The sequence below is a fragment of the Rahnella sp. CG8 genome (assembly GCF_023701875.1).
Lineage (GTDB): Bacteria > Pseudomonadota > Gammaproteobacteria > Enterobacterales > Enterobacteriaceae > Rahnella > Rahnella aceris.
Map to the genome: position 1 here is coordinate 57672 of NZ_JABAED010000009.1, position 57671 is coordinate 115342.

Annotated in this window: 50 protein-coding genes and 1 pseudogene (2 of these 51 cut by a window edge); 18 read left to right on the plus strand and 33 right to left on the minus strand. The window is 52.3% G+C overall.

The window, feature by feature from the left end; all coding sequences use genetic code 11:
• From fhuA to hrpB, 3 genes are all read right to left on the minus strand, one after another.
• Positions 1-1159: the 5' portion of a ferrichrome porin FhuA gene (fhuA, locus tag HGO41_RS10675; protein ID WP_126125134.1), read on the minus strand. 1064 nt of this gene lie to the left of the window's left edge; 1159 of the gene's 2223 nt are visible here — the first part of the coding sequence; the start codon lies at positions 1157-1159; the stop codon falls past the left edge of the window.
• A gap of 296 nt (positions 1160-1455) precedes the next feature.
• Positions 1456-4089, minus strand: a complete 2634-nt coding sequence (gene mrcB, locus HGO41_RS10680; protein WP_112197469.1) for a bifunctional glycosyl transferase/transpeptidase — start codon at positions 4087-4089, stop codon at positions 1456-1458.
• Positions 4090-4279: 190 nt separating this feature from the next.
• The gene (hrpB, locus tag HGO41_RS10685; RefSeq protein ID WP_250981032.1) at positions 4280-6724 is read right to left on the minus strand and encodes an ATP-dependent helicase HrpB; all 2445 of its coding nucleotides are present in this window, start codon (positions 6722-6724) and stop codon (positions 4280-4282) included.
• Between the two features lie 96 nt (positions 6725-6820).
• On the opposite strand from hrpB, the gene thpR reads away from it, so the two are divergent.
• From thpR to folK, 6 genes are all read left to right on the plus strand, one after another.
• Entirely contained in the window at positions 6821-7363 is a 543-nt protein-coding gene (gene thpR, locus HGO41_RS10690; protein WP_112150941.1) for an RNA 2',3'-cyclic phosphodiesterase, read from the plus strand.
• 48 nt (positions 7364-7411) lie between these two features.
• Complete coding sequence (sfsA, locus tag HGO41_RS10695) at positions 7412-8146, plus strand: DNA/RNA nuclease SfsA (protein ID WP_013576942.1); 735 nt, start codon at positions 7412-7414, stop codon at positions 8144-8146.
• A gap of 230 nt (positions 8147-8376) precedes the next feature.
• A complete protein-coding gene (gene dksA / locus HGO41_RS10700) occupies positions 8377-8832 on the plus strand; it encodes an RNA polymerase-binding protein DksA (RefSeq protein WP_013576943.1) in 456 nt (151 codons plus the stop codon).
• 62 nt (positions 8833-8894) lie between these two features.
• Complete coding sequence (gluQRS, locus tag HGO41_RS10705) at positions 8895-9770, plus strand: tRNA glutamyl-Q(34) synthetase GluQRS (protein ID WP_013576944.1); 876 nt, start codon at positions 8895-8897, stop codon at positions 9768-9770.
• A gap of 513 nt (positions 9771-10283) precedes the next feature.
• Positions 10284-11609, plus strand: coding sequence for a polynucleotide adenylyltransferase PcnB (pcnB, locus tag HGO41_RS10710; protein ID WP_037033568.1), 1326 nt, complete (start codon positions 10284-10286; stop codon positions 11607-11609).
• Positions 11606-12085, plus strand: coding sequence for a 2-amino-4-hydroxy-6-hydroxymethyldihydropteridine diphosphokinase (gene folK / locus HGO41_RS10715; RefSeq protein WP_037033383.1), 480 nt, complete (start codon positions 11606-11608; stop codon positions 12083-12085). Before pcnB ends, folK begins: the two co-directional genes overlap by 4 nt.
• A gap of 5 nt (positions 12086-12090) precedes the next feature.
• Here the strand turns inward: folK and qseC are convergent, their stop codons facing one another.
• On the minus strand, positions 12091-13449 hold the full coding sequence (gene qseC, locus HGO41_RS10720) for a quorum sensing histidine kinase QseC (RefSeq protein WP_250981033.1): 1359 nt from the start codon (positions 13447-13449) through the stop codon (positions 12091-12093).
• 23 nt (positions 13450-13472) lie between these two features.
• Complete coding sequence (gene qseB, locus HGO41_RS10725) at positions 13473-14159, minus strand: quorum sensing response regulator transcription factor QseB (RefSeq protein ID WP_013576948.1); 687 nt, start codon at positions 14157-14159, stop codon at positions 13473-13475.
• 158 nt (positions 14160-14317) lie between these two features.
• Between qseB and panB the strand changes: the two genes are divergently transcribed.
• The 3 genes from panB (at position 14318) to panD (ending at position 16470) form a co-directional block, all read left to right on the plus strand.
• A complete protein-coding gene (gene panB / locus HGO41_RS10730; RefSeq protein WP_013576949.1) occupies positions 14318-15112 on the plus strand; it encodes a 3-methyl-2-oxobutanoate hydroxymethyltransferase in 795 nt (264 codons plus the stop codon).
• Between the two features lie 14 nt (positions 15113-15126).
• Positions 15127-15981 carry a pantoate--beta-alanine ligase gene (gene panC / locus HGO41_RS10735; protein ID WP_112150944.1) on the plus strand — a complete coding sequence of 285 codons (855 nt, stop codon included), beginning with the start codon at positions 15127-15129 and terminating at the stop codon, positions 15979-15981.
• A gap of 108 nt (positions 15982-16089) precedes the next feature.
• Entirely contained in the window at positions 16090-16470 is a 381-nt protein-coding gene (gene panD / locus HGO41_RS10740; protein ID WP_013576951.1) for an aspartate 1-decarboxylase, read from the plus strand.
• Between the two features lie 143 nt (positions 16471-16613).
• Here panD and HGO41_RS10745 read toward each other — a convergent pair whose 3' ends face one another.
• Positions 16614-17384 carry an ABC transporter permease gene (locus tag HGO41_RS10745; RefSeq protein ID WP_013576952.1) on the minus strand — a complete coding sequence of 257 codons (771 nt, stop codon included), beginning with the start codon at positions 17382-17384 and terminating at the stop codon, positions 16614-16616.
• Positions 17384-18307, minus strand: coding sequence for an ABC transporter ATP-binding protein (locus tag HGO41_RS10750; protein ID WP_013576953.1), 924 nt, complete (start codon positions 18305-18307; stop codon positions 17384-17386). The genes HGO41_RS10745 and HGO41_RS10750 overlap by 1 nt, the downstream gene beginning before the upstream one ends.
• 135 nt (positions 18308-18442) lie before the next feature.
• Between HGO41_RS10750 and can the strand changes: the two genes are divergently transcribed.
• Positions 18443-19099 (plus strand): carbonate dehydratase, encoded by a 657-nt coding sequence (gene can, locus HGO41_RS10755; protein WP_013576954.1) that lies wholly within the window; start codon positions 18443-18445, stop codon positions 19097-19099.
• Between the two features lie 1451 nt (positions 19100-20550).
• Here can and HGO41_RS25835 read toward each other — a convergent pair.
• The 11 genes and pseudogenes from HGO41_RS25835 to cueO form a co-directional block, all read right to left on the minus strand.
• Positions 20551-20667 (minus strand): annotated as a pseudogene (locus tag HGO41_RS25835) (STM2901 family protein); the annotation flags it as partial.
• Between the two features lie 258 nt (positions 20668-20925).
• Positions 20926-21462, minus strand: coding sequence for a hypoxanthine phosphoribosyltransferase (hpt, locus tag HGO41_RS10760; protein ID WP_013576959.1), 537 nt, complete (start codon positions 21460-21462; stop codon positions 20926-20928).
• Positions 21463-21604: 142 nt separating this feature from the next.
• Positions 21605-22204, minus strand: coding sequence for a hypothetical protein (locus HGO41_RS10765; protein WP_112197887.1), 600 nt, complete (start codon positions 22202-22204; stop codon positions 21605-21607).
• 4 nt (positions 22205-22208) lie between these two features.
• On the minus strand, positions 22209-22361 hold the full coding sequence (locus HGO41_RS10770; protein ID WP_250981022.1) for a hypothetical protein: 153 nt from the start codon (positions 22359-22361) through the stop codon (positions 22209-22211).
• Entirely contained in the window at positions 22354-23127 is a 774-nt protein-coding gene (gene srlR / locus HGO41_RS10775; protein ID WP_013576960.1) for a glucitol operon DNA-binding transcriptional repressor SrlR, read from the minus strand. The genes HGO41_RS10770 and srlR overlap by 8 nt, the downstream gene beginning before the upstream one ends.
• 79 nt (positions 23128-23206) lie before the next feature.
• On the minus strand, positions 23207-23569 hold the full coding sequence (gene gutM / locus HGO41_RS10780) for a transcriptional regulator GutM (RefSeq protein ID WP_013576961.1): 363 nt from the start codon (positions 23567-23569) through the stop codon (positions 23207-23209).
• 86 nt (positions 23570-23655) lie between these two features.
• A complete protein-coding gene (srlD, locus tag HGO41_RS10785) occupies positions 23656-24435 on the minus strand; it encodes a sorbitol-6-phosphate dehydrogenase (protein ID WP_013576962.1) in 780 nt (259 codons plus the stop codon).
• A gap of 22 nt (positions 24436-24457) precedes the next feature.
• Complete coding sequence (gene srlB, locus HGO41_RS10790) at positions 24458-24820, minus strand: PTS glucitol/sorbitol transporter subunit IIA (RefSeq protein ID WP_013576963.1); 363 nt, start codon at positions 24818-24820, stop codon at positions 24458-24460.
• A gap of 9 nt (positions 24821-24829) precedes the next feature.
• On the minus strand, positions 24830-25819 hold the full coding sequence (gene srlE, locus HGO41_RS10795; RefSeq protein ID WP_013576964.1) for a PTS glucitol/sorbitol transporter subunit IIB: 990 nt from the start codon (positions 25817-25819) through the stop codon (positions 24830-24832).
• 47 nt (positions 25820-25866) lie between these two features.
• Positions 25867-26415, minus strand: a complete 549-nt coding sequence (gene srlA / locus HGO41_RS10800) for a PTS glucitol/sorbitol transporter subunit IIC (protein WP_013576965.1) — start codon at positions 26413-26415, stop codon at positions 25867-25869.
• 258 nt (positions 26416-26673) lie between these two features.
• A complete protein-coding gene (gene cueO / locus HGO41_RS10805) occupies positions 26674-28278 on the minus strand; it encodes a multicopper oxidase CueO (protein WP_217244618.1) in 1605 nt (534 codons plus the stop codon).
• 210 nt (positions 28279-28488) lie between these two features.
• On the opposite strand from cueO, the gene HGO41_RS10810 reads away from it, so the two are divergent.
• The 5 genes from HGO41_RS10810 to yddG all read left to right on the plus strand — a co-directional run bounded on the left by HGO41_RS10810 (position 28489) and on the right by yddG (position 33048).
• Positions 28489-28836 (plus strand): YacC family pilotin-like protein, encoded by a 348-nt coding sequence (locus tag HGO41_RS10810; protein ID WP_013576967.1) that lies wholly within the window; start codon positions 28489-28491, stop codon positions 28834-28836.
• A 213-nt stretch (positions 28837-29049) separates the two neighbouring features.
• Positions 29050-29925: a polyamine aminopropyltransferase gene (gene speE / locus HGO41_RS10815; protein ID WP_013576968.1), complete on the plus strand. Its 876-nt coding sequence runs from the start codon at positions 29050-29052 to the stop codon at positions 29923-29925.
• A gap of 28 nt (positions 29926-29953) precedes the next feature.
• Positions 29954-30748, plus strand: coding sequence for an adenosylmethionine decarboxylase (gene speD / locus HGO41_RS10820; RefSeq protein ID WP_250981023.1), 795 nt, complete (start codon positions 29954-29956; stop codon positions 30746-30748).
• Between the two features lie 430 nt (positions 30749-31178).
• On the plus strand, positions 31179-32054 hold the full coding sequence (locus HGO41_RS10825; RefSeq protein WP_015690452.1) for a hypothetical protein: 876 nt from the start codon (positions 31179-31181) through the stop codon (positions 32052-32054).
• Positions 32055-32157: 103 nt separating this feature from the next.
• Positions 32158-33048 (plus strand): aromatic amino acid DMT transporter YddG, encoded by an 891-nt coding sequence (yddG, locus tag HGO41_RS10830; protein WP_013576971.1) that lies wholly within the window; start codon positions 32158-32160, stop codon positions 33046-33048.
• Here yddG and yacL read toward each other — a convergent pair.
• Entirely contained in the window at positions 33038-33403 is a 366-nt protein-coding gene (yacL, locus tag HGO41_RS10835) for a protein YacL (protein WP_013576972.1), read from the minus strand. The genes yddG and yacL overlap by 11 nt on opposite strands.
• Before the next feature lie 76 nt (positions 33404-33479).
• The gene (gene acnB, locus HGO41_RS10840; RefSeq protein WP_013576973.1) at positions 33480-36077 is read right to left on the minus strand and encodes a bifunctional aconitate hydratase 2/2-methylisocitrate dehydratase; all 2598 of its coding nucleotides are present in this window, start codon (positions 36075-36077) and stop codon (positions 33480-33482) included.
• Between the two features lie 621 nt (positions 36078-36698).
• On the opposite strand from acnB, the gene HGO41_RS10845 reads away from it, so the two are divergent.
• Positions 36699-37214 carry a hypothetical protein gene (locus HGO41_RS10845; protein ID WP_013576974.1) on the plus strand — a complete coding sequence of 172 codons (516 nt, stop codon included), beginning with the start codon at positions 36699-36701 and terminating at the stop codon, positions 37212-37214.
• 105 nt (positions 37215-37319) lie between these two features.
• On the opposite strand, the gene HGO41_RS10850 is transcribed toward HGO41_RS10845, so the two are convergent.
• From HGO41_RS10850 to HGO41_RS10885, 8 genes are all read right to left on the minus strand, one after another.
• A complete protein-coding gene (locus tag HGO41_RS10850) occupies positions 37320-38303 on the minus strand; it encodes a fimbrial protein (RefSeq protein WP_232829687.1) in 984 nt (327 codons plus the stop codon).
• 7 nt (positions 38304-38310) lie between these two features.
• A complete protein-coding gene (locus tag HGO41_RS10855) occupies positions 38311-40752 on the minus strand; it encodes a fimbria/pilus outer membrane usher protein (RefSeq protein ID WP_250981024.1) in 2442 nt (813 codons plus the stop codon).
• 80 nt (positions 40753-40832) lie between these two features.
• On the minus strand, positions 40833-41546 hold the full coding sequence (locus HGO41_RS10860; protein ID WP_112150981.1) for a fimbrial biogenesis chaperone: 714 nt from the start codon (positions 41544-41546) through the stop codon (positions 40833-40835).
• 95 nt (positions 41547-41641) lie between these two features.
• Complete coding sequence (locus tag HGO41_RS10865) at positions 41642-42166, minus strand: fimbrial protein (protein WP_112197882.1); 525 nt, start codon at positions 42164-42166, stop codon at positions 41642-41644.
• Positions 42167-42428: 262 nt separating this feature from the next.
• Positions 42429-43484 carry an extracellular solute-binding protein gene (locus HGO41_RS10870; protein ID WP_369794759.1) on the minus strand — a complete coding sequence of 352 codons (1056 nt, stop codon included), beginning with the start codon at positions 43482-43484 and terminating at the stop codon, positions 42429-42431.
• Between the two features lie 57 nt (positions 43485-43541).
• Complete coding sequence (locus HGO41_RS10875; RefSeq protein ID WP_013576978.1) at positions 43542-44378, minus strand: ABC transporter permease; 837 nt, start codon at positions 44376-44378, stop codon at positions 43542-43544.
• Positions 44375-45238 (minus strand): ABC transporter permease, encoded by an 864-nt coding sequence (locus tag HGO41_RS10880; RefSeq protein WP_013576979.1) that lies wholly within the window; start codon positions 45236-45238, stop codon positions 44375-44377. Before HGO41_RS10880 ends, HGO41_RS10875 begins: the two co-directional genes overlap by 4 nt.
• Positions 45225-46316, minus strand: a complete 1092-nt coding sequence (locus tag HGO41_RS10885) for an ABC transporter ATP-binding protein (RefSeq protein ID WP_013576980.1) — start codon at positions 46314-46316, stop codon at positions 45225-45227. The genes HGO41_RS10880 and HGO41_RS10885 overlap by 14 nt, the downstream gene beginning before the upstream one ends.
• A 228-nt stretch (positions 46317-46544) precedes the next feature.
• Here HGO41_RS10885 and HGO41_RS10890 point away from each other — a divergent pair, with 228 nt between their 5' ends.
• Both HGO41_RS10890 and HGO41_RS10895 read left to right on the plus strand, forming a co-directional pair.
• Positions 46545-47375 (plus strand): glycerophosphodiester phosphodiesterase, encoded by an 831-nt coding sequence (locus HGO41_RS10890; RefSeq protein WP_013576981.1) that lies wholly within the window; start codon positions 46545-46547, stop codon positions 47373-47375.
• 22 nt (positions 47376-47397) lie between these two features.
• On the plus strand, positions 47398-48510 hold the full coding sequence (locus tag HGO41_RS10895) for an ROK family transcriptional regulator (protein ID WP_013576982.1): 1113 nt from the start codon (positions 47398-47400) through the stop codon (positions 48508-48510).
• A 24-nt stretch (positions 48511-48534) separates the two neighbouring features.
• Here the strand turns inward: HGO41_RS10895 and HGO41_RS10900 are convergent, their stop codons facing one another.
• The 5 genes from HGO41_RS10900 to pdhR form a co-directional block, all read right to left on the minus strand.
• On the minus strand, positions 48535-50865 hold the full coding sequence (locus tag HGO41_RS10900; RefSeq protein WP_217244659.1) for a glycerophosphodiester phosphodiesterase family protein: 2331 nt from the start codon (positions 50863-50865) through the stop codon (positions 48535-48537).
• 330 nt (positions 50866-51195) lie between these two features.
• Positions 51196-52620, minus strand: coding sequence for a dihydrolipoyl dehydrogenase (lpdA, locus tag HGO41_RS10905; RefSeq protein ID WP_013576983.1), 1425 nt, complete (start codon positions 52618-52620; stop codon positions 51196-51198).
• A 211-nt stretch (positions 52621-52831) separates the two neighbouring features.
• Positions 52832-54727: a pyruvate dehydrogenase complex dihydrolipoyllysine-residue acetyltransferase gene (aceF, locus tag HGO41_RS10910; protein ID WP_013576984.1), complete on the minus strand. Its 1896-nt coding sequence runs from the start codon at positions 54725-54727 to the stop codon at positions 52832-52834.
• Between the two features lie 13 nt (positions 54728-54740).
• The gene (gene aceE / locus HGO41_RS10915; RefSeq protein WP_013576985.1) at positions 54741-57404 is read right to left on the minus strand and encodes a pyruvate dehydrogenase (acetyl-transferring), homodimeric type; all 2664 of its coding nucleotides are present in this window, start codon (positions 57402-57404) and stop codon (positions 54741-54743) included.
• A 163-nt stretch (positions 57405-57567) separates the two neighbouring features.
• Positions 57568-57671, minus strand: the 3' portion of a protein-coding gene (gene pdhR, locus HGO41_RS10920) for a pyruvate dehydrogenase complex transcriptional repressor PdhR (RefSeq protein ID WP_013576986.1). The gene runs 667 nt beyond the window's last position; 104 of the gene's 771 nt are visible here — the last part of the coding sequence; the start codon falls outside the window, past its right edge; its stop codon occupies positions 57568-57570.

Here is a 57671-nt window from a genome sequence, read left to right on the forward strand (position 1 = left end):
CCTGGGTATCCACATCGAAGTTAGCCAGTTTCTCTTTTGACTGAACGTACGCGCGGCTCATCACGCCATTCCCGACATAACCGGTGCCGTAAACGCCTTTGTATTGGGTATCGAGTTTGGTGTAACGCAGGTTCTGACGCACGGTCCAGGTGTCGTTAAAGCCGTGTTCGAAGCTGTAACCGACCATTTTCTGGTTGCGGGACATCTTGTTGCTTTCTTCGCCTTCGTTGAAGTCGGTCGGCAACTTGTGTGCTTTTCCGTTGGCGTCGTAATACGGCACCACGGTGCCCTGACGCGGTAACCAGCCGTAGAAACCGGCATCCGGATCGTTCTGGAAGTTGCTCAGGAAAGTGAAGCTGGTTTTATCATCAGGACGCCAGGTGAAAGACGGCGCAATACCGTAGCGTTTCTCTTTCGCCATCTCCTGCTGAGTATCCTGGCTGTGCGCCACGCCGGTCAGACGGTAGGAATACACGCCCGCGTCGTCGATGGCGTCGCTGAAATCAAAGCCGGTCTGGTACAGGTTGTCTGTACCCATTTTGAACTGCACTTCTTTCAGCGGTTCAGTGGTCGGGCGTTTACTGACCATGCTGACTACACCGCCCGGATTACTCTTACCGTACAGAACGGAAGACGGCCCGCGCAGCACTTCAACACGCTCGAGCATGTACGGATCCATCGACACTTCAGAATAGTTGTCACCCTGAAGTTTGATGCCATCGAGATACTGGTTGGTGTTCACCGATGTGAAACCGCGGATAGCGATCGCATCATAGGTGGAGGAACTGCCACGGCTGGCGAAAACGCCCGGCGTGTAGCCTAAGGCTTCTTTTACTGAAGCAGGCTGTTTCATGTCCATTTCTTCACGGGTCACCACGGAAATAGATTGTGGCGTTTTCACCAGTGGCGTGTCGGTTTTTGTGCCGGTCGCGCTGTGTTTTGCCGCGATAGTGGCCGCCGGCCCCCACGCAGATTCGGGCGCCGCTTCGGCCATTGCCGAGCTGGTCACGTTTATAGTGTCTTCTTTTGCCGGGGCGGTGGTGGCTGCACTCGCATAAAACGCGGCAGAGCCGAGCGCAGCGGCGAGGGTTAAAGCTAACGTCCGGCGCTTAAATGCACCTTTTTGGACTGAAGTTGAAAGCGAGCATTGAGAAGCCATTGCATAATCTCTGGAAGAGTAATGGGAATGTAAACGATAATTATTATTATGAACGTTGCATATTATGCTCAATGCTTACGCGGCTGCAAGCCTATTTAATGCATGGTTTTTCCGAATGAATAAAAAGTATCCTCATGTTAAACGTGGGTAAAAACGCTTATAAATTAAACGGGAATGAATGTGACTTGCTTGCTGGAAATGTGAAATGGGGTGGGTAAATTTGGATTAAGAATGACAAATAAAAAAGGGCGCAATTTTCATTGCGCCCTTTTTAGGTTTACGGAATCAATTAATTATCAGTTGCCTGAACCAAACATATCCTTGATCCAGCCCGCCACGCCGTTGCTGTCTTTCTTCTCATCCTGAGATTGTGGCTGTTGCTGCTGTCCGGATTGCTGCTGCTGTTGTTGCTGTTGCTGTTGCTGCTGGATCTGTTGTTGCTGTTGCTGAACAGCGCTCACAGAAGCCTGACACATGGCGTCCGGCGAATCAGTCCAGACCGGGATTGAACGCACCGCGCCACTGCCGCCCAGCAAGCCACCGCTGTTGCCACAGACAAAGTTACCGCTGCCATCAATATTCATCGTACTGATGCCTTCCGGCATTTGCAGATCCAGGGGCTGAGGTGTGCCGTTTTCCAGATACCGTCCGTAAAGCACCAGCGCACCGGTAGAACCCCACAGTTTGGACGGGCCGTTGTTGTCGCGGCCTACCCAGGTGATCGCTACCTGATTGCCATCGATACCGGCAAACCAGCTGTCACGCAGTTCGTTCGACGTACCGGTTTTCGCCGCCAGATGCAGTTTCGGGAACTTGTTCGCCAGTGCGCGCGAGGTCCCTTCCTGCACTACCTGCTGCATGGCATACAACGTCAGATACGCTGCCTGAGAAGGGATCACGCGCACAGCCTGCGGGAAGCTCTGATAGAGCACGGTGCCGTCTTCCGCAATCACTGAGCGTACCGCTGACAGTGGCGCTTTGTTGCCGCCACTGGCAATGGTCTGGTATTCCTGCGCAACTTCCATTGGCGTTAACGCAATCGCACCCAGCAACATTGATGGCGTCTGGTTCAGCGACTCTTTAGGGATCCCCAGATCAATCAGCGTTTTGGTGATGTTGTCGAGACCAACGGCCATCCCCAGATTGACTGTCGGGACGTTCATCGAGCGCGCCAGGGCATCCACCAACAGAACCTGACCGCGGAACTGATGGTCATCGTTTTTCGGCGACCATGTCTGACCATTTGCCAGTTTCAACGTCAGCGGCTGATCGGCAAGGATGGTATTGAGCCGGTATTTATCCGGCTGAGACAACGCGGTCAGATAGGTCGCCGGTTTCGCCAGCGAGCCGACCTGACGTCGCGCCTGCATCGCACGGTTGAAGCCCGCGAACTGCGTTTCCGCGCCGCCGACCATCGCCCGCACTTCACCGGTATAACGGTCAACCACCACCATCGCCGTCTCGATATCATTCAAACCGCTTTTCTTACGCAGTAACGGAATGCCTTCCTCGACCGCTTTTTCCGCCGCATCCTGAGAAATCGGATCCAGCGTGGTGAAGATTTTCACCCCGGACATATCCTGAACTTTATCGCCCAGTTTAGCCTGCAGTTCCTGACGCACCATCTGCATAAACGCAGGCTGCGGCGAAATCACCCCGCCTTTCGGCTGCACGCCCAGCGGACGCGCGCTGAGCATGTCATACAGTTCCTGATCGATAACTTTCTGATCAACCAGCAAACGCAGCACCAGATTACGACGCTGCAAGGCCATTTGCGGATTACGCCACGGGTTATACAGCGAGGCACCTTTCACCATACCCACCAGCAATGCCTGCTGATCCAGACTCAGTTCGTTCACCGGACGGCCAAAGTAATACAGGCTTGCCAGCGGGAAACCGCGGATTTGATCAGAACCGCTCTGGCCGAGATACACTTCGTTCAGATACAGCTCAAGAATGCGGTCTTTGCTGTAATCTGCATCCAGCAGGATCGCCATCACCGCTTCACGCGCTTTACGGCTCAGCGAACGTTCGTTGGTCAGGAACAGGTTTTTCACCAACTGTTGCGTCAGCGTTGACCCCCCCTGCACCGCATGACCGGCGGTGAGGTTAGCCACCACGGCACGACCGATGGAATAGAAGTTGATACCGTCATGCTCATAGAAATGACGGTCTTCCGTGGCCAGCAGCGTATCGACCAGCAAATCAGGGAAGCCGGAACGTGGCACGAACAGACGCTGTTCACCGTTGGCGTTGGACGCCTGCAACATAGTGATCAGACGCGGATCGAGGCGGAACAGACCGAAATCACGCTGGTTATCCAGGTTTTTAATCTCGGAAAGGCTGTTGCCGTCAAACATCAGGCGGGCGTTGACCTGCCCTTCTTTTCCTTCCGGAAAATCAAACGGACGGCGCAGCAAATCAATGTAATTCGCGTGAACCGTAAACTCGCCCGGACGGGTTATGCGCGTCACTTCGCGATACTGCGTGCCTTCCAGCAATCCGACCATTTCAGCTTTGCTGATTTGCATGTCCGGCTCAAGATTGACCTGACGACCATACACTGCCGCAGGTAACTGCCAGACTTTGCCGCCATCGATGCGGTCATGAATTTGCTTGTTGAGATAAACCGCGTAAATCCCCAGCAAAATCAGGAAGACGACAAACAGTTTGACTAATAACCAGAACAGACGGCGCCTGGCGCTTTTCTTCCCGCCTTTGTTCGCTTTACGCGGCGGGGCTTTACGGCTCATGCGTGACTCCCGTTCTTCTTCGTAGTCATCATCATCCTCATACTCGTCATCGATTTCCTCTTCGTATTCTTCGTAGTCGTCATCCCGGCGGCTACGGCGAACGGGACGAGCCCGCGCGGGCTTGCGCCCGGCAGGTTTACCTTTACGGCCAATCGGCTCGCGATCATCGCCAGACATCAGTCAATCTCCCAACGTGCTGCTGTGTTCGTCATAATGATTCTGCTTAGCTGAGTCATTTTCATTTTTGATTTCAAATGGATAGTCTATCTGGCCTGAAGTTCAGGCCGCAAGGCGCTTACTCTGTGCCCCGCTTTATGTTTCGCCCAGAAGAAATGTCTGAAAAATTGTTCTTTCCATGCACATTTCATCATGGCGCTGAAGACTTCTTGGTACGGCGCGTCGGCAATGCCTGCGCCGGATTGTCCGGCCACGGATGTTTCGGATAGCGCCCTTTCATTTCTTTCTGCACTTCGCGATAAGAACCCTGCCAGAATGCCGCCAGATCGGCGGTGATCTGCAACGGCCTCTGTGCCGGTGACAGCAGTTCCAGCACCACAGCAACACGCCCTTCCGCCAGTTGCGGGCTACGCTGCTCGCCGAACATCTCCTGCATTCTCACCGAGAGCGCCGGTGGCTGGTCTGCATGATAACGGATTGGCAGACGACTGCCAGTCGGCACGGTGTAATGAGTCGGCAACGCGCTGTCCAGACGCTGACGCTGTTGCCAGTCAAGCAGCCTTAGCAAGGCATCATGTAAATCAACCTGCTGCAACGATTTCAGCGAACGTACACCCTGTAAAGAAGGCTGTAACCAGCGTTCCAGACCGTCGAGCAAAGCCTGATCGTCAACCGAAGGCCAGTCGGCTTCCGGCAACCATTTTGCGGCGCAAAGAAGCCGCACGCGCAATTGCTCCGCGGCGACCGGCCAGTTCAGCGCCTGCAAACCCTGCGTGCGGATCCAGTCGATCAGCGCCTGTTGCAGCTCTCCGTCGTCCGGCTTTGCCAGCGGATTGGCTTTCAGCACCAGACGCCCGATCTGCCAGCGGCGCCAGGCGCGCAGCGTGCCTTTTTCTTCATCCCATTCTACCGCCGTCTGTTCTTTGACGACATCCGGCAGGCGCGACGGAAGTTGCGAAATATCCAGCGTGATCGCCAGCAAAATACGGGCATCCGGGCTGTTGTTGCCCTGTAATAACTGCGGCGCGACCAGCCACGGTGCGCGGGTTAATCCGTCATCCTGCGGCAAGGACGCCCCCAGTCCGTTCGCCAGCAGATAACGGCCATCTTCGCCGCGACGCTGGGCAATACGATCGCTGAACGCCCGCGCCAGTAACCACGGCGCGAGCGAAGCATCAGGCTCACCGCTTTTCGCGCCGGTACGCTGCGCCAGTTGTTTTGCCCGCCGCTGCCAGTTTCCCTGCGGACGGCTGAACCAGTAATCCATATCCGGTAATCCGCCGCGTGGCGGTTCTTCAAGCATTGCCGCCAGCAGCGCCGACGTTGCCAGCGCATCGGGACTTTGTGCTGTGGCAGAAATCAGCATCGCCGCCAGCCGCGGCTCACAGCCAAGCCGGGCCATGCGTTGTCCGGCAGTGGTGAGTTTGCCCTGCGCATCGGTTGCGCCAAGCTGCTGTAAAAGATTTTTTGCGGCAGACAGCGAAGCGGGGGGCGGCATATCCAGCCACTGAAGTTGCGCCGGATCCTGACAGCCCCACTGCAACAACTCGAGCCAGAAACTGCTCAGGTCACTTTGCAGAATTTCGGCTTCCGCCTGAGCACTGGCGCGTTCCGCCTGCTCTTTGCTGAAAAGATGCCAGCACAAGCCCGGCTCCAGACGACCTGCACGGCCCGCACGTTGGGTCATCGACGCCTGGCTGATACGTTGTGTTACCAGCCGCGTCAGGCCGCTGCGCGGGTCAAACTGCGCGCTGCGCTCCAGACCACTGTCGACCACCAGACGGATACCTTCGATGGTCAGACTGGTTTCAGCAATATTCGTCGCCAGCACCACTTTGCGGCGTCCGGCCGGTGAGGGCTGAATGGCTTTTTGCTGTTGTTCCAGCGACAGCGCACCGTACAACGGGCAGAGATCGACGTCGTCCGTCAGTCTGCCGGTCAGCAAATTCTGTACACGGGTGATTTCCGCCACACCGGGTAAAAACAGCAGCATCGAGCCGTGATTTTCACTCATCAGACGGCTGACTACCCGCGCCACGCCTTCATCCAGCCGTTCGTGTGTCGCGAGAGAAAGATACTGCCTGTCGACCGGAAAACTGCGGCCTGCGGATTCAATCACTGGCGCATCCGGCAGTAAAGAAGACAGGCGCAGGTTGTCGAGCGTGGCCGACATAATCAGAATTTTTAAATCATCGCGCAGCGCATTCTGCACATCGAGCAACAATGCCAGCGCCAGATCGGCCTGCAAACTGCGCTCATGGAATTCATCGAGGATCACCATCGACACGCCGGTCAGTTCGGGATCAGCCTGTACCATGCGGGTCAGAATGCCTTCGGTCACCACTTCAAGACGGGTCGCCGCGCTGGTTTTGCTTTCTGCACGCATGCGATACCCCACTGTCTGCCCCGGCGTTTCATTCAGTTGCTGCGCCAGACGGAAAGCGACATTTTTCGCCGCCAGACGGCGCGGCTCAAGCAGCAGGATCTTACCCGACAGGTTGGCCTGTTTCAGCAACTGCAACGGCAGCCAGGTGGATTTACCGGCACCGGTTGGCGCAAGCAACAGCACCTGCTGAGCCTGTTGCAGTGCAGCTAAAAGCGGTTCGAGTACGGCGCTGACCGGCAAAGAAGACAATGAATGCTCCATGAGAGTTAACTTTAAACGGCGGGCATTGTAGCATTTAGCCCCACATCCGGCATGTTGCCGTGATTTGTCTTCACAGGAATCTCTATGTCTGCCGAACGCCGCCTGTTTTTCGCCTTATCGCTGCCCGCAAAAATGCAAAAGCAGGTGATTAAGTGGCGCGCGGACCACTTCCCGGCGGACACTGGCCGCCCCGTCACAGCCGCTAATCTGCATATTACGCTGGCGTTTCTCGGTGAAGTCAGCGCCCTCAAAGAGGCCGCGCTGACCCGCGTCGCCGGGCGCATTCAGGGACAGAAATTCAGCGTAGTACTGGATGATATTGGCCACTGGCCGGGCTCCGGCGTGGTATGGATTGGCACAAAACGCGCGCCCAATGCCTTGTTGCAACTGGCGTCCGTATTGCGATCTCACGCTGCGCGCAACGGTTGTCATCAGAGTACACTGCCGTTTCATCCGCATGTGTCGCTGTACCGCAATGCGACCCGTCCGGTCGCGGTTCCTCCGGCCACACCTGGCTGGCAACTGGACGCCACAGAATTCAGTTTGTACGAATCCCTGTTTGAGCGGGGGCGCACCCGTTATCACTGCCTGCAAACCTGGCCGCTGGGCGATACGCAGGCAACCTGATCTCTTTTAGCCCTCTTTTTAACAAGAACATTTCACACGGAAACTTTCATGCACTTCGAGCCTGCGCTTCAATCGGCTACGCTGATCAAACGTTACAAACGGTTTCTCGCTGACGTGATTACGCCGGACGGCACGGAACTGACCTTGCACTGCGCCAACACCGGCGCGATGACCGGTTGCGCGACTCCCGGCGACACCGTCTGGTATTCCACCTCGGACAATCTCAAACGTAAATATCCACACAGCTGGGAACTGACCGAAACCCAACAAAAACACTGGATTTGCGTCAATACGCTGCGGGCCAATCAACTGGTCCGTGAGGCAATCAATGAACAGCAAATACCGGAATTATCCGGTTACAGTAAATTAACAACAGAAGTAAAATACGGCGCCGAAAACAGCCGTATAGACTTGATGTTACAGGCAGAAAATCAACCGGACTGCTATATTGAAGTGAAATCTGTCACGTTGCTGCAGGAGGGGTTGGGATTCTTCCCCGACGCAGTCACACTGCGCGGTCAGAAGCATTTACGCGAGTTACAGTCGATGGCAGAGCAGGGGCAGCGGGCGGTACTTTTCTTCGCTGTTTTACATTCAGGTATTGAAAGCGTATCCGCTGCACACCATATTGATCCGCGTTATACCGATTTACTGAAGTATGTCCAAAACAAGGGTGTCGAAGTGATGTGCTACAGTGCTGAACTTTCTGCTGAGGGTATGCGCCTCACAAAAAGGTTACCGCTGCTGGCAATATCAGCCAGTGAACATAAAGAGTTCGGATAACCCTGTAATAACCTGTCGGCGGCATAAAAAACAGGTCGCGAATACGCTTTTCCTCACAGGCTTGTCAAGCACCTGCGATGAATAATTGCCAACCTCGTTGCCTTCTGTTATTTATAGCGGCCTGATTTTTTCCCCCGTTGGGGATCGAAATGTTCGAAGCCTGTACGTTGCGGCTATGCCGGAACGGGAAAAGTGGATGAACATAGTGCGTGTTATGTAGGAGAAGCATCATGCAAGAAGGCCAAACCCGTAAGACGTCGTCCTTGAGCATTCTCGCTATCGCTGGGGTGCAGCCGTATCAAGAGAAGCCGGGCGAAGAGTATATGAACGACGCTCAGCTGGCTCACTTCAAAAAGATTCTTGAAGCATGGCGCAATCAGCTCAGGGATGAAGTCGATCGTACCGTTTCACACATGCAGGATGAAGCCGCAAACTTCCCTGATCCGGTAGACCGTGCCGCTCAGGAAGAAGAATTCAGCCTCGAACTGCGTAACCGTGACCGTGAACGTAAGCTGATCAAAAAGATTGAAAAAACACTGAAAAAAGTGGAAGACGAGGATTTCGGCTATTGCGATTCCTGTGGTGTTGAGATTGGCATCCGCCGTCTTGAAGCCCGTCCTACCGCTGATTTGTGTATCGACTGTAAGACTCTGGCAGAAATCCGCGAAAAGCAGATGGCTGGCTAAGTCCCCGGGTTCCACGCGGTGCGTCATGCACCGCGTTCCCTTTTAACGCTGTCCCCATTCGTATGCCGCAAGAACAACACTACACAGGCCGTTTCGCCCCCTCACCTTCCGGTGACCTTCATTTTGGTTCCCTGATCGCCGCTCTCGGCAGTTATCTGCACGCCCGCTCACAAAATGGCATCTGGTTAGTGCGCATTGACGATATCGATCCGCCGCGTGAAATCCCCGGTTCTGCTGACCGTATCCTGAGAACGCTGGAGCGTTACGGGCTGGAATGGGATGGCGATGTACTCTGGCAGTCAAAACGTCACGGCGCTTACCGCGACGTGCTGGACTGGCTGTATCAGCAGCAAAAAAGTTATTACTGCACCTGTACCCGCCAGCGTATTGCGCAAATCGGTGGCACCTATGACGGCCACTGCCGCAGCCTGCAACTCAGCCCGGAAAATGCGGCCATACGTCTGCATCAGACGTTGCCGGTGTACGGTTTTGACGATGATTTTCAGGGGCATTTACAGGCCAGTCCTAAACTGGCCGAAGAAGATTTTATTATCCGTCGCCGCGACGGGCTGTTTGCCTATAATCTGGCAGTAGTGATCGATGACCATTTTCAGGGCGTGAATCACATTGTGCGCGGCGCGGATCTGATTGAACCGACCGTGCGCCAGATTTCGCTGTACCGGCATCTGGGTTATCCGCAGCCGGGATATCTGCATTTGCCACTGGCGGTGAATGAAGAAGGCAACAAGCTTTCCAAGCAGAATCACGCGCCGGCACTGCCCGCAGGCGATCCGCGACCGGTTATCATTAAGGCGCTGAAATTTTTAGGGCAAACGTTGCCGGAAAACTGGCAGGATTACACTTTGCCTTTATTATTACGCTGGGCGACAACGCACTGGACACCATCAGCGATACCGCGTCAGAGCGCTAATGCATAGCAGATGTGACTTCGGCATTCTCAAAGCGCCTGTCGTGAGCTATGATTAGCCGCTGTTTTTGCGTCACGTCAATTTTTTCAGTCACTATCGAGGTGTACCATTTTTACCCGAGTAGCCAATTTTTGCCGTAAGGTGCTAGTTCGTGAAGATAAAGTCGTTCGTGAAGAAAAGGCTGTTCATGACGAAGCCGCGCTTCATGGAGAACCTAATCGCGAGGAGAATTCCCGTCGTGATCCGTCTCCTGTGGCCGAAGGCAATGTGAAGGCAAACAATCCTGAACGTCGTGAAAATCGCGGCCGTCGGGAAGACAACGCGAACAGAGGCGAACGCCGCAATAACAACAGCCGCCGCTCTTCTTCATCTTATCCGCCGCGTGGTGAACGCAGCGATAACCGTGGTGATCGTAATAACGAGCCGCGCGCCGACCGCAACATACAGCGCGCTCCGCGCCCTTCTGTCGAACATGTACAGAAACCGCGCCCCTCATTCGATTACGCCGGTGAAACCCGTGCGATGACCATTATTCCCCGCGATGAGCACAATATTTCTCGTCGTGATATCAGCGAAAACGCCCTGAAAGTCTTGTACCGCCTGAACAAGTCTGGCTTTGAAGCCTTCCTGGTCGGCGGCGGTGTGCGTGATTTGCTGCTGGATAAAAAACCCAAAGATTTCGACATCACCACCAACGCAACGCCGGATCAGGTACGCAAACTGTTCCGTAACTGCCGCCTGGTTGGTCGTCGTTTTCGTCTGGCTCACGTGATGTTTGGGCCGGAAATCATCGAAGTGGCGACGTTCCGCGGTCACCATGAACAGCACGAAGAAACCGAAGATAAAAACGTATCCCAGCAGGCTGTGAACGGCATGCTGCTGCGCGACAACATTTTCGGCACCATTGAAGACGACGCCCAGCGCCGTGACTTCACCATTAACAGCCTGTATTACGGCGTCGCGGACTTCACCGTACGTGATTACACCGGTGGTCTGCGCGACCTGGAAAACGGCATCATCCGTCTGATCGGTGATCCTGAAACCCGTTATCGTGAAGATCCGGTGCGTATGCTGCGCGCAGTTCGTTTCGCAGCCAAACTGGACATGAAAATCAGCCCGGAAACGGCCGAACCGATCCCACGTCTGGCAACGCTGTTACAGGAAATCCCGCCAGCGCGTCTGTTCGAAGAATCCCTGAAGCTGTTGCAGGCCGGTTACGGTTACGAGACGTATAAAAAGCTTTGTGAATACCAGCTGTTCCAGCCGTTGTTCCCGCTGATTGCCCGCCAGTTTACTGAGCAAGGCGACAGCCCGATGGAACACATTCTGATTCAGGTGCTGAAAAATACCGACCACCGTCTGCATAACGATCAGCGCGTCAATCCGGCGTTCCTGTTCGCCGCTATGCTGTGGTATCCGGTGATCGAGCATGCACAGAAGCTGGCGCAGGAAGGCGGTCTGACCTATTACGACGCCTTCGCGCTGGCAATGAACGATGTGCTCGACGAGCAATGCCGTACGCTGGCCATTCCAAAACGTATTACCACGCTGGTACGTGATATCTGGGCGCTGCAACTGCGCCTGTCACGTCGTCAGGGCAAACGTGCGCACAAGCTGATGGAGCATCCTAAGTTCCGCGCGGCGTATGATTTACTGGTACTGCGCGCTGAAGTCGAACAGCACCGCGAATTGCAGAGTCTGGCGCAGTGGTGGGGCGAGTTCCAGGAAGCGACACCGGCATCGCAGAAAAGCATGCTCGGTACGTTGGGTGACGACGCTGTACCTGCACGCCGTGCACGTACCCGCCGTCCGCGTAAACGGGCGCCGCGCAAGGATGGCGGTCAATGATCCGCGTTTACCTGGCTCTGGGCAGTAATCTTGCCCGTCCGCTTGACCAGGTAAACTGTGCGCTGGAGGCGCTGGCACATTTGCCGCGCACCCGCTTTGTGGCCGCATCCCCGTTTTACCGCAGTAAACCGCTGGGGCCACAGGATCAACCTGATTATCTGAATGCTGTGGTGGCGCTCGATACGCTGCTGCCGCCGGAAGAGTTGCTCGATTGCACACAAGGGATCGAGCAAAATCAGGGACGCGTTCGCAAAGCCGAACGCTGGGGGCCGCGGACGTTAGATCTTGATATGCTGATTTATGGCGATCAGGTGATCAACACCGAGCGTTTAACGGTGCCGCATTACGACATGAAAAACCGCGAATTCATGCTGTATCCGCTGGCCGATCTGGCACCAGAACTGGTGTTCCCTGACGGCGAAACCTTGCAAACTCTGCTCGCCCGCGTGCCGCTTAACGGTCTGACCCAATGGTAAGTCGCTCAGCGACTTACCCGCACTTCCAGCCCACCTTCTGCTCTATTTTGATAAACCACGTTCAGATGATGTAACTGCGCGATCCTTTGTACGATCGAAATCCCCAATCCGCTGCCCGTTTGTTCCTGTCCCGGTGGCCGGTAAAAACGCTCACCGAGCCTTGCCAGATGTTCATTGCTGATGCCCGGCCCCTGATCTTCAACCGTCATTCCCCACGGTTTCAGTCGCACCGTCACGCAGGTTCCGGCTGGCGAATAACGGATCGCGTTATCCAGCAGATTGCGCACCATCAGCGAAAGCAGCAGCGACTGACCACGCATTTCAGGCGGAACGCCCTGCTGTTCAAAACGTAATTCGATACCTTTGCCGTGCGCGCGGTAATCCTGTTCCGCCAGACTTTGAGCGACCAGCGAAGGCCAGTCGATACATTCCAGCTCTTCAGGCGTGGAAAAACTTTCCAGCCGAGAAAGTGTCAGCAGTTGATCCACCAGCCGCGTAGCGCGATCAATACTGATCGTCAGATTTTCCAGCGCATGGTCGCGCATTTCAGCGTCATCGCCGGAAAGCTGTACGACTTCGGTTTGCACACGTAAAGCCGCCAGCGGACTGCGCAGCTCGTGAGCGGCATCAGACGTAAACCGCCGTTCACGCACCAGCATCTCACTCGTACGGTCAAACAGAGAATTGAGCGCATTTGCCAGCGGCAACACCTCGCCGGGTAACTGATGAGTCTCGATGGGCGCGGCATCTTCCGGCGAGCGCTGACGCAAGCCTTCCGCCACGCGGCGCAGCGGCCGCAGTTCAAGCGTCACCATCACAATCAGCGCCAGTAACAAAATGGGCAACGAAGCCAGCCACGGCGTCAGCTGGCCACTCACCAGGCTCCAGGCCATATCATTGCGGTAATCCTGTTCCTGCCCGACCGCGACGCGATATTGTCCGTCCGGCGAAGTCAGCCAGACCATACGCCAGACATCGCTGTCCCCTCTCAGCTCGACATCGTTAAACCCCTGCGTGTCACCGTCAAAACGGATGCGTTTGCCGTTCTCGCCATCATTGAGCAGCATCTGCCCGTGACGATTGAAGATGGCAAACGTCAGCGCGTCGTCATCGGTATGGCCGCGTGAGCCCTTGCGGACCAATTTTTTAGTGTCCGGCAGCTCAGTGTCTTTTTGCAGATTGAGCCGGTCGCCTAAGCCGGTGGCAGCCAGACGTTTGGCGAACAGCATCTGCTGGGTATCGAAAACTTCGTTGATATGTTTGCGGGTCTGATGCCACGCCACACCGCTGGCAATCAGCCAGGTCAGCAGCGCCAGCAGGGAAAAAAGCAGGATAAGGCGCAGGCGCAGACTCAGATTGTTCAGCTTTTGCAGTTTCTTCAGCCGCCTCACGCTTCCCCTCCTTCACCCGGTTTTATCTCATCCCCGAGCGTGTACCCCACGCCATGCACGGTGCGAATAAAGCCTTTGCCAAGTTTGCTGCGCAGATGGTGAATATGGACTTCCACCGCGTTACTGCTGACCTCGTCTTCCCAGCTGTAGAGCTTTTCCTGAATAAGCGTACGCGCCAGCACACGACCTTTGTTGCGAAGAAATAACTCCAGCACAGTCACTTCACGCGGGGTCAGCGTCACGGCTTCTCCGTTGAGCGTCACACTGCGGGCTGCGGGATCAAATTCCACTGCGCCATGGGTTACCTTCGGCGTTATCACGCCGTGGCGACGGCGGATCAGCGCCTGCAACCGTGCTGCGACTTCCACCAGCGCGAATGGCTTACACAGATAATCATCGGCACCGGCCTGCAACCCGCCGACGCGCTGCTCCAGCGCATCGCGCGCGGTGAGGATAAGCACTGGCGTATCCCGGCCAGCCTTTCGCCATTCACGCAAAAGCTGCATACCATCCATACCCGGCAGGCTTAAATCGAGGATCACGGCATCGTACGGCGCACTGTCAAGCGCGGCCTTGCCGGTCAGCCCGTCGGTAAACCAGTCGAGCGTAAAACCCAGTTTCGCCAGCCCGGCTTTGATGCCGTCGCCAATCATCTTGTCGTCTTCAATCAATAGAATTCGCATGGTTCCCTCCGTTTTTGCCATTATAGCCGAGGCTTCTTAATCACTTCTTAAGACACAGATCATCCTGCCCGTTATCAAACAAGCTGTCTGACTTTCGGCTCATACAGTAGAATACTGGCATCGTATTCATCCGATGAATTATTCAAAGGAACGTGTTCATGAAACCAACCACGCTGAGCCAGCTTCGCCAATGGAAGCAGGAAAAACATAAATTTGCGACCATTACCGCGTATGACGCCAGTTTTGCGCAGCTGTTTGCGGAACAAGGGATCAGCGTCATGCTGATTGGCGATTCTCTGGGCATGGTCGTTCAGGGTCAGGATTCCACCCTGCCAGTGACGGTAGAAGAAATTGCTTACCATACGCGTTGTGTGCGTCGCGGCGCACCTCACGCGTTATTGCTCGCTGACCTGCCGTTCATGAGTTACGCCACGCCGGAGCAGGCGTTTGAAAGCGCCGCCGTGCTGATGCGCGCGGGCGGCAATATGGTCAAACTCGAAGGCGGAAGCTGGCTGTGTGATACGGTCAGAATGCTGACCGAACGCGCAGTGCCGGTGTGTGGCCATCTGGGGCTGACGCCACAGTCGGTGAATATTTTCGGCGGCTACAAAGTTCAGGGTCGCGATGAAGTCGCCGCCAATCAGCTGATCAAAGATGCGATGATGCTCGAAGAAGCGGGTGCGCAACTGCTGGTGCTGGAATGTGTGCCGGTCGATCTGGCACGCCGCGTCACCGAAGAACTCAGTATTCCGGTTATCGGCATCGGCGCAGGCAATGTGACCGACGGCCAGATTCTGGTGATGCACGACGCATTCGGCATTACCGGCGGCCATACGCCAAAATTCGCCAAAGACTTCCTCAGCGAAGCAGGCGATATTCGTGGCGCGGTGCGTTTGTATGTTGATCAGGTCGCGCAAGGCGTGTATCCGGGTGAAGAACATTCCTTTAAATAATCGGGAGAAGGCTGGTGTTGATAATTGACAGCGTGGCGCTGCTGCGTCGCGAAATCCGGGATTTTCGTAAGAATAACAAACGTATCGCGCTGGTGCCGACCATGGGCAATCTGCACGAAGGCCATATGACGCTGGTGGAAGAAGCCAAAGCCCGCGGCGATGTGGTCGTGGTGAGTATTTTCGTCAACCCGATGCAGTTCGAGCGCCCGGATGACCTCGAGCGTTATCCGCGCACCTTGCAGGAAGACTGCGAGAAGCTGAACAAACGCGGCGTGGATCTGGTATTTGCACCGTCACCGGCAGAAGTCTATCCGAAAGGTCTGGCAACCCAAACACAGGTTGATGTGCCGGTGATTTCCACCATTCTGGAAGGCGCGAGCCGCCCGGGGCATTTCCGTGGCGTCTCCACCATCGTCAGCAAACTGTTCAATCTGGTGCAGCCGCAGGTGGCCTGTTTCGGGCAAAAAGACTTCCAGCAACTGGCGCTGCTGCGCACCATGGTGGAAGACATGGGCTACGATATTGAGATAGTGGGCGTGCCAATTGTGCGCGCTAAAGACGGTCTGGCACTGAGTTCACGCAACGGCTATCTGACTGCCGAGGAACGTAAACTCGCACCCCAGCTTAACAAAATCATGAATGCGCTGGCTGAACGGCTGAGCCAGGGCGAGCGCCATGTCGATGAAATGTTGCAGGAAACCGCGCAGCAACTTCGCGAAGCGGGTTTCACGCCGGACGAACTGTTTATCCGTGATGCGAAAACCTTGCAGGAGTTGTCCGTCGACAGCACATCTGCGGTGATCCTGATGGCGGCCTGGCTGGGTAAAGCCAGACTGATTGATAATCAGGAGGTTGATCTGACGCAGTAGACAGCGCAGGTCAAATCGGCAACTATGTTGGCCGCCGGAAAACATCAGTATTTGGCTATGTCAGCCCGGCGGGTTCCCAGACTATTTACGCACGAAGGGTCACACGCAATGGTACGTACAATGCTGCAAGGCAAACTGCACCGGGTTCACGTAACTCAGGCAGATTTGCATTACGAAGGCTCCTGCGCCATCGATCAGGACTTTCTCGATGCCTCAGGCATTCTGGAATACGAAGCAATTGATATTTATAACGTTGATAACGGTCAGCGTTTCTCGACATACGCCATCGCGGCAGAACGCGGTTCGCGTATTATTTCAGTCAACGGCGCGGCAGCGCGTTGTGCCTGTGTCGGCGATCTGCTGATCATCTGTTCTTACGTGCAGATGTCAGATGAACAAGCCCGCCAGCACAAACCGAAAGTGGCCTATTTCGAAGGTGAAAACCAACTGAAACGCACCGCCAAAGCCGTGCCGGTTCAGGTGGCTTGATAAAACGCCTTCCCCTGCGAAGGGGAAGGATGGGAGGGGGTTTTAAATACAAAGCAATGAGTTAAAGCACACTTCGAATTTAGTTTTTGACCTTGATACCCCACCCCAGCCCTCCCCTTCGCAGGGGAGGGAGCACAAAAAAATCAACTTCTCAGACCACGCCCGCGCTCGATCAAGTACCACGCCAGCCAATAAAACACCGCGATAAATGCCACCAGCACGCTCATGGTAAACACCAGCGGCACGTCAGAAATCCCCAGGAAACCGTAACGGAAACCGCTGATCATGTAGACGATCGGGTTCAGCTTAGAGATCGCCTGCCAGATTGGCGGCAACAGGGAAAGCGAGTAAAACACGCCACCCAGATAGGTCAGCGGGGTCAGCACAAAGGTCGGGATCAGGCTGATGTCATCAAACGTTGTTGCAAACACGGCGTTCAGCAGACCGCCCAGAGAAAACAGGATCGCGGTCAGTAACAGTGTCAGCGCAATGATCCACCAGGAATGGATCACCAGCGGCACGAAGAACAACGAGATCGCCGTGACCAGGATCCCCACGCAGATCCCGCGCGCCACGCCGCCGCCGACATAACCGGCAATAACGACATGCGTCGGCACCGGAGCCACCAGCAGTTCTTCAATATTGCGCTGGAATTTGGCGCTGAAGAACGACGAGGCCACGTTGGCGTAGGAGTTAGTGATCACCGCCATCATGATAAGCCCCGGCACGATAAACTGCATGTAGGTGAAACCGTGCATGTTGCCAATCTGTGCGCCGATCAGATTACCAAAGATGATGAAATATAAGGTCATGGTGATGACCGGCGGAACCAGCGTTTGGATCCAGATGCGACCAAACCGGTTGATCTCTTTCAGCCAGATACTTTTGAGTGCCACCCAATACAATTGCGACATTATTTCTTTTCCTCGCTGCCGTTCACCAGCGTGACAAACAGCTCTTCCAGACGGTTCGCCTTGTTACGCATACTCAATACCTGCACGCCCTGCTTGCTCAGCTGGCTGAACAGGGAATTCAGTCCCTGCTCGCGCATGACTTCCACTTCCAGCGTTGACGTATCCGTCAGCTTACTGCGATAACCTTCCAGCACCGGCAGCGGGCTTTTCGCCCCTAAATCCAGAATGAAAGTTTCAGATTTCAGCTTCGAGAGCAGTTCCTTCATGCTGGTGTTTTCCACCAACTGACCGCCCTGAATAATACCGATGTTACGGCACAGCATTTCCGCTTCTTCCAGATAGTGCGTGGTCAGAATGATGGTCGTGCCCTGTGCGTTCAGCTCTTTCAGGAAACCCCACATTGAGCGACGTAATTCGATATCCACACCCGCCGTTGGCTCATCGAGGATCAGCAATTTTGGCTCGTGCATCAGCGCACGGGCGATCATCAGACGACGCTTCATCCCGCCGGACAGCATGCGCGAACGCTCGTTGCGTTTGCCCCAGAGATCCAACTGCGTCAGATATTTTTCAGCACGTTGCAATGCCAGCGGACGTGGCACGCCGTAATAACCGGCCTGATTAACCACCACCTGCATGACGGTTTCAAACGGGTTGAAGTTAAATTCCTGCGGCACCAGCCCGAGCTGACGTTTAGCGTTGACGATATCTTTATCGATGTCATAGCCAAACACCTGCACTTTGCCGGCGGTTTTGTTGACCAGTGAACTGATGATGCCAATGGTGGTGGATTTACCCGCACCATTTGGCCCAAGCAGGGCATAAAAATCGCCAGCTTCGACGCGCAGATCGATTCCACGCAAAGCCTGTACACCACCGGCGTAAGTTTTGGTTAACTTTTCCAGTTCCAATGCATAATTCATAAAGGGAGCGTACCTTCTTGTGAAAACCCTGTTGTAAGAATGAGTAAACGGAGATGCCGAATCAGTTTGAAAAGTCGGGGCATTGCCCTATATTACTCCATCGCAGTCAGCTCGTAACACAGGCTATTAACATCAATGAATGACATAGAAAGACTCATCAGCAATAACGCAGCCTGGTCCAAAACCATGATTGATGAAGATCCTGGTTTCTTTGAGCGGCTTTCCCAATCTCAAAAACCCCGCTTTCTGTGGATTGGCTGTTCTGACAGCCGTGTTCCCGCCGAGCGCCTGACAGGGCTTGAGCCAGGCGAACTGTTCGTTCACCGTAACGTTGCCAACCTGGTCATCCACACCGACCTTAACTGCCTGTCCGTTGTGCAATATGCTATCGACGTGCTGGAAGTCGAACACGTGATTATCTGCGGTCACTACGGCTGTGGCGGTGTGCAGTCGGCGGTTGAAAACCCTGAACTGGGTTTGATTAATAACTGGTTGTTGCATATCCGGGACATCTGGTACAAACACAGTTCCCTGCTGGGCGAACTGTCGCCAGAGAAGCGCCTCGATAAGTTATGTGAACTGAACGTGGTTGAGCAAGTTTACAACCTCGGCCACTCCACCGTGATGCAATCGGCCTGGAAACGCGGCCAGAAAGTCACGCTGCACGGCTGGGTTTACGGCATTCTGGACGGACGTCTGCGCAACCTAGAAGTTGACGCCACCAGCCGCGAAACACTGGAACAGCGCTACCGTCAGGGCGTCTCCGCCTTGCTGAACGGCGACCCGCAATAACAAGCCGCCCTACTCTACAGAAATTCAAAAAACAAAAGGCACAAAAATGTGCCTTTTTTAGTGCCTTTTTATTACTCAGCGCCGTTCAACAGTATCTGAACCTGTCAGTCTGATGTTCTCAATTGTCGACGGAGATATAAGCACGCACCAGAATAGCGCATCGTTGCTTCTGCCCCTGATCCGGAGGTTTTGACCGCAAAAAGCGTCTCCGGCGCGCCCCGGCGTTCTGTCAATAACTGCGGGTTGACTAAAAGCTCAATCACGGAGAATCGACGCCTGTCGGGGTTCAACACAGGGAGAGGAGATTAGTATCACTTGTATCTGTCCAGAAAATCTAATCATAAACAAAGCCCTGAGTAAGTATTACGAAACAAAAATGAGTTTAAATGACACCGGATGCCAGACAAGCGAGCAAATAACGTGTAAATAAGAACAATGTCTTGTTCTCTCAGCGCATGGATAGTCAGAAACATTAGCGTATGAGCTTTTTACAATTCCTGGCCTGTTCTTTTCGCTACCCCTGCCGATTTTTATTTCAGCCGCATTAAGAAGTAGTCAGCAAGGTATTCAATAAAAATTCACATGGCAAGCTTACTAGGAAACGTCTTAGCCATAATTTATATTACAAAACCTATCCCCTGTTCAGATAAGGGTTGTATATAGAAATTCAAAATAAGAACAATCTTGGTAAAAGAAGTCATTACTAAAAACTAACAGAACCACCACATATTCCCTTACGGTTTGCAAGAAAAATCCCCTTGCTAATTTCAAAAGAAATTATGTAAAGTACACTCGAGATAAAGAGTACTAATTAAGATAATAAAATCAAATAAATAACATTTAGCAAAAATTCATACACAGCAAAAGTCAGTCCGAGAGGTTTACGTGAAAAGTAATCATGTTGATGAGCATGCTACATGCGGATTCTGTGATAGTAAATTAAAGGAAAACAGCACCCTATGTCCTTATTGTGGTGCTGAAATCATCATGGCCTATATTGACAGACCTACGAGGAAGTTAATTTTATATTTGCGGATCATCTTGATTTTTATTTCAGCTCTTTTAATCCTGTTACTCTACCAAAACTATAACTTTGTTAATCTATCTGTCATTTTAGCGATACCTTTATTCTTACTTGCCTGGGTTATGCCATGGTTATTTTTCAGAATAAAAAACAGGGATAACTATATTTGGAGGAAAAAGAACCCGCTGATTTAGTGTAAAATATTTTTTGTTATATAAGGCACTGAGGTTATAGCACTATGATTTAGTTACCTCCTCTGTCTACCCTCTTACTTTATTCACCCAAGCAACATTTTGCAGACACAGAGGTCGCTTTGAGCCTGGAATCGTAACGACGGTAAATGAGGAGGTTACTTGAAGTTATTTTCCTGGGAAAACCACTGTATTCCAACCCCGGCTTTATGGAGGAGAACGGCATGCAGTACCCGCAAGGATTTTTTATTAATGACATTTTCACAGCAAATCATGAAAAATAATTCTCCTGCAGTCAGGTTCGATTTTCCTGCATAGAAATAAGTACCGTTAAGTTCCTCAACTGTATCTAGTTTTTATCTTTTCATCCCTGATTATTTTCATTAACTTATTTACTCCATTAACTGACATGCGTTATATGAAACTATAATAATCCATGTAAATATTAAAAATAACCTATACCTAAAAAGCATAATTTTCAATTTTAATTTTACCGGGCATACAACAGATAAGTTGAATAGATTATTTATTATTTGAAATGAATATAAAAAAACGGCCTCCAAATCTGAAGGCCGTTTTTAATTAACTGCTGTGCGGGGCGCAGCCGAACTTTACTCGTCCAGCATCACAACCTTACCAACATACGGCAGATGGCGATAACGCTGGGCGTAGTCGATGCCGTAGCCGACAACGAATTCGTCGGGGATCGGGAAACCGACGTATTCGACTTTTACGTCCACTTCGCGGCGCTCGGGTTTATCCAGCAGGGTACAAATGGCCAGAGATTTCGGGCCACGCAGTTGCAGGATTTCACGCACTTTGCTCAGCGTATTGCCGGAGTCGATAATGTCTTCGACGATCAACACATCTTTACCGCGAATGTCTTCGTCGAGATCTTTGAGAATCTTAACGTCGCGGGTGGTAGACATGCCGTTGCCATAACTGGAGGCAGTCATGAAATCCACTTCGTGCGGCACGTCCACGGCGCGACACAGGTCAGCCATAAACATGAAAGAACCGCGCAGCAATCCAACCAGCACCATTTCGCTGCCGCTGTCGCGGTAGTGTTCGGTGATTTCACGGCCCAACTCGGCAATTCGGGTTTTGACTTCCTCTTCGGAAATCATGACGTCAACACGATGTTTCATATAAAAACTAACCACCTGATTTAAGAATACTTATCGCTGTTTTTCAGAAAAACAGCGACCATATAGTGGAAAGGATTATATCAAAGAACCCGCCGATGAGTAACGCTGGTGTCAGCTTCCTGTGTAACCGGGTCAGCTAAACTTAATCATTAGATACCGCGATATTTTTTATCCCAAAAGCACCATTTTTCAGATACATAACCAGTGCATTCCGCCATTGAGCAGGCATCTGGGCACCCGTAGGGGAAAAGGCAGAGGTTTTAAAGGCCGTTGCCCGAGAAAAACTATGGTTAACAAGAAAACCAGGCTTATCGCCATTTAAAGAGGTCGACGTTGTTTTCATCTGAGCAAAATTGTTATTGATTTTAATGAGAACAAAACCTAATGAACTTTCTTTAGAAAAACCTGATTCCAAAGCAACCGCCATATGATGTGTCATTCCTGCGGGCCTGCTCTTTAAAAAATCAGGCATGCTTGAGCGCCCCCATTTTTCTCCCGCTGCCCCGGAAGCATAACGGTTCATTCCTTGCTGAGACTGGTTCGTAAGTGTTTGCTCATTTAGATGTCCCATTGAACGATCGAAAACATTCACCGGAACGAGTGAAATCATTTTTTTGCACGTATCAAGTACCCCGATAAACCATTGGCCTGGGCTGGCTGATTTCCAGTCAATCAAACTCCTGTCGATATAACCCAGACACGAGGTACTACAGGAAAAATACTGCGGATTAATTGTTTGCATGTGTTTATCTGGTCTGAAAAATACGGTTAATGATGTCGACAGCATATGTCACCGTTTCCCGGACGCTGCGGAAATTATCATCCGGCCGCGTCCGTAACTGGCGGGTTTCTTCAATTTCCAGCGTTTTACATGCGTAATTCAGTAATGCGTCACTCATCGTCTTCCCCGACCAGAATAATGCGGATCCCCAATTTTTCGATGGCATCGCGGTATTGGCTGCTAAGCCCGCTGTCGGTGATCAGCGTATCGACCTTGCCTAAGTGGCACACCACATTCGGGCTTTTGCGGCCAAATTTTGACGAATCCACCAGCAGGAAAATACGCTCAGCCGCTTTACACATCGCCTGACTGACGCCGTGAACTTCGTTGAATGTGGTAACACCGCCGTCGAGATCGACGCCATCTGCGCCGATAAACAGTTTGTCGAAATTGAATTTATCAAACGCGCTTTCGGCCAGACTGCCGTGGAAGGAGGAGGATTTTTTGCGATAGGTGCCGCCCGGCATCAGGATGGTCTGGTCATTATCCAGTTCCACCAGCGCATTGACGATATGCAGGCTGTTGGTCATGACGGTGATGTTATTAAACTGACTGAGGAAAGGCACCATCTGCATCACGGTGCTGCCCGCATCAAAAATCAGCGAGTCGCCGTCCTGAATTTCCTGAATAGCTGCGCGGGCAATGCGCAATTTTTTTCCGGTATTAATGTGGGTTTTACGGTCGATAGGCTGGTCGCCTTCTTCACGGCTGAGCACCACACCGCCGTAAGTGCGGATTACTGCACCCTCTTCTTCCAGCAGGGTGAGATCTTTGCGGATAGTGGTGCCGGTTGTGGCGAAATGCGCGGCGAGATCGTCCACCGCCGTCTTTCCAAATTGCTGTAAATGCTCCAGTATCGCCGCCTGCCGTTGCTTAGGTTTCATCACGATTTTCGCTCAAATTTTAAGATAAATTCACAGCCATAATTCTTTTTGAAAGATAATAGCTTTTAAAGTGAAAATATCATGATTTCGGTTCAATCGCTAATGATAGTGCAGTTTGAATATTCGGATCTTTCGGGAAGATCACACCTGTCATCAATTGTTCCCGGCTCATGCCATTAAGCGACGTTACCGGCCGGGGGCGGGCGAAAATCGTCAGGCCGCGCAGTAAAAAGCCGTCACAGACTTTTTCCTGTTTATCGAAAGCCAGCGCCAGTACCACTCTCGGTTTGAAACGTCCGCCGGAACGCCCGACGCCCACATTTCCCTGTAAACACAATCTGTCGAATGCCCGGTTAAAGCGCTGTAACTGCCACCAGCCGAGCGCGATTTGTGCCACCCAGGCCAGCACCGCACAGAATATTAATGCCGCAGTCGGGGTCATTATTTTCTCCTTAACATGATGTTGTTAATAACATGATGTTGTTAATGACAGAGTAATCCGCCCCTGCATAACAGAGGCGGAACACATCAGAACATCACCTGACCGCCGGTGATATTGATCGACTGACCAGTACAATACGAGGCTTTATCGCTGGCATAAAACAGCAGCATATCCAGCACATCCTGATAGTCGCATCCGCGTTTCAGCGGCACTTTATCGATGTAATACTGCTCGACTTCATCGGCCTGAATGCCCAGTTTTTTGGCGTATTGCGGTAATAATGACTGGAACATCGGCGATTTGAGTAAATTGCCCAGCATCAGCGAATGCACGGTAATACCGTACTCTGCCAGATCCAGCGCCAGAGACTGTGTCAGCCCCACGCCGCCGAATTTGGCCGCGCTGTAACCGGCATTATGTTTGCTGCCCACTTTGCCGGATTTGGAGTTGATCTGAATAATGCGTCCCGGAATACGGTCGCGGATCATCAGGCGCGAAAACTCACGGGCGCAAAGGAAATATCCCACCAGATTGACCTGCAACGAGAGATCAAAGTCGTTGAGGGCAAAATCCGTGATTGGCGATGCCTTCGCCATCCCTGCGCTGTATACCAGTAAACTGACCCTGCCGAACGTCTGATCCACCGCTTTCGCCAGTTGTTCTACGCTGGCTTCATTGGTGGCATCGACTGCAAATCCGAACGCCCTTTCCTCGCCAAACTGCCGGTTAATCTGCTCTGCCACCGATGCGGCATTCTTCTCATTCAAATCCGCCACCGCCACGCGATAGCCGGATTCAGCCAGCCCCTGACAGAGAAATGCGCCCAGCGTCTGCCCCCCGCCGATCACGACTGCAACCTGTTCCATAACTGACTCCTGACTCTGATAGTTAATCGATAAATTTCAATACGCTGCCCAGCGGAATATCGTCGGGCGTGGTGCCTTTTACATGTACGCTGCCGGGAAACTCAGCCTCGGCACTGCCGTCAAAACGCAGGGTGATATGCCCCAGCTCGCGCAGATTTTGCATCGCCACCTCTCCCACGGCGGTCACCGGATAACGCACATCAGCCAGTTCCATATACGCGCCACGATGCAATTCCCCTTCCATTTTCCCGGGCTGGTGAATGAAGCAATAATCCTGAATATCCGCTGGCGCCCCTTCACGGAAGGTGATCAGCATCTGGTCGGTTAAGGCTTCACGGGCGAAATCGCCGATTTGCGTAATAGTGGTTTGATAAATGGTTTGCACAGTGACTCCTTACTGGTAAATGAAAGCGGAAGCGGCCCAGGCGATAAGTACCGTCGGTGCGCCGGTCAGAAAACGGCTGACCAGCACCGAAGGCACGCCGACGCGCACGGTGTCCTGTTTGGCTTCGGCGAGCGAAAGTCCGACAGGAATGAAATCGCACGCCGCCTGAGCGTTGATGGCGAAAAGTGCAGGCAGCGCCAGATGTGGCGGGATATTGCCCAGCCCGATCTGCACCCCCACCAGCACGCCGATAACCTGCGCGATCACCGCGCCCGGGCCGAGGAAAGGAGAAAGCAACGGGAAGGAACAGATCAGCGCCAGCATCACCAACCCGACCGGGCTTTTCGCCAGCGGCGTCAGCCCGTGCGCCACCAGATCACCCAGCCCGGAGGCCATAATGATGCCGATCAGCGCCGCCACGAACGCCATAAATGGCAGGATGGTTTTGAGCACGGTGTCGATGGTGTCGCGCCCGGCCTGGAATAAAACGGCTACGCCGGAGCCCATCCCCATCCCGACTTTCGCCAGCAGGCCGTCGCTTTGTTCGGTAATTTTTTTAGTGGTGTCGTAGTCGCGTCCTGCCGCAGCCGGTGCGGGTTTAGCCGCTGCGCTTACCGGCTCAGCCGCCTCTGCGCTTTCCAGCACGATGTCATGCTCACGGACACCGGAAACATAAATGTCTTCGGTAATAAATTGTGCCAGCGGGCCGGATTTACCGGTCGAATGGATATTAACCGTCGGGATGCGTCGCTTTGGGTAGATGCCGCAGCGCAGCGTGCCGCCACAGTCGATTACCGCCACACCGATTTCCTCTGCCGGTGGCTCACCTTCTTTAAAACCGTCTACCGTTTCCCAGCCGGTCAGTTCTGCCAGCTTGTCGACAATCGCCGGGCGCGTGCCCGCCGTGATATACATCACTTTTTTGCCGGGTACCGCCTCAATCAGCAACGGACCACCCCAGCCACCTTCACCCCGGTTAATGCGAATCGTAACGCTCATTTTCTGCTCCGCTTTTTAGAATTTGACCTGATTAGAATTGAACCTGATTACAACTGAACCTCACGATCAAGCTGAATGCCCATCTTGCGTTCAAAGATGCGGGTGGTGAGATCCGTTACCCAGCCGCGGAAGAAGTTAGTCACCATACCGACCAGGAAATAACTGACGGCCAGCGGCCCGAGCGGTAATCCCAGCGTGGTCAGTCCGCTGGCAACGCCGAGATACACAAACAGTTCGCCGGGGTTAATATGCGGGAAGAGTCCGTTCATGGAATGGCAGCTGTAGGAGCCTGCGGCGTAATAGCTGGGTTTGTAGATTTCAGGCATAAAACGCCCGAGGCTGAGGGTCATCGGATTGCAGAAAACAAAGGTGCCAATCACCGGTAACAGCAGATAACGTGAAACCGGATTTCCGGCACAACGCTGCGCCAGACGTTCGATCCGCCGCTGTCCGACAAACACGATCAGCGCGTTCATGACGACCAGCAAACTAATTAAGAGAGGCAGAATGCCGGTGACCATGCCGACAAACACCTCTCCCCCTTTTTGAAACAGGCCGATAAACCACTCGGCACCGTGCGTTATTACATCGATCATCATCTTCTCCTGTAGGGATACGTGGGTTTAAGCTTTCATGTTTTGTTACTCCACGCTGAAAATATAATCATATTGAATTTATATTAATTATATATTGATCACATTTTGAAAGTTTAATCTTTCAAATTGAAAGATAGATATTCGAAGGAGTAGCACAGGCAAAGAAAGAAACGGGAGGGAAAGGAAAGACGCGGGCCGGAGGATCGCCCCCGGCCGCTGATTTTTAAGAAATTACAGAAAGGAAAGCAGTAAACCGGATCACGCGGATACCGTAAAGCCGAGCATCATGCCGGTGTCTTCGTGTTCCAGCAGATGACAGTGCGCCATGTAAGCATGTTGTTTATCCGCCAGATGATTAAAGCACACCAGCACTTCGCTGCGGGCGCCTTCAACGCGCACGATGTCCTTCCAGCCCTGACGATGGGGCGCGACCGGCTGACCGTTTTCAGAAAGAATACGGAACTGTGTGCCGTGGATATGGAAAGGATGCAGCATCATGTCGCCTTCGCCCGAAAGGGTCCATTTCTCATACTGGCCTTGTTTCACATCGAAAGCGGGCAGGTTCATGTCGTAGGCTTTGCCGTTAATTTTGTTGCCCTGCATGAAATCATAACCACCGGACGATTGACTCATGTCCATTCCTGCCATACCGCCATGACCGTCGTGACCGGAACCGGACATACCCGGCATTGCGGCCATCCCGCCCCCGCCGTGATCCATGCTCATGCCGGCCATCGCCTTGTGGCCATAACGTTTCATCAGCGCCGCCATACCCTGCTGATCAAGCTGCGGATCCATCATCAGTTGCAGCCAACGGGTCGGCAGATTATCCACTGACACCAGCGCCGGAAGCGGCACCAGCGTGTCCGGCAATGAACTGCCGCTTTGGGTCAGCGTCGGCTGAATGCGTAACACCGGCAACGGTTTGTCGAACGGTGCCAGCGTCATGCCCATTTGCTTCACCGGCAGCGTGACCAGATCAAAAGCTTTGCCGTCGCTGCAATCAATCAGCACTTCAAAACGCTCGCCCATCAGCAGCGGCAAATCGCTGACTTTCACCGGCTCAGGCAGGAAACCGCCGTCACTGGCGATGACATACATCGGCCGCTGATCGCTGGTGGCGATGTGCAGCGAACGTGCATTACAGCCATTGAGTAAACGAAAACGTACCCAGCCACGGGAAATTCCGTGCTGCGGATACACCGCGCCGTTGGTCAGCATGTGTTGCCCGAACCAGCCGACGGCGGCGGTCATGACGTCCATCTGATAATCGATTTTACCGGCGTCGTTCAGGCGCTTATCCTGCAAAATGACCGGAATATCATCCACGCCCCAGCGTTTTGGGATCTGCAACAGATCACTGCTTTCATCTTCGATCAGCACCAGCCCGGCGAGCCCCATCGCCACCTGATAACCGCTGGTCTGATGCGGATGCGGGTGGAACCAGCAGGTCGATGCGGGTTGATCAAGTTGCAAACTGACTTTGCGATTCTGGCCGGGTTCGATTAATCCCTGCGGCCCGCCATCCACGTCACCGGGAATTTCCAGCCCGTGCCAGTGAACGGTGCTGGCCACATCCAGCCGGTTATTGATGGTGACGCTGACCGGTTTCCCACGACGGATACGCAACGCGGGGCCGAGAAGATTACCGTTTACGCCCCAGGTTTCAGTGTTCACGCCGGGCAGAAACTGGCTCTGCCCGCGCTGTAATGTGAGCGTAATGGCGCTGCGGATATCCGGTTCGAGCAATGCCGGGATGGGCAATGCCGGGCGGTCAGCGGCGAGCGCAAAGCGGCTCCAGCCGGGCAGCATACTGGCGGCGCCCATCAGGGTCGTCCACTTCACGAAATCGCGTCGGTTCATTTTTCGGTCCTTTTGAAGGGTGATAACCAGACAGATGGCGCAGGCGTGCCATAATAGTACGACAGCCTATTCCTTCCCCTAAGGGGAAGGTCAAGCGGTTCAGCGGTAAAAGAAATTTGGTGCCGCTCAGTGCAAATATGGTAACGTCCTTTTAACTGCCTGTGAGCCAAGTCCTTCTGACTTTCAATCTACAAGAACAAGAACACACCCATGAAAAAAACAACACTGTGTTTGTTATTACTGTCGCTGCTCGGTTTCTCCTCCGCCAGTCAGGCGCTGAGTGAATCAGAAGCGGAAGATCTGGCGGATCTGACGGCAGTCTTCGTTTATCTGAAAAATAACTGCGGTTACGAACAACTGCCGAACACCCAAATCAAACGGGCTATCGTGTTTTTCGCCCAGCAAAACCGCTGGGACCTGAGCAATTACAACAGCTTTAACATGCAGTCGATGGGCGAAGAAAGCTACCGTGATCTGAGTGGGATCGCCGTGCCTAAACCGACAAAATGTAAGTCTCTGGCCCGCGACTCGCTGAGTTTACTGGCCTACACCAACTGAATCCTGTCAGCCGCTTTTCAGCCGTGAGCTCCGTCATTCTGATGCCGGAGCCTGTTTTCTTTCCCCCTGTCCCCCGATTTTTCGCACCACGCCTGCCTCGTCTACACTTAATCTACATTTACCTGTCTGAAATTCAACCGTGCATGGACAGGCAGAGTTAGCTATCATGTGCGCCCATTTTTATGGCTGCGATTGATCAGGAGAAACAACGACATGTCCCGGAACTCGTCATCCAAAGAAATATGGTATGAGACGCTGCACGCCCATTTTGGCCAGTACTTCAGCGTCGATAAAGAGTTATACCGAGAGAAAACCGATCATCAGGATCTGGTGATTTTCGAGAACGCGGCGCTGGGTCGCGTCATGGCGCTCGACGGCGTGGTGCAAACCACCGAGCGTGATGAATTCATTTACCACGAAATGCTGACCCACGTCCCGTTGTTCGCCCACGGCAGTGCCCGCAAGGTGCTGATCATTGGTGGCGGCGACGGCGCAATGCTGCGCGAAGTGTCTCGCCACAAAGGCGTGGAGTCGATCACGATGGTGGAAATTGATGCCGGCGTGGTGGAGTTTTGCCGCCAGTATCTGCCCAACCATAATGCCGGTTCTTATGACGATCCGCGTTTCAAACTGGTGATCGACGACGGCGTGAACTTCGTTAATCAGACCACTGAAACCTTCGACGTGATCATCTCCGACTGCACCGATCCCATCGGTCCCGGAGAAAGCCTGTTTACGTCGGCATTCTACGAAGGTTGTGCCCGTTGCCTCAATCCGGGCGGCATTTTCGTGGCACAAAATGGCGTGTGCTTCCTCCAGCAGGATGAAGCGGTGAACAGCCACACCAAACTGAGCCACTATTTCAGTGATGTCAGTTTCTATCAGGCCGCGATCCCGACCTATTACGGCGGCATCATGACCTTTGCCTGGGCGACCAACAGCCCGGAATATCGCCAGATTGACAGCAAAACCTTGCAGGCGCGTTTCGACGCCGCAGACATAACTTGCCGTTATTACAATCCGGCGATTCATCACGGCAGCTTTGCCCTGCCGCAATATTTACTGAATGCCCTGTCAGCCGCACGCTGATACAGCATCCATAAGGGGGTGAACTAAATTGCAAAAGCTGAAACTGCATGGCTTCAACAACCTGACCAAAAGCCTGAGTTTTTGTATCTACGATATCTGCTACGCCAAAACCGCAGACGATCGTGATGGCTACATTGCCTACATTGACAAAGAATATAACGCCAACCGTTTGACGGAAATTCTCACCGAAACCTGCTCCATTATCGGTGCCAATATCCTCAACGTGGCGCGACAGGATTACGAACCACAGGGCGCCAGCGTGACGATTTTAGTGAGCGAAGAGCCGATGGACCCGCGTGATGTCGATACCACCGAGCATCCGGGCCCGTTGCCGAATTCCGTGGTCGCGCATCTGGATAAAAGCCATATCTGTGTGCATACCTATCCGGAAAGCCATCCCGAAGGCGGGCTGTGTACCTTCCGCGCTGACATTGAAGTCTCGACCTGTGGCGTGATTTCGCCGCTGAAAGCGCTGAACTATCTGATTCATCAGCTTGAATCCGACATCGTCACCATCGATTACCGTGTCCGGGGTTTCACCCGCGACGTGAACGGCGTTAAACACTACATCGACCATTCCATCAATTCGATTCAGAACTTCATGTCGCAGGATATGAAAGCGCTGTACAACATGATGGACGTCAACGTGTATCAGGAAAACATCTTCCATACCAAGATGTTACTGAAAGAGTTCGATCTCAAACATTACTTGTTTAATGCCAAACCGGATGAACTGAGCGCGCAAGAGCGTAAAGAAATCACCGATTTGCTCTACAAGGAAATGCAGGAAATCTATTACGGCCGCAATCTGCCGTCAGTCTGATCAGAGCTGAATAAAGGAAAGGCCGGGCATTTTTGAAATGTCCGGCCTTTCTTTTGTATAGACAAATTCTGATATTGAATATTCCCCCGCCTGAAACTCAATAAGCATTACTTAAGTAAAATATATTTACATGGATGAATACCCGCTATACTCCTTAAGACAAATTAATATCAAAACAGTCATTAAATCTTTATTTAAGCTAAATTTAACGATGAAGGATCTGTTATTTAAGCCAAATTAAAGAAATAATATACAGATATTAAGTCAAACAAAATTGTTATATAACCAATAATTTAGCTTATGGCAGATCAAAAGATCGCTTTTTTACTAAAAACAGATAAATAACTTTAATTATCCCCCTCCTGACATTAGCATCCCCTCATTGCTTACTAAGCAACCAGCTCCATCCACCCGTAAGTAGAAATAAAACATGAAAATGATTAAATTAAAGACCGTATCCAGCTTGCTGGTCGCGAGTTCTTTATTGGTTTCCGGGGTTTCCCGGGCCGGGGAAAGTTTGTTGAGCAGCAATACCGAAGGGATGCGGCACTATGTGAGTTATGGTGCCGAATATTACAAGTGGGACGAATCCGTCAGTAATATGGACGGTAAATATGTTGCTGAACATGGCCCGCGCCTGCGCGTTAATTTCGGATCCAATAACTATCTCGATACCCAAAGCGGCTTATTAAAAGCCTGGGACATGAGCGTGATGTTCGGGATCGTCCGTTATAAAGGCAGTACGCTGGACGATCAGGCCAACGTGCCGAACGGCTCGCTGAAGGGCAAAACCTATTACACCGGCTACAGCGCGGACATGACCCGTGGCTACCGTTACCGGGCATCCGACAGTGTGTCTTTCGATATGAAAGGCGCTGTCGGCGGCCAGGCGTGGGTGCGAAATATCCGCTCTGACGATGTGTATATTGCCTCACAAAACACCACCCGGCAGTACACCGCCGTTGAAGTGTCTTTGCAGCCTTACGCCAAAGCGTCACTGGGGGCGAACTGGCAAATGACCGCAGATTCACGTCTGAGTCTGGAAGGCGGTGCGCTGTATCCGATTAAAACCTGGACGCACAGCAATCAGGGAGGGGTCTGGCTGGAGCCGAAATCCAGGCTTTCGCCATTTACCAGCCTGACCTGGAATATCAACAAAGATGTTTTTGTGAAAGCCAGTTATGTGCATCAGAAATACGGCAAGTCGGACGAGAAACAGGGTGATCTGAACGGACGCACCGTTGGCTATTATCAGCCCGCGACCACCACTTCCACCGTGGGTCTGGAAGCCGGTTTCTACTTCTGATGATTTCAGACAATAAGCGCCTCTCAAGCGGATTGTTCCGGTGTAAATAACCGGAACAATCGCTTATCTTAAAAGTCTCCTTTTCCTGAGGCTTACCTTTCTTATGGATCGTTTTGCAACACTGTCTGGCGTTCTCGCCATTTTATTGTGGAGCATGAGCGTGGCGCTCACCCGCAGTTTGTCCGAATCTCTGGGGCCTTTTGGTGCGGCCGCCTCTATTTATACTGTCAGCGGAATTTTAGTCTGGATGGTCGGCGGCAAACCGTCTCTGCGTGGTGAATCTGCTGCATATCTGATCATCTGCGGTCTGCTATTTATCTTTTATATGGTGGCATTTTCACTGGCGATCGGTCTGGCGCATACCCGTCAGCAAACGCTGGAACTCGGGCTGGTGAATTATCTCTGGCCCAGTCTGACATTGCTGTTTGCGGTTCCGCTGCTGAAATTACGCGTTCGCTGGTGGATCTGGCCGGGCGCGGTGCTGGCATTTGCGGGAGTGCTGTGGGCAATCAGCGGCGGTCACGGGCTGGATATTCACCAGATGATGCGCAATGTGCGCGGCAACCCGGTGGCCTACGGTCTGGCGCTGGGCGCGGCCGTGTCGTGGGCACTGTATTCCAATCTGGTCCGCGTATTGTGTAAAGGCAAAGGCGTGCTGCCGTTGTTTCTGCTGGCAACCGGCGGCGTATTGTGGGCGCTTTACTTCACGTATTCCTCCAGCCGTATCAGCCTGACATTACCTGCCATTCTCGAATTACTGGCGATGGGCGCGGTGACCGCAGTGTCGTATCAGTGCTGGGATATTGCGATGAAAAAAGGCAATGCGACACTGGTGGCCGCGCTGTCATATTTCACGCCGCTGTCATCGATTCTGATTGCCGGATTGTGGCTGCATACGTTGCCGGGTGCCAGTTTCTGGCCGGGCGTGCTGATGGTGGTCGGCGGTTCGCTGCTGTGCTGGACCGCCTCGCGGGGCAAGTCACTCAGCGGTTAGTCATCACGAAAGAACGGTATTTGGCGAGGACTTGCAAAAAGTCCTCGACGCCGCAAAACGCCAGACTCTCCTCGTCGTAATAACTCATCCCTTCTTCAATCTCATCGCCGTCGAAATCCAGCTGATTGGCACGGATCATCACTTCATCGTCGGCTAACAGCAGCGTGTATTCATGGCCGGCCATCTGCGTCTGGCGTTCGCTGCCCTTCAGATCGCTCAATGCCGCTTCGACGTTATCGAGCACGCTCAGGTCGCCCTTCACTTCTTCATTCAGCCAGTGACCAAGCACTTCATGGCCCATTGAAAAACGCACTTTGACCTCACCGGTGATGTCGCGCAAAAAATCGTAATCCATGGTGCAGTCCTCTGAAAAAATCACAATAAAAAAGGGAGCCGAAGCTCCCTTTCAACACTGGCGCAAATATAGCGACTTAGACTGCGGTTTGGAAGATCACGCCGTCAGCTTTATCGGTATATTCACTCAGCTTGTCGAAGTTCAGATAACGGTAAGTATCCACTGCGGTCTTATCCACTTCCGCCATATAACCCAGATATTCTTCCGGCGTTGGCAGACGGCCCAGCAGTGAGGCGATCGCCGCCAGTTCCGCCGAAGCCAGATAGACGTTAGCGCCGTTGCCCAGACGGTTCGGGAAGTTACGGGTAGAGGTGGAAACGACGGTAGAGCCGTCCGCCACACGCGCCTGGTTACCCATGCACAGTGAACAGCCCGGAATCTCAACACGCGCACCGCTCTTACCAAAGACGCTGTAATAGCCCTCTTCCGTCAGCTGAGCCGCATCCATTTTGGTCGGTGGCGCAACCCATAAGCGGGTTGGCAACGCGCCTTTATGGCTGTCGAGCAGTTTACCCGCCGCACGGAAGTGACCGATGTTGGTCATGCACGAACCGATAAAGACTTCATCGATTTTGCTGTTCTGTACGGAAGACAGCAGACGCGCATCATCCGGATCGTTTGGCGCACAAAGAATTGGCTCTTTGATCTCGGCCAGATCGATTTCGATCACTGCCGCGTATTCAGCATCCGCATCGGCTTCGAGCAGGGTCGGATTCGCCAGCCACTCTTCCATGCCTTTGATACGACGCTCGATGGTACGACGATCGCCGTAACCTTCAGAGATCATCCACTTCAGCAGAACGATGTTAGAGCTGAGGTATTCTTTGATCGGCGCCTGATCCAGTTTGATCGTACAACCTGCCGCTGAACGTTCTGCGGACGCATCCGCCAGTTCAAACGCCTGTTCGACTTTCAGTTCCGGCAAGCCTTCGATTTCCAGAATACGGCCAGAGAAGAGGTTTTTCTTGCCCTTCTTCTCGACGGTCAGATGACCTTCTTTGATCGCGTAGTAAGGGATCGCATGCACCAGGTCACGCAAAGTGATGCCCGGTTGCATTTTGCCTTTGAAACGCACCAGAACGGATTCCGGCATATCAAGAGGCATCACGCCGGTCGCTGCCGCAAAGGCCACCAGACCGGAACCCGCCGGGAACGAAATCCCGATCGGGAAACGGGTATGGGAGTCACCGCCGGTGCCGACAGTGTCCGGCAGCAGCATACGGTTCAGCCAGGAGTGAATGATGCCATCGCCAGGGCGCAGTGAAACACCGCCACGGTTCATGATGAAATCAGGCAGCGTATGGTGGGTGGTCACGTCAACCGGCTTAGGATAAGCAGCGGTATGACAGAATGACTGCATCACCAGATCGGCAGAGAAGCCCAGACACGCGAGGTCTTTCAGTTCATCACGGGTCATCGGACCGGTGGTGTCCTGAGAACCCACGGACGTCATTTTGGGTTCGCAATATTCGTTCGGACGAACACCGGCAACGCCACAGGCGCGCCCCACCATTTTCTGCGCCAGCGAGAAACCTTTGTTGCTTGCAGCGACAGGTTTCGCAATGCGGAACACTTCGCTCTGCGGCAATTTCAGGGATTCACGGGCTTTGGTAGTTAAACCACGGCCGATGATCAATGGAATACGGCCGCCTGCGCGCACTTCGTCGAGCAGGACATCAGTTTTCAGTTCGAAAGTCGCGAGCACTTCGTCGGTTTCGTGATTCCGCACTTCACCTTTATACGGATAGATGTCGATAACATCGCCCATATTCAGGTTGGACACGTCCACTTCGATCGGTAAGGCACCGGCATCTTCCATGGTGTTGAAGAAGATTGGCGCGATTTTACCGCCGAGCACCACACCGCCGCCGCGTTTGTTTGGCACATGAGGAATGTCATCACCCATGAACCACAGCACGGAGTTAGTGGCCGATTTACGCGAAGAACCGGTACCGACAACGTCACCCACGTAAGCCAGCGGGAAACCTTTTTTGTTCAGTTCTTCGATTTGTTTGATCGGACCGACGCTGCCCGGTTGATCCGGATGAATGCCTTCGCGTTCATTTTTCAGCATTGCCAGCGCATGCAGAGGAATATCTGGACGGGACCAGGCATCCGGAGCTGGTGACAAATCATCGGTATTGGTTTCACCAGTCACTTTAAACACCGTGACGGTGATTTTCTCAGCCAGTTGCGGACGTGACAGATACCATTCGGCATCCGCCCATGACTGGAGGATTTTTTTCGCGTGTTCGTTGCCCGCATGTGCTTTTTCTTCCACATCGTAGAAGTTATCAAACATCAGCAGCGTGTGAGACAGCGCTTTCGCGGCAATGGGTGCCAGCGTTTCGTTATCCAGTGCGTCGATCAGCGGGTGAATGTTATAACCGCCCTGCATGGTGCCCAGCAGTTCAACGGCTTTTTCAGGAGTGACCAACGGAGAGGTAGTTTCGCCTTTGGCGACTGCAGCCAGGAATCCGGCTTTAACATAGGCGGCTTCGTCGACGCCCGGTGGAACACGGTTAATCAGCAGGTCTAACAGAGTGTCTTCTTCGCCTTGTGGCGGATTCTTCAGGGACTCAACCAACGCTGCCATCTGTGAAGCATCAAGTGGCTTAGGGACGATGCCCTCTGCAGCACGCTCGGCTACGTGCTTACGGTATTCTTCTAGCACGACTTTCTCCTCGCTCTCATTGTCATTTATTATGCCTGGCTTCCATCATCAGCCTCGCGTCATGCCTGTAGGGACAGGGGAATTCAAACGGTCTGATGACTCGGGGACACTGCGGGTATGATTGTTTCTTTGTCGGTTTACGACACATCCTGAACCTGAGCACAGTGCCCTTTAGCGCCCGGGCAGCATAGCAGGATTTTGCCCGCTTGTTAATTCGTTCACATAAAAGCAACATTAAATCTTTGCTGAATCGTTGAGCACAGACGGATCGGCTGTTCATCCCAATTCGCCTTCTAGATCATCACAACAACCCTGATCACACAAGGGAATAAACGGCGGGAAATGCAGAAAAAAGACACAAAAAAACCGCCCCAAAGGACAGCCGGTTTGTAGCTGGCAGGTCAGTGCTTCCTGAACAGAAAGTGAGTGAAAAGCAATCTTATAACCCCCGGACTCATCTTCGGATCGCAAAACACAACATTGGCAGGAAATACTTATTGCTCGGGAAAACAACTTCGCTATATGTTTTTGAATATTGATTTATTACTGATTACTCAGGAAGAAAATTACCGGTTTATTTAATACATGGAAAAAACGTTTAAATAACAGGGATCGTTAAATATGAAAAAAAACCTTCTGATGCTTATGCTCACGATGACATTCTCTTGCTTTGCGCATATCAATGAAGACATCGAATATAGCCGTGATAAGTACCTTTTAGCCTACAATAATCTCAACACTAAACTGGAGGAATGTATGGCAGAAATGAAATCCCGGCCTTTTATTACTTCAGCCGATATCGCAGATTATGACAAAAGAACGGTAAGCATCGCCGTTTTATACCTTGGCACCGCTCAAATCGATCAATGTGCCGGGAATGAACATCATCAGTTTATGATCAGGGCATTTGACTACTACGATGCACTAACAGAAGTTAGCGTCTACAGCCAACAAGTTAAAACACTTCATAATGATCTTTTTGCTCTTTTACCTGCCGGAAATATACGGTTAGAAAGAGAATATGAGAGCTTTCCCTTAAAAACCAGGACTGAGTTAGAAGCACGCTTAAAAAATAAAAACCTCAGATCCTACCCTTCATTCCAAAGCAGCCCGCAGTATGATTTTGATGATAAATAGCCGGAAACCGACACTCAGTGCGGACACGCCGGGAAGTCATCGTACATATCTGACTGTTTTATCTGAACAAACCTCACTTCAGGTCGTCTGCAAAGGCGACCTTTCTCAATAATAAATCATCGTAAACGTCGCCGTGCCATTCGCACTCCCGCTGCTGAGTGTTTGCCCGTTGAGATAGTAGCGGGCAAAAAAGGGAATACTCAGGCTTCCTTCGCTGGCCGAAGGGGTGATTGCCCATTGTTGTCCGAGGCTCACAGGCGAGGTATCGCCTTTCAGGATCTGAATCCCCACTCCTGATGCCTGCCCTTCCGCACCATTGCTGATTTTGATCACACCGGCGGCCAGCGAATCGTCAGCAGTGCCATCGATACGGATATTCACATTCGCCCCGGCATCACAATTGAGTTCGATGCTAAATGGGACATCGGGCGTGACGCCGCCAGCGGAGGCACTGGAAAAAAGCCCCGGCCAGACCGTGCCCAGAGAAACATTAATGGTGTTATTCAGCACATCGCAGCTTTCCGTTCTGATATTGATATTGCCTGTGTAGGAGAGCGTGTTGGCTCCCCCGCCCCCGAGGCCGGATTTGCCATACACACCCAGCCCGAAACGGGTCTGACTTTGCGCCAGTGCCGTATCCGAAATGTCATTGGCGGTTTTGACCAACGATAACGTGACAGCTATCTGATAGCTGAGGCTGCTGTCCAGGTTACCCAGCGATGTGTTGCGCGTATCGCAGCCTACACCACCGCCAACCACACGTTGTCCGCTGGAGTTAGTCAGGGCAATACCGATGCCCTCGACACCGGTAGAGTAAACGCCGGGGAAACCCGCGATTTCTGTACCGTTTCCGTAGTAACAGGCGATGATCGGGTCGCCGGAGAGTTCGTTGCTGCCGTTTGTACCGCAAGTACCGCTGATGCTGAAAGTATGCTGACTTCCGGGAATATCCGCCCCAACAGGCAAAGAGGATGTTACCGCAACCGAACTTAAATCCCAGGACTGCGGCATTACCGGTGCGGTAGAACAGGCTGCCCATAATTTGCCAGAAAACAGAGCCAGACAAACCAGCAGTATCATCATTTTCATAAATACCTCATCGACATACGCTGCTGGCCTGAGAGACCGCCGCTTTTTGCGCACCAGATAATGTAAACGGTGCTTCGCACTGTCCCCCTTGCCATGTCACTCTGACCGCGCCCTGATCCGACAAGCCACTGAGATACACCTGCCCCTGGTCGCCGACGATGGCGCGGTTTCGTTCGTCGCCCGCCACAAACGCCTCTGCGCCGAAGGGCACAGGCTGCCCGTTATAGGTAAGGTTGAGCAATAATCTGCTACCGGCCCGCGTGGTAAAGGACGCCATAACCACGGCACCGGCAGTAGGAACAACGGAAAGGATGTTGTCGTCAATATCGACGTTTTCGTCCAGTGATGTGGTATCCAGCGCCACACGGGTTCGCTTGTACGGGCTGAGATAATTCACCACCGCGTAGCCGCGCCAGTCGGTATACACGCCGGTATTATTTTGCAATTTCACGCCCGCCGCCCCCGGGGCGCGGACAATGGCAATGGCAGAGAGATCGCTGGCAAGAGGCTGCGCGAAAGTGACACCGAAGGGATGGCCCACAATGGCACCCTGCCATCCGTAATTGACCTGATGAGTGTCCTGATTGTAGTTGTAGCCCCCGCTGAGCTGCGCGGCGCTGCCCAGATAATTCAGGCTGGCGCTACCGCTGTTTCCCTGCCCGTGAGTGCCATAACCTTCACTGACGGCATAAGAGAGGTTGTTATCCTCAAGCAGCATGCCGTTGATACCGGTCTGATAAAGCGTCCGCCCGTGACTGGCGCTGTTCACGTTAGCCGTGGCCCAGGCGTTTGACAGCCAGCGACCCAGGGGGATACTGACATTAAAGGCGATCTGTTTATCGCTCTCAGTGCCGTAAGTACGGTTATCCGATACCGATAAGGCGTAATCGATACTGGCAATATTGACGTTGTAACTGATCCCCAGACTGCGCTGATTAATTTGCGACTGTCGGTAGTTTTGCTGATACCACGAAAGCGAAAGCGATCCCCACTGCCCGTTATTAATCATCTGGGTCAGGTTAAGGCGATACTGTTCCCGTGGCTGACCATAGTAATTTCCGTTGCTTTCGTCCTCACGCCAGTTACTGGCATCACTGAAATGATAAAAATCCCCGGCAAAGCGGATCCCTGCCAGCGACAGCGTTGAGCCTGTTGCAGTCACACTTTTGGCATATTGCAGCCGGTATGCCTGACCGCGTTCTGTGTGATTGTCTGTCAGTTCGCTGTTGGCCAGCGTGGTATCAAATGACAAGGATCCCCAATCCCCGACCATACTGCCGATACCGGCATTCGCCGCTTTATAGTTCTGCGCCAGCTGACTGCCGCCAAACAGCGTCACGCCATAACCCAGACCATAAATCAGTGATCCCTGAAGAAATTCAGGTTCATCACCCCCGGACTGATAGGTGCGGTATTTCCCCAGTGTCAGGGCATATTTCAACCGGCCTTCGCGCTGCATGATCGGGATAGCAGAAAATGTCTGGGTAAAATGTCGCTCTTCGCCATTACTTTCCCTGACCGTTATCTCCAGATCCCCGGAAGCGGAAGTCGGGTATAAGTCGTCGATGCTGAAAGCGCCGGGCGGCACATAGGTCTGGTAGATCACCATGCCGTTTTGCTTAATCGTCACCTGCGCGTTGCTTCGGGCAATACCGCGGATCACGGGGGCGAAGCCGCGTAAGCTGTCAGGCAACATATTGTCATCGGAAGACAACTGCACGCCGCGAAAGGTAAAACTGTCAAAAATATCCGCAGGTGTCGTGCTTTCTCCCGCGATAAATTGCCCTTTGAGCACCGGCACATCGCGCTGGAGAAAGCTGTACGCCGAATCCCAGTCCTGCTGCGATTGCCCGTCAATGTTGCGGCTGTAACGCCAGGTGCTGTAGTTGCGCAGCCGCCAGCCGCCCCAGTTGGCACCACTTCTCAGGCTCAGAAACTGGCTCTGATCACTGCCGCCTGAATTTTGCCAGGTACGGGCACCGCTGAGGTTGTAATTAAGCAGTAAGGCCGGCGTTCCCTCATCCCATAACTCCGGGCTGACCGCGCCCCTTGCCAGCGTGTCGAGCAATCCCTGAGGGATGGTGATCAGGAGTTTCTGGCGGGAAAAGTCAAACTGGCTCACAACACCGGGCATCAGCGGCGTGAAATCCTCAACCGGCTTTTGTACAGGCCAGTCGCGTAATGCCGGAATGCTGCGGGTTCTGAGTCCCAGATTTTGCCATTGTGCCGGAGTAAAAAGCGGGGAGAGTGTCAGATCCCTCAAGGCGATAAACGTCACATCCTGCCGCCCTTTCGGCACATTGTTCACCAGCACATCCACGCGGTAAACACCCGGCGTCTGCCCGCCAGCCCGGGAAAATTGCGATATATCCACCGGCGCGCCCGGATGTTCTATTTCCAGTGCCTGAACGTTAAAACGGTCATCCGCGCGTGTTTCAGATGTTCCCAAAGCGATTCCCGCCAGAAGCCATGACCGCAAAAGGGAAGATGAAAGATGCGTAACGACATGATTTTTATTCATAACATGCCTCAGCGCATCCGGTTTTTTTCCACTGAACTGGTACCGCCATAATCATTGACGACCTGCCAGCTGACCTCGCCAGTGACCGCTCCCTGAGGCCAGGGATAACGGGCTTCCCCAAAGGGCGGAACCATGGTGTTACCTGTTGCCACACGGTTGCTGCCAAGGTTTAACCTGAAAAATGTGAAGTAATAAGGTGTCGGATTGGTCACCCGCAGCGTTGAGTCCTGACGGGAGAACTGCAACTGCCGCCAGGCGCTTTGCGCGGCGGGGGCGAGCAACGCTGCGGGCCGGTAAAAAAGCTTCAGGCGCGTCTTCACCACGATTTGCAATAAACCGGCGGGGGCATTTTCAGGCAAACGGGGGATGGATTTGATATTCAGCCAGAACAGGGATTCGCGATCTTCAGGCAGCACGCCGCCTGTACGGATAATTCGCAGACTGTTATCTTGACCGGCATTCAGCCGAAATAAAGGGGGAGTCACGATAAAAGGCGCAGGAACGGAGGATTTTTGTGTCCCGTCAGGTCCGTTATTATCCACCCATGACTGGATCAGAAAGGGCTCTGACTGTGCACCCTGATTACTGACGGTCAGCGAGGTTTCTTTTTTATTACCCGGATATATCACCCGCGTGGCTTCTGTAATCACACCCGCATAAACCGGAGGCACCGGAAAGAGAATAAATAACATCCCTGATAAAATAATAAAAAGACGCCGCATATATTCCTCTCATATTTCCGTCAATAAAAAAAAGACATCCGCGTCTGAAGCTCTGGCATCCCTGCCAGTTTAAAGAGATTATTTGTTGATTATTATTATTGATAATTAATGGTGAACTGAGAGGTCCCATTTGCTGCGCCTTCGCCTACGGTTGCCCCGGTACTTTTGTAGCGGGCGATAAAGTTCATATCCACCCCTTCGGCGGTCGCATCAATGGGATAAAAACGTGAGGCCGTGTAAAGAGGAATTGGTGTCCCCTGACTATCCGCAATTTCAATGCCTATACCGGTTGCGCCACCGCTAACTTCCAGCAGCTGATTATCCACTGCATCGGCGGTACCATCAAATTTGACGGCCGCAGCGGTGAAGGTTGTCGGGCAGTTGGTGAGTGAAATCGTGAACGCGGTCGGCGAAGAAGTATCACCGGCTGCCGTAAATGAGGTCGCGGCGACAGTGCCTAAATCCACATTAATGGAGGCATTACTTCCGCCATTCACATCACATGTCGTGGCAACAATTTGTCCGATGAAATTAATGGTGCCATCGGCTGCCTGTACGACGGTCTGACTGAAACACAAAACCGTACCAAGAAGTAAAATAAAAGAATTACGCTTATTCATGGAATAATACCTGAGATTAAAATTGAATAAATCCCACCAGATTCATTTATCAAAGCTGGCGATATATATTCACTTTAAACAAGCAGGTATATTTGAGGTAATCACATCCCCTCACATTATTTTATCGATAACATTGAGCTGAAGAAAATAAATGAATGAGGATGTAATGAGATAAATGAGAACAGGCACAGTGTATGCCACGGGTGAAAAAAGGCAAAAAAACCGGAAATGAGAAATATTTCCGGTTTTGGACATGGACGACTTATTGCATAGAAACCTGGCGCACAAACTCTTTTCTGAGCTGCATGCTGTATTCCTTGCCGTAAAACTGCGTGGCAATGTCTGGCTGCACCACGTCTGTTTTCACTTGTTTGTTCATCGGCACCGCGCCGAAAGCGACATTCAACGCCCGCTGGGTTTCAGCTTGCGTTAACCAGTTCAGGAACACCGCCGACGCCGCCGGATGTGTGCTGTTTGCGGCAATAGCCGCAATATTGCCCCCTCCCGGCATACCAAAAGCCGGAATATAAAATTTCAGGCGCCCGGTAATCGCCCCGGATTTTTGCAAACCTGCCAGATGATCTTCCCAGGCGGGTACCAGCAATAATTCGCCATCATTCAGACGGGTCAGGCTATCCGCACCCGATGCGGTCTGGGTGATTTTTTCTTTATTACCGACGAACCATTCCCAACCCTTTTTCCAGTTTTTAATAATGTCAGGATCGACTTGCGTGGCATCGGCATCAAATGTGCCTGAGGAGAGGGTGACCACGCGCTGAATAAAGGCTTCGCCTGCCCCGCCGTTATTCGGATCGTTGTAACCAAACTTCTTCGGATTCGCATCGATAAAGTGTTGTAAATCATCGAGTGATTGCGGCAAAGGTTGATTGCCCATCTGTTGCGGATCGTAGGCCATACCGGTTTGGTTGCCCCAAAAGGCAACCGCATATCCTTCGGTATTCACGCTTTGCAACTGATGCACCGCATCCCCGTAACCCGGCAGCCAGTCTACCTGCGCCAGGGCATTTGCTTTACGGATGATCGGTAATTGCGCCACCGACAAGGCCACGACGTCCATTTTGCCTTTCTCGCGGCGAGCTTCCGCCAGCAGTTTATTCATGTTGCCATCAATCGACCCTTCCGGAATACGCACTTTAATTCCGTACTGTTTCTCAAAATCAGCAACGAAACTGCGCCATTGCGGTTGTAAATACCAGACGTTGAAGGTGACTGAGCCTTCTTTTTTGGCCTGTGCGACGACAAGATCCCAATCTTGTTGCGCCAGTGGCGTGGCGGTCGCTGCCCCGCTCAATAACATGCCACTGAGAAATAAAACCGTGCCTGTTTTCATGTTGAATGACTCCCTTATCAAGGATCACGCCTTGCCGGTTGACTGTGACAGATAATTCCCTTTCAACAGCTTCTCAATAATGACCATCAGGACTACGTTCGGGATCACCAGGATCATTGAGACTACCGCCGCATCCGGGCGCACAAAGGAATAGCCGAGAAAAGAATAAAGAATGGTCGGCACGGTAATAAAATCTGGCGCGCCAAGAACGTATGAAATGCTGAACTCTTCTAAACTGCGCACCAGACAAAAAATCAGCGCGGCCAGGAAACTGGGCTTGAGCATCGGTAAAAAAGCATTGCAGAACGTTCCCCAATGGCTGGCACCGAGATCGCGACTGGCATCAATTAAATCCTGCGGCACCGCTTTAAACCCTGCGGACATAATGCGGATCGAGTAAGGCAGTGTCAGCACAGTGTGCCCTAACACGATGCTGATAAACGGGTTGCTGATATTCAGATTCATCAGCATGGCGCTGAAGAAAATCCCGATGATCATACCTGGCATGACCAGTGGGATCAGCGTGAGCATTTCCGCAACGGCTTTGCCCCGAAAAGTCATGCGCCCAAACGCATAAGCGGTGGGTAACGACAGCAGTAAACTCAGCATCGCCACGGCGGGCGCAATGGTGTAGCTGTTAAAGAGGGCTTCTGACAGCGAAGTTTGCTGCCACACCTGTATCCAGCGGTTAATCGACAACACTTGCGGGAATAAGTCCGGGTAGCTCCACGGGTGTTGCGGATCAACCAGCGACCATAAGATAGCCATTGAAAATGGCAGTCCAAGCCAGACCAGATTGACCAGAATAAAGAACAACAGTGAAATCGTGACGATCAGGCGTCCATTCGCCGTGCGGTTCATTTGACCTCTCCTTTGCGGGTGGCGAGCGGTGTCAGGAGGATGGCGATAAGCAAGGTACCCAATGCTGCCGTCAGCATGATAATCACGGCAATAACCGCAGAGTTATTCCATTCGCCGTATTCCATGGCCGTGGCCTGCATCAGGCGAGCCAGCGAGTAGGTATTGCGCGGACCAGCGACGGAGAAGAAGGCAAAGTCGCCCAGCGCACCGATAAAAATAAGGATCAGGGACACTTGCACTGCGGGTAACGTCAGGGGAAAGATAACGTCCCGAAAACAGCGCCAGCGGCTGGCACCCAGGTTACTCGCCGCGTCCAGTACATCGGTACGGATTGCGTTAACTGAGCCACCGACCAGAATCAGCGCGAACGGCAGATTCTTCCAGATTTGTAAGATAACGACGCCCCAGCCAAAGTCATCGTTCTGCATACGCAGCGGTTGATCAATAACGCCCAGCGCCAGCAATAGCTCATTGATCACGCCGTGATAAGCAATAATATTGATGAACAGAAATGCTGCCACGAGGCCGGGAATAAACATCGGCGCACGCAAAACAGCAACGATACCTTCTTTCGCCACCAGCGGCTGACGGAGCCACAACGCCAGCGGGTAAGAGAGCAGCACCGCACCGAAAGCCCCCAATATTGAGACTTTAACCGAATAGATCAGCGCGCTGTGCAACACCGGATCTTGTAATACGTTTTGCCAGTATTCGAGCGAAAACTGGCTGTCGCCGGAAAGATTGAAATAGCCGATGCTTTGTACCAGCACCACGTAAAAGGTCGATCCCATCAGCAACACAATGGTGCCTAGTCCACTGATCATCAGCAGCCAGGCGGTCAGCTCATTACGCCATTTCATCGTGCCCCTCCACTACTGGCTCGAGGAAGTGAATCGCATCCTCGGGTAAACGGAAGCAAACCCGCGCCCCGCTTTCGGCCTGCGGTTTTTTGACCAGTTGCAGACGTACCGACAATTTACCGTCATCGTTATCGCCCCATGCTTCGGTCAGGTTGCCCATAAACGCCATTTTGCGCAGCGTGAGGAAGAAATGGTTATCGCCGGTTTGTGGCTGCGGCACAAAGCGCGCATCTTCAGGCCGCCAGCAGATATAGCAATGCTCAGCGAGCGGAGGACGCGGAGAACGTACGTAAAACTCACCTAACTGGCAGCGAACCCGATAAAAACCAGGCTGTTCCGCAGGAGTGATGTGGGCGATATCGATATTGGCCGCACCAATAAAATCAGCGACGAAACGGTTAGCAGGACGGTAATAAATCTCTTCTGGCGGCCCAATTTGCTCCACGTTGCCCGCATTGAGCACCACGATCTTATCGGACATGGTCAACGCTTCGGCCTGATCATGGGTGACATAAATGGACGTGAGTTGATATTGCCGCTGTAACTCTTTGATTTCAAAACGCACACTTTCACGCAGTTTCGCATCCAGATTGGACAGCGGCTCGTCAAACAACACCACATCCGGACGCGTGACCATCGCTCTGGCCAGTGCCACGCGCTGCTGCTGCCCGCCAGAAAGTTGCACCGGCATTTTCAGGTGCTGATCCTGCAAGCCAACCTGCTTCAACGCCTCCGCCAGCCGCAGTTGCTGCTCGGCAAGAGGTAAGCGTTTTTGCTTCAAACCAAAACAGATGTTATGCGCCACATTCAGGTGCGGAAACAGCGCGTACGACTGAAAACACATTGCGGTGTTGCGCTTTTCCGGCGGCAAATTATTAACGGATTGCCCGTTAATCAGAATGCGTCCGCTGTCTGGCTGATGAAACCCGCCGATCATTTTGAGCAGCGTGGTTTTGCCACAGCCGCTCGGGCCAAGCAGGGTGACAAATTCACCTTCCTCGGCGGTGAAGGAGATCTCGCGGGCGGCGTAAAACGCGCCAAATTGCTTTGTAACCTGTTCCAGTGAAAGCGTCGACATAGTGTACAAATCCTGTGTTAATACTCTGGCAATTAAATTTACACACTAAATATAAAATTTATGTGACAAAGATCCTCAAAATCAAAATCAAGCCATAAAAACACAAAAACTAATTATTTATCATAATGTTGAATAATAAAAATAATCACTATAATTATTTTATTTCCATAATTAAATTTAAAGAGTAAATTTAATGACCATATGTTCACACCATAAAAGGAACAGGCAATGGCGTTTAACTTTCATCAGGCCGCACAAGGCATCGTGCTGGCAAACAGTCACCGCGGCTACTCCAGCCGTTATCCGGAAAACACTCTGCCCGCGTTTATCGGGGCAAAAGAGGCAGGGACTCATTGCATTGAGTTAGATATTCATCTGACCGCAGATAATCATCTGGTGGTCACACACGATCACCGCATTGATCGCGTGTCGACCGGCACAGGTTTTGTCGAGCAAATGACGCTCGCGCAGTTACGGCAATTTGATTTCGGCGTTAAATACCATGCGCAATTTGCGGGCACGCCGATCCCTTTATTGCAGGATATTCTGCGTTGGGCGGTAGAGAATGGCATGGGCCTGATCGTGGAAGTGAAGCAACGTCGTCGACATGACGAATTTGTGTATCATCTGGTTGCCTTGTTGCAGTCAATGCCAGAGGCGCTGTCACATATTCAGTTGCTGGGGTTTAATCATGTGTTGATTAACCGCGTCAAAGCCCTGATCCCAGATTTAGCATTGCAGGTCGTGACGCTGGAGCGTTACAACAATCAACTGGCCGCCGTGCAGCATTCCCATGCCAGTTGCGTCTGTTTTGAATATGAGTTCGCCCATGTTGACGATCTTCGGGCCTATAAACAGGCGGGACTGGGGGTACGCATGTACCTGCATGAAGTGAAAAATGGCATGACACCACTGGAGCAGTACCAGCACAAATTCGGGTATGATAGTCACCCCGAGATCATGGGCTGGCTGCGTGAAGGTCTGATCGATATGCTCAGCCATGATGATCTTCCGTACCTGCAGGCGCTGATTGAAGAAGCGGGACTGCGCTGGGCCTGATAACAAAAACGATAGCCATATTATGAATGTAAAACCTGACCGTCTGGAACTGCGTCCTACCCAACGTTTGCTGCTGGAGCTGATTCGTCGCCATGCACCGGTGACACGCGCCGAACTGGCGCGCTATTCAAATCTCACTGCAGGGGCAATCACCCAACAATGCCGGGAGCTTTTATTTTCGGGTCTGGTTATCGAAGGCGAACGCAATATGGGGCAGCGCGGACAACCGTCGCTGCCCCTGCGGCTCAATCCTGGCGGCGCGTGTGCGGTCGGGCTGGCTTTCAGCCCTGGCTTTATCGACATGACGCTGGTCGATCTCAGTGGCCGCAAACTGTTCAGTATTTCTGAGCCTCATCAGGAAAATCAGCCGCTTGCCACCACACTAAAACAGATTAAAAACCTGGTGGAGCAGACGTTAAAAAAACGCCAGCTTAAACATGCGCGCATCCTCGGCATGGGGTATGCCGTGCCGGGTTTTCTCAAGCCCGATGGCAAAAAGCGTCACTGTGTGGCCTGGCTTTCAAGCTGGCGCGATGTCGACCTGCAACAGGCGTTTGAGGACAATTTGCCCTGGCCGACATGGGTTGAAAACAACGCCAATGCCTCGGCGATTGGCGAGCTGTATTCAGGTACGTGGAATTCCTATCGTGACATAACCTTTATCGATCTCGGCTACGGGATCGGTGCCGGGATTATCGCCGATGGCAAACTCCTGCGCGGCGGGTTTCTGAATGCCGGTGAAGTCGGTATGGCATTTCCCGGCGATAAACCGCGTCCATCCTATAAAGATCTGGTCGCGACGCTCACACAAGCAGGGTTAAGCGAAGCGCAACTACCGGCACTCACCGCAGAACAGCATCCCTTGCTGGAAGTCTGGTTTTCACGCTGTTGCGATCAGGTCGAGCAGAGCATCATGGGATGTCTGCAATGGCTGGATCCACAGTTGATTATTTTAGGGGGTGCCATGCCGAAAACCATCACTGAAAGGCTGACTGAGGTTTTAACGCAAAGGCTCGATGCCAGGCTTGATCCAGACCGCCCGAAAGTCCGGCTGGCGAACTCCCCGATGGGTGCCGAAAGCGCCTCGTGGGGCGCGGCGATGATCCCGTTGTATCAGGTGATTAATCAGGCATAGCGCACTATGCCTGACGACCGCGTGTTATATTGCTGTGCCGAATGACCAGTAATAAGGATCCGATAGCGTTGACGGTTTATCGACGTAGACATAGCCATAGGAATAGGCGTAATACAGTTTGCCCGAGTATGCCCAACCCAGGCTCATATGATGGGCATCAATTAGCGAAAACCAATCCTCACTGCCGCTTTTAGGTTGCATCTCCCACAATGTATTCTCCGAGGTGCAATCCTTTTTCCAGCCAACATAATCCCACGAATGGTTGCTCAACGCTGAGCGCAAGCATTGCTCCTTATTATATGCGGGTGAAATACGTACCCGTCCATCGGGTTGTCGTTTAACTGACATCCATGCGTAATAGCCGGCTCGCATCACCGCAATAGGTGGGTCGGGACGATAGGTCCATGCATAGGAATCATTGTTATTATAGAGAGCATAAGCATCTTTCTCGGAAGCCAGACTCTTGCCTTCCATGACTGCACTACCCAATTGCCAGGACAGAATCGATTGCATATAAAAAGAAGGTGTCCAGACATGTGGCGTTAATTTTCTATCAAGCACTCCAGTGCCAGAAAAATAAGTATTAATTGAATCCGTGTCGTCAGCCGTAATGACATTTGCGCCGATATCCCGCAGCCAGCCGAGGTTCATGCGATAATCATTTTTTTCTGCCGCTATTGTTGACGGACTGAGCTTATCCAGCACGCGGTAACAGCATGATGAGTCGTTATTATAAAATGCTTCTCTGACCGAGATATCCTGCGGGATATTTTTGTCATAGACCGTTTCGGTGTAGAAATTTAAATTTTTCCATAACATGTAATCTGGTACGGGTGAGAATATCTCCAGCGCTTTCCCTGCCCCTTTAATTACCGCCACCATTTCAGCCACCGTACCACTCACCGTATTTGATAACTGGAAATTGGCTGGCGCGTCATAGCTGCCCTGTTCATTTTGTTTGGTGCTCACTTCCTCAAAATCGGCGGAATCTTTAATTAACACAGAGACCATCGGGGCCAGTGTCGCTGGCGCGTTTGCCCATGCGCGAACGGCACAAACCGCCTTGCTATCGGAGATCCCGGCAGGACAGGCAAAGGTGGTGTCAGGCAAGTCATTTATTTTACTGGCATCATTAGGTGTAATCACCGGATCGATCATGATGGTGACCCCCGCCGGGATACCGGCGTTAATCAGTGCATTATTCCAAAGGTCTGGCGAGGGATATTCCGCCATATTCACTTTCATAATGATCCGCTGTAACAGGTTGCTGCCCGAATACGTAACCGATTTATTATACAGGGCCAGTGCAGTGGGCATGATGACGGAAGATGACTTGGTTTCGAGATAAATGAGTGACTGGCCATTATAGGCAATGTAATCATCTATCAGTTGATTGACCGTCGGTACCGTATACGTTGTCGGTTGTCGCGTGGCAACATTGACGAGGTACTTTTGCTGCAATTCTGCCAGTGTCAAACTACTCAGCGCCACATTCGGCCCGGAGTTCGCGATAGGATCATAAGTTGGCTCAAGCATCTTACCGATGTTGAGATCATGAAACACAACCAGTTCACCGTCTGACGTCGCGCGGACGTCCGTTTCCACGTTAGCGCGGCAACGATCATAGGACAGATGAAAAGCACCGAGGCTGTTTTCTGGCTGCGTGTCATTAAAATCCCCTCGATGCTGGGCCGTGACTATTTGGTTATTCTTCGCAAGGTTGTTTTGTAATTCATTCAACAATGTCGCCGACGTTGGACATTCCGTGGCATTCTTCCTTAATTCAGCGACAAACTGCACCGTTTCAACCGTTGCCTTCCCTTGCGCATCATCACCATCCGTACCGGAAAGTTTGAAATTGCCGTGTTCCTGTATCGGGATATTTTGAATCGCGATGGTATCTTCCCGCGGCTGGTAATCTGAATTCATAAAGAAAGCCAGGTCAAAATAATAAGGCTCATCACTTTTCAAACACGATTTTTCATCGTCATCGCCAACATCATAGAGAAACGTCCAGTCTTTACTCGGGGGAACATAGCCCCCCATTTCCGGGCATTTTTTGCTATACATTTTTACCGCATAAAATATGCCGGGAATAGACGTGCCATAAAGTTGCACGTTTTTACCCTTTATGGCGGTAAAAATATCTAATGACCCCTGATATCCGGCAACACTGCCTGAAAAAGCTTGCCCATCCTGACCTGCATTACAGGTTGAATGAATCTCGGTTGAAGGAATATATTGCGTACTGGTTTGCGTGGTGAGTTGCTTAAAACCATTGGCAGGCGGTGCTTCATCAGTAATTACAATCGTATCGCTGTAGGTGATATTTACGTTTGATTGTGAGGTAAACATACATTCGGTTGCGGCCTTAGCCGACGGACATAATGACAATAAACATAATACGCTGAGCGTAGTCCTTAACTTAACGTCCATTGTTGCTCCATTTATATATCTAATGTAATTAAAACAATTAACCCCCTCCGTTTTAACATTGAATTTAAAATAAAATGCTACCAAGCTCACGAATAAAGCAATCAGACACCAAATATTAAACAATCAACGCATTAAACATATTCAATTTATATTTATCATTAACAACCCATTTGATATATAAATAACTAGCACCTAATATCAGGCAAAAAAAAACGCCTCCGGAGAGGCGTTTATCAGCAAAGGAGAAAATTACTTTTTCTTCGCTTTCGGGTTTGGCAGGTCGGTAATGCTGCCTTCGTAGATTTCTGCTGCCAGACCCACGGACTCGTGCAGAGTCGGGTGAGCATGGATGGTCAGCGCGATATCTTCTGCATCACAACCCATTTCGATCGCCAGACCGATTTCGCCCAGCAGCTCGCCGCCGTTGGTGCCGACAATCGCACCACCGATAACACGGTGAGATTCTTTGTCGAAGATCAGTTTGGTCATGCCGTCTGCGCAGTCGGAAGCGATAGCACGGCCGGAAGCTGCCCACGGGAAGGTGGCGGTTTCGTAGCTGATGCCTTTTTCTTTCGCTTCTTTCTCAGTCAGACCCACCCAGGCAACTTCTGGCTCAGTGTAGGCAATGGATGGAATGACTTTCGGATCGAAGTAGTGTTTCTTGCCGGAGATAACTTCGGCAGCCACGTGGCCTTCGTGAACACCTTTGTGCGCCAGCATTGGCTGACCGACGATATCGCCGATAGCAAAGATGTGTGGCACGTTGGTGCGCATTTGTTTGTCGACGTGGATGAAACCACGGTCGTCCACTTCAATGCCTGCAGCGCCCGCTTCCAGCAGTTTACCGTTAGGCACGCGACCGATAGCCACCAGCACGGCGTCATAACGCTGTGGTTCAGCAGGGGCTTTTTTGCCTTCCATCGTGACGTAAATGCCATCTTCTTTGGCTTCTACGGCTGTCACTTTGGTTTCCAGCATCAGATTGAATTGCTTGCTGATTTTCTTGGTGAAGACTTTCACCACGTCTTTATCAGCCGCAGGGATCACCTGATCAAACATTTCTACCACGTCAATCTGAGAACCCAGCGCGTGATAAACGGTGCCCATTTCCAGACCGATAATGCCGCCGCCCATGACCAGCAGACGCTCAGGGACGCTTTTCAGCTCCAGTGCATCAGTAGAATCCCAGACACGCGGGTCATCATGTGGAATGAATGGCAGTTTGATTGGACGGGAACCCGCCGCAATGATGGCATTGTCGAAAGTGATGGTCGTCGGACCATTTTCGCCTTCAACAACCAGAGTATTCGCGCCAGTAAATTTGCCCAAGCCGTTAACGACTTTGACTTTACGGCCTTTCGCCATACCGGACAGACCGCCGGTCAGCTGGTTGATGACTTTTTCTTTCCAGACGCGGACTTTATCGATGTCCGTTTTCGGCTCACCGAAAACAATACCGTGTTCAGCCAGTGCTTTTGCCTCAGAGATCACTTTCGCGACGTGCAGCAGAGCTTTAGAAGGGATACAGCCAACGTTCAGACACACGCCGCCAAGCGTGGAATAACGTTCAACCAGAACAGTTTCAAGACCTAAATCAGCGCAACGGAAAGCAGCAGAATAGCCCGCAGGACCCGCCCCAAGTACCACGACCTGAGTTTTAATTTCAGTACTCATCATGACCTCTTAATTTATGTCCGGCGGGTCTGACGTCATTTTATATCGTAACGCCCATCATCCACCGGGTCGTTCTATCCGCCCGCAGTTTACAAAATTGTTAACAAATTTGAAACAACAAACGGCATCCGATTTGTGCTTTGCCCTGGAAAATCTCAAACAGCATGAAGAGATTATCAGAAAAAAGCCGGCCGTCTGGCCGGCTTTTCACTTACATCACCAGGCGGCGAATGTCTGACAACACGTTGTTGATGATGGTGATGAAGCGCGCACCATCGGCACCGTCAATGACACGGTGGTCGAAGGAGAGCGACATTGGCATCATCAGACGCGGTGTGAACTCTTTGCCGTTCCAGACTGGCTCAATGGCAGACTTGGAAACACCGAGGATAGCCACTTCCGGCGCATTAACGATTGGCGCGAAGTGGGTCGTCCCGATACCCCCGAGGCTGGAGATAGTGAAGCAACCGCCCTGCATTTCGCCAGCAGTCAGCTTACCGTCACGGGCTTTCTTGGAGATAGCCATCAGCTCACGGGACAACTCGGCGATGCCTTTCTTGTTCACGTCTTTGAAGACCGGAACAACCAGACCGTTTGGCGTATCAACCGCCACACCGATGTTGATGTATTTTTTCAGCGTCAGTTTCTGACCATCTTCGGACAGGGAACTGTTGAAGCGTGGCATCTGCTCAAGGGCAGCGGCAACGGCTTTCATGATGAAGACCACCGGAGTGAATTTCACGTCCAGTTTGCGTTTAGCGGCTTCATCGTTCTGCTGTTTACGGAACGCTTCCAGCTCAGTGATATCAGTTTTGTCGAAGTGCGTAACGTGCGGGATCATCACCCAGTTACGGCTCAGGTTCGCACCAGAGATTTTCTGGATACGGCCCAGTTCAACTTCTTCAATCTCACCGAACTTGCTGAAGTCCACTTTCGGCCAAGGCAGCATGCCCGGCAGACCGCCACCCGTTGCAGCTGCCGGCGCGGCTTCAGCACGTTTGACCGCGTCTTTCACGTAAGTCTGTACGTCTTCACGCAGGATGCGACCTTTACGGCCAGTGCCTTTGACTTTCGCCAGGTTAACGCCGAATTCACGGGCCAGACGGCGGATAACCGGCGTGGCGTGAACGTAAGCATCGTTCTCTGCGAATTCGCCTTTGCTTTCTGCTTTAACAGCAGGAGCAGCGGCTTTTTGTTCCTGTTTCGCCGGGGCAGCCGCTTCTTCTTTCTTAGCCGCCGGAGCAGCAGGCGCAGCGCCTTCTACTTCGAAGACCATGATCAGAGAGCCGGTGCTGACTTTGTCGCCCGCAGCAATTTTGATTTCTTTCACGGTACCTGCGAACGGAGCCGGGACTTCCATTGAGGCTTTGTCGCCTTCAACGGTAATCAGTGACTGTTCTGCACTGATTTTGTCGCCCACTTTCACCATGATTTCAGTGACTTCAACTTCGTCGCCACCGATATCAGGCACGTTCACTTCTTTGCTGCCGGACTGAGCCGCAGCCGCAGGTGCCGCGTCTGATTGGGTTTCTGCAGCGGCGGCAGGTGCGGCTGCACCAGAACCTGCAACTTCGAAGACCATGATCAGGGAACCGGTGCTGACTTTATCGCCCGCAGCGATTTTGATTTCTTTCACTTTGCCCGCGAACGGCGCAGGGACTTCCATAGAGGCTTTGTCGCCTTCTACGGTGATCAGCGATTGTTCCGCTTCTACTGTGTCGCCTACTTTTACCATAATTTCAGTGACTTCAACTTCGTCGCCACCGATATCAGGTACGTTCACTTCTTTGCTTTCGCTGGAAGCAGGTGCGGCAGCAGCAGGTTTCTCTTCTGCTTTGGCTTCCTGTTTCGCAGGTGCTGCATCAGCAGCACCGTCAGCGGCGTCAAAGATCATGATCAGTTTGCCGGTTTCGACGGTATCGCCGACCGCAACTTTAATTTCTTTGACCACGCCAGCTTGTGGAGAAGGCACTTCCATAGAAGCTTTATCGCCTTCAACGGTGATCAGCGATTGTTCTGCTTCAACTTTATCGCCCACCTTCACCATAATTTCGGTGACTTCCACTGCATCTGCACCGATGTCCGGTACGTTAATTTCAATAGCCATCTGTCTTTACCTCTTATGCCAGACGCGGGTTAACTTTTTCTGGATTGATATCGAATTTCTTAATGGCTTCAGCCACTACAGACGTTTCGATTTCGCCGCGTTTAGCCAATTCACCCAGCGCAGCAACCACAACGTAAGACGCATCCACTTCGAAGTGGTGACGCAGGTTTTCGCGGCTGTCTGAACGACCGAAGCCATCCGTACCCAGTACGCGATAATCGCTGGCCGGAACGTATGTACGAACCTGTTCAGCAAACAGTTTCATGTAGTCAGTAGACGCCACCGCTGGCGCGTCGCTCATCACCTGGGCGATGTACGGAACGCGTGGGGTTTCAGTCGGGTGCAGCATGTTCCAGCGCTCACAGTCCTGACCATCGCGGGCCAGTTCAGTGAAGGAGGTCACGCTGTAAACGTCAGAACCTACGCCATAGTCTTTGGACAAGATCTCTGCCGCTTCACGTACGTGACGCAGGATGGAACCGGAGCCCAGCAACTGCACTTTCCCTTTGCTGCCTTCCAGCGTATCCAGCTTGTAGATACCCTTACGGATGCCTTCTTCCGCGCCTTCCGGCATGGCTGGCATGTGGTAGTTTTCGTTCAGCGTGGTGATGTAGTAATAAATGTTTTCCTGCGCTTCACCGTACATACGCACCAGACCGTCATGCATGATGACAGCCACTTCGTACGCGTAAGACGGGTCGTAAGAAATACAGTTAGGGATAGTCAGAGACTGAATATGGCTGTGACCATCTTCGTGCTGCAGACCTTCGCCGTTCAGGGTAGTACGACCTGACGTACCACCGATCAGGAAGCCACGCGCCTGTTGGTCACCCGCTGCCCAGCACAGGTCGCCGATACGCTGGAAACCGAACATGGAGTAGTAGATGTAGAACGGGATCATTGGCAGATCGTTGGTGCTGTAAGACGTCGCTGCGGCCAGCCATGAAGACGCGGCACCCAGTTCGTTAATACCTTCCTGCAGGATCTGACCTTTCTCGTCTTCTTTATAGTAAGCAACCTGCTCACGGTCCTGCGGGGTGTACTGCTGGCCGTTCGGGCTGTAAATACCAATCTGACGGAACAGACCTTCCATACCGAATGTACGCGCTTCATCGGCGATGATCGGCACCAGACGGTCTTTAATGGAGTCGTTTTTCAGCATCACGTTCAGTGCACGGACGAAAGCGATAGTGGTAGAGATCTCTTTCTTCTGCTCTTCCAGCAGTTGTGAGAAGTCTTCCAGTTTCGGCATTTCCAGCTTCTGCGTGAAGTTTGGCAGACGGGTCGGCAGGTAGCCTTTCAGCGCAGCGCGACGTTCGTGCAGGTATTTGTATTCTGCAGAGTCTTTTTCCAGCGTGATGTACGGCAGTTTTTCCAGATTTTCATCGGTTACTGGCACGCTAAAACGATCACGGATATAGCGCACGCCATCCATGTTCATTTTCTTCACCTGGTGAGCAATGTTTTTACCTTCGGCAGCGTCGCCCATGCCATAACCTTTAATGGTATGCGCAAGGATAACGGTCGGCTGACCTTTGGTGTTCTGTGCTTTGTTCAGTGCAGCGAAGACTTTCTTCGGATCATGGCCGCCACGGTTCAGCGCCCAGATTTCGTCGTCGGTCATATCTTTGACCAGAGCGGCGGTTTCAGGGTATTTGCCGAAGAAGTGGTCACGAACGTATTTACCGTCGCGGGACTTGAAGGTCTGGTAGTCGCCATCCACGGTTTCGTTCATCAGCTGGATCAGTTTACCGCTGGTGTCTTTACGCAGCAGTTCATCCCAGCGGTTGCCCCAGATCACTTTGATCACGTTCCAGCCAGCGCCTGCAAAGATGCCGTCGAGTTCGTTGATGATTTTGCCGTTACCGGTTACCGGGCCATCAAGACGCTGCAGGTTACAATTGATGATGAAGCACAGGTTGTCCAGTTTCTCACGGGTCGCGATGGTGATCGCCCCTTTGGATTCTGGTTCGTCCATTTCACCGTCGCCCAGGAATGCGTAAACGCGCTGTGCGGAGGTGTCTTTCAGACCACGGTGTTCCAGATATTTCAGGAATTTAGCCTGATAGATGGCACCGATCGGGCCCAGACCCATGGATACGGTCGGGAACTGCCAGAACTCAGGCATCAGTTTAGGGTGCGGATAAGACGACAGACCTTTACCGTGAACTTCCTGACGGAAATTGTTCATCTGGTCTTCAGTCAGACGGCCTTCAAGGAAAGCACGTGCGTACACGCCCGGAGAGATGTGGCCCTGGAAGTACACCAGATCGCCGCCGTCTTTTTCGTTGCGCGCACGGAAGAAGTGGTTGAAGCACACTTCGTACACGGTCGCAGAAGACTGGAAGGAAGCCATGTGGCCACCGAGTTCCAGGTCTTTCTTGGACGCACGCAGAACGGTCATGATGGCGTTCCAGCGGATGGCAGTACGAATGTTACGTTCCAGCTCCAGGTTACCCGGGTATTCAGGTTCGTCTTCAACAGCGATGGTATTGACGTAGTTACGGCTGGCTGCGCCAGCAGCGACGCTTACGCCGCCCTTGCGCGCTTCACTGAGAACCTGATCGATCAGGAACTGTGCACGCTCAACACCTTCTTCACGGATGACCGATTCGATCGCTTGTAGCCAGTCGCGAGTTTCGATCGGATCCACGTCATTATTTACACGTTCTGACATGGTGCTTTTCCTTATCTGTCTCTAATACGTTGGTTTATCTGGAGCCTGTCTTCCTGCGCTCTTTCTAAAACGCGCTTCGCCGCTAAGAGAACGCACGAAGACAGGCCCGTCATGTAGTTGCCGTGAGCCCTCAAATGAAGGCTCTTAAAATTAACCCTGATGGTTAACTTTCATCTTTTCGTTGCTGGAGCCGTCGTAAAGACCGATCCCGCCGGGTGTGTTCCCTGCTGAGATCCAGCAAAACTTCTTCAATGAACGCCAGGTGAC

Bases quoted from the DNA above. Each gene is read 5' to 3' on its own strand.
- mrcB (WP_112197469.1), bottom strand. From the start codon at position 4,089: ATGTCTGGCGATGATCGCGAGCCGATTGGCCGTAAAGGTAAACCTGCC.
- thpR (WP_112150941.1), top strand. From the start codon at position 6,821: ATGTCTGCCGAACGCCGCCTGTTTTTCGCCTTATCGCTGCCCGCAAAA.
- sfsA (WP_013576942.1), top strand. From the start codon at position 7,412: ATGCACTTCGAGCCTGCGCTTCAATCGGCTACGCTGATCAAACGTTAC.
- dksA (WP_013576943.1), top strand. From the start codon at position 8,377: ATGCAAGAAGGCCAAACCCGTAAGACGTCGTCCTTGAGCATTCTCGCT.
- gluQRS (WP_013576944.1), top strand. From the start codon at position 8,895: ATGCCGCAAGAACAACACTACACAGGCCGTTTCGCCCCCTCACCTTCC.
- pcnB (WP_037033568.1), top strand. From the start codon at position 10,284: ATGACCATTATTCCCCGCGATGAGCACAATATTTCTCGTCGTGATATC.
- folK (WP_037033383.1), top strand. From the start codon at position 11,606: ATGATCCGCGTTTACCTGGCTCTGGGCAGTAATCTTGCCCGTCCGCTT.
- qseB (WP_013576948.1), bottom strand. From the start codon at position 14,159: ATGCGAATTCTATTGATTGAAGACGACAAGATGATTGGCGACGGCATC.
- panB (WP_013576949.1), top strand. From the start codon at position 14,318: ATGAAACCAACCACGCTGAGCCAGCTTCGCCAATGGAAGCAGGAAAAA.
- panD (WP_013576951.1), top strand. From the start codon at position 16,090: ATGGTACGTACAATGCTGCAAGGCAAACTGCACCGGGTTCACGTAACT.
- HGO41_RS10745 (WP_013576952.1), bottom strand. From the start codon at position 17,384: ATGTCGCAATTGTATTGGGTGGCACTCAAAAGTATCTGGCTGAAAGAG.
- HGO41_RS10750 (WP_013576953.1), bottom strand. From the start codon at position 18,307: ATGAATTATGCATTGGAACTGGAAAAGTTAACCAAAACTTACGCCGGT.
- can (WP_013576954.1), top strand. From the start codon at position 18,443: ATGAATGACATAGAAAGACTCATCAGCAATAACGCAGCCTGGTCCAAA.
- hpt (WP_013576959.1), bottom strand. From the start codon at position 21,462: ATGAAACATCGTGTTGACGTCATGATTTCCGAAGAGGAAGTCAAAACC.
- HGO41_RS10765 (WP_112197887.1), bottom strand. From the start codon at position 22,204: ATGCAAACAATTAATCCGCAGTATTTTTCCTGTAGTACCTCGTGTCTG.
- HGO41_RS10770 (WP_250981022.1), bottom strand. From the start codon at position 22,361: ATGAGTGACGCATTACTGAATTACGCATGTAAAACGCTGGAAATTGAA.
- srlR (WP_013576960.1), bottom strand. From the start codon at position 23,127: ATGAAACCTAAGCAACGGCAGGCGGCGATACTGGAGCATTTACAGCAA.
- gutM (WP_013576961.1), bottom strand. From the start codon at position 23,569: ATGACCCCGACTGCGGCATTAATATTCTGTGCGGTGCTGGCCTGGGTG.
- srlD (WP_013576962.1), bottom strand. From the start codon at position 24,435: ATGGAACAGGTTGCAGTCGTGATCGGCGGGGGGCAGACGCTGGGCGCA.
- srlE (WP_013576964.1), bottom strand. From the start codon at position 25,819: ATGAGCGTTACGATTCGCATTAACCGGGGTGAAGGTGGCTGGGGTGGT.
- srlA (WP_013576965.1), bottom strand. From the start codon at position 26,415: ATGATCGATGTAATAACGCACGGTGCCGAGTGGTTTATCGGCCTGTTT.
- cueO (WP_217244618.1), bottom strand. From the start codon at position 28,278: ATGAACCGACGCGATTTCGTGAAGTGGACGACCCTGATGGGCGCCGCC.
- HGO41_RS10810 (WP_013576967.1), top strand. From the start codon at position 28,489: ATGAAAAAAACAACACTGTGTTTGTTATTACTGTCGCTGCTCGGTTTC.
- speE (WP_013576968.1), top strand. From the start codon at position 29,050: ATGTCCCGGAACTCGTCATCCAAAGAAATATGGTATGAGACGCTGCAC.
- HGO41_RS10825 (WP_015690452.1), top strand. From the start codon at position 31,179: ATGAAAATGATTAAATTAAAGACCGTATCCAGCTTGCTGGTCGCGAGT.
- yddG (WP_013576971.1), top strand. From the start codon at position 32,158: ATGGATCGTTTTGCAACACTGTCTGGCGTTCTCGCCATTTTATTGTGG.
- yacL (WP_013576972.1), bottom strand. From the start codon at position 33,403: ATGGATTACGATTTTTTGCGCGACATCACCGGTGAGGTCAAAGTGCGT.
- HGO41_RS10845 (WP_013576974.1), top strand. From the start codon at position 36,699: ATGAAAAAAAACCTTCTGATGCTTATGCTCACGATGACATTCTCTTGC.
- HGO41_RS10850 (WP_232829687.1), bottom strand. From the start codon at position 38,303: ATGAAAATGATGATACTGCTGGTTTGTCTGGCTCTGTTTTCTGGCAAA.
- HGO41_RS10860 (WP_112150981.1), bottom strand. From the start codon at position 41,546: ATGCGGCGTCTTTTTATTATTTTATCAGGGATGTTATTTATTCTCTTT.
- HGO41_RS10865 (WP_112197882.1), bottom strand. From the start codon at position 42,166: ATGAATAAGCGTAATTCTTTTATTTTACTTCTTGGTACGGTTTTGTGT.
- HGO41_RS10870 (WP_369794759.1), bottom strand. From the start codon at position 43,484: ATGTTATTGAGCGGGGCAGCGACCGCCACGCCACTGGCGCAACAAGAT.
- HGO41_RS10875 (WP_013576978.1), bottom strand. From the start codon at position 44,378: ATGAACCGCACGGCGAATGGACGCCTGATCGTCACGATTTCACTGTTG.
- HGO41_RS10880 (WP_013576979.1), bottom strand. From the start codon at position 45,238: ATGAAATGGCGTAATGAGCTGACCGCCTGGCTGCTGATGATCAGTGGA.
- HGO41_RS10885 (WP_013576980.1), bottom strand. From the start codon at position 46,316: ATGTCGACGCTTTCACTGGAACAGGTTACAAAGCAATTTGGCGCGTTT.
- HGO41_RS10890 (WP_013576981.1), top strand. From the start codon at position 46,545: ATGGCGTTTAACTTTCATCAGGCCGCACAAGGCATCGTGCTGGCAAAC.
- HGO41_RS10895 (WP_013576982.1), top strand. From the start codon at position 47,398: ATGAATGTAAAACCTGACCGTCTGGAACTGCGTCCTACCCAACGTTTG.
- HGO41_RS10900 (WP_217244659.1), bottom strand. From the start codon at position 50,865: ATGTTTACCTCACAATCAAACGTAAATATCACCTACAGCGATACGATT.
- lpdA (WP_013576983.1), bottom strand. From the start codon at position 52,620: ATGAGTACTGAAATTAAAACTCAGGTCGTGGTACTTGGGGCGGGTCCT.
- aceF (WP_013576984.1), bottom strand. From the start codon at position 54,727: ATGGCTATTGAAATTAACGTACCGGACATCGGTGCAGATGCAGTGGAA.
- aceE (WP_013576985.1), bottom strand. From the start codon at position 57,404: ATGTCAGAACGTGTAAATAATGACGTGGATCCGATCGAAACTCGCGAC.